The 56845-nt window shown below is 65.3% G+C and carries 51 protein-coding genes and 1 tRNA gene (2 of these 52 running past the window's edge); 27 read left to right on the top strand and 25 right to left on the bottom strand.

Annotated features, from left to right (window positions below; genetic code table 11):
• Together leuA and ybiB are read right to left on the bottom strand one after the other, a co-directional pair.
• On the bottom strand, positions 1-261 hold the start of the coding sequence (leuA, locus tag M3I56_RS03305; protein WP_254352540.1) for a 2-isopropylmalate synthase. The gene continues 1386 nt to the left of window position 1, outside the view; 261 of the gene's 1647 nt are visible here — the first part of the coding sequence; its start codon is at positions 259-261; its stop codon lies beyond the left edge, outside the window.
• Positions 262-846: 585 nt separating this feature from the next.
• On the bottom strand, positions 847-1809 hold the full coding sequence (gene ybiB / locus M3I56_RS03300) for a DNA-binding protein YbiB (protein ID WP_254352539.1): 963 nt from the start codon (positions 1807-1809) through the stop codon (positions 847-849).
• 324 nt (positions 1810-2133) lie between these two features.
• On the opposite strand from ybiB, the gene M3I56_RS03295 reads away from it, so the two are divergent.
• Both M3I56_RS03295 and maiA read left to right on the top strand, forming a co-directional pair.
• Positions 2134-2832: a fumarylacetoacetate hydrolase family protein gene (locus M3I56_RS03295; RefSeq protein WP_028201842.1), complete on the top strand. Its 699-nt coding sequence runs from the start codon at positions 2134-2136 to the stop codon at positions 2830-2832.
• A gap of 44 nt (positions 2833-2876) precedes the next feature.
• Positions 2877-3524 carry a maleylacetoacetate isomerase gene (maiA, locus tag M3I56_RS03290; RefSeq protein ID WP_254352538.1) on the top strand — a complete coding sequence of 216 codons (648 nt, stop codon included), beginning with the start codon at positions 2877-2879 and terminating at the stop codon, positions 3522-3524.
• An 82-nt stretch (positions 3525-3606) separates the two neighbouring features.
• Here maiA and ftsY read toward each other — a convergent pair whose 3' ends face one another.
• Positions 3607-4767, bottom strand: coding sequence for a signal recognition particle-docking protein FtsY (gene ftsY, locus M3I56_RS03285; protein WP_254352537.1), 1161 nt, complete (start codon positions 4765-4767; stop codon positions 3607-3609).
• 302 nt (positions 4768-5069) lie between these two features.
• On the opposite strand from ftsY, the gene rsmD reads away from it, so the two are divergent.
• From rsmD to M3I56_RS03270, 3 genes are all read left to right on the top strand, one after another.
• Positions 5070-5711, top strand: a complete 642-nt coding sequence (gene rsmD / locus M3I56_RS03280) for a 16S rRNA (guanine(966)-N(2))-methyltransferase RsmD (protein ID WP_254352536.1) — start codon at positions 5070-5072, stop codon at positions 5709-5711.
• A gap of 108 nt (positions 5712-5819) precedes the next feature.
• On the top strand, positions 5820-6320 hold the full coding sequence (gene coaD, locus M3I56_RS03275; RefSeq protein WP_254352535.1) for a pantetheine-phosphate adenylyltransferase: 501 nt from the start codon (positions 5820-5822) through the stop codon (positions 6318-6320).
• 80 nt (positions 6321-6400) lie between these two features.
• Complete coding sequence (locus tag M3I56_RS03270; protein ID WP_069264882.1) at positions 6401-6661, top strand: YfhL family 4Fe-4S dicluster ferredoxin; 261 nt, start codon at positions 6401-6403, stop codon at positions 6659-6661.
• Between the two features lie 68 nt (positions 6662-6729).
• Here M3I56_RS03270 and hisC read toward each other — a convergent pair whose 3' ends face one another.
• The 8 genes from hisC to M3I56_RS03230 form a co-directional block, all read right to left on the bottom strand.
• The gene (hisC, locus tag M3I56_RS03265; RefSeq protein WP_254352534.1) at positions 6730-7797 is read right to left on the bottom strand and encodes a histidinol-phosphate transaminase; all 1068 of its coding nucleotides are present in this window, start codon (positions 7795-7797) and stop codon (positions 6730-6732) included.
• A gap of 15 nt (positions 7798-7812) precedes the next feature.
• Positions 7813-8415: an aminoacyl-tRNA hydrolase gene (gene pth, locus M3I56_RS03260; RefSeq protein WP_254352533.1), complete on the bottom strand. Its 603-nt coding sequence runs from the start codon at positions 8413-8415 to the stop codon at positions 7813-7815.
• A 149-nt stretch (positions 8416-8564) separates the two neighbouring features.
• Complete coding sequence (locus M3I56_RS03255; protein WP_254352532.1) at positions 8565-9173, bottom strand: 50S ribosomal protein L25/general stress protein Ctc; 609 nt, start codon at positions 9171-9173, stop codon at positions 8565-8567.
• A 169-nt stretch (positions 9174-9342) separates the two neighbouring features.
• Positions 9343-10299 carry a ribose-phosphate pyrophosphokinase gene (locus M3I56_RS03250; protein WP_028201851.1) on the bottom strand — a complete coding sequence of 319 codons (957 nt, stop codon included), beginning with the start codon at positions 10297-10299 and terminating at the stop codon, positions 9343-9345.
• A gap of 90 nt (positions 10300-10389) precedes the next feature.
• Positions 10390-10466 (bottom strand) — tRNA-Gln (locus tag M3I56_RS03245).
• Between the two features lie 50 nt (positions 10467-10516).
• Complete coding sequence (gene ispE / locus M3I56_RS03240) at positions 10517-11419, bottom strand: 4-(cytidine 5'-diphospho)-2-C-methyl-D-erythritol kinase (RefSeq protein ID WP_254352531.1); 903 nt, start codon at positions 11417-11419, stop codon at positions 10517-10519.
• A gap of 80 nt (positions 11420-11499) precedes the next feature.
• The gene (gene lolB, locus M3I56_RS03235) at positions 11500-12162 is read right to left on the bottom strand and encodes a lipoprotein insertase outer membrane protein LolB (RefSeq protein WP_254352530.1); all 663 of its coding nucleotides are present in this window, start codon (positions 12160-12162) and stop codon (positions 11500-11502) included.
• A complete protein-coding gene (locus M3I56_RS03230) occupies positions 12162-13997 on the bottom strand; it encodes a tetratricopeptide repeat protein (protein ID WP_254352529.1) in 1836 nt (611 codons plus the stop codon). The genes lolB and M3I56_RS03230 overlap by 1 nt, the downstream gene beginning before the upstream one ends.
• 122 nt (positions 13998-14119) lie before the next feature.
• Here M3I56_RS03230 and mutM point away from each other — a divergent pair, with 122 nt between their 5' ends.
• Entirely contained in the window at positions 14120-14950 is an 831-nt protein-coding gene (gene mutM / locus M3I56_RS03225) for a bifunctional DNA-formamidopyrimidine glycosylase/DNA-(apurinic or apyrimidinic site) lyase (RefSeq protein ID WP_028201855.1), read from the top strand.
• 15 nt (positions 14951-14965) lie between these two features.
• Positions 14966-16099 (top strand): A/G-specific adenine glycosylase, encoded by a 1134-nt coding sequence (gene mutY, locus M3I56_RS03220; RefSeq protein ID WP_254352528.1) that lies wholly within the window; start codon positions 14966-14968, stop codon positions 16097-16099.
• A gap of 40 nt (positions 16100-16139) precedes the next feature.
• Here the strand turns inward: mutY and M3I56_RS03215 are convergent, their stop codons facing one another.
• The 11 genes from M3I56_RS03215 to kdsD form a co-directional block, all read right to left on the bottom strand.
• Positions 16140-16778, bottom strand: coding sequence for an LON peptidase substrate-binding domain-containing protein (locus tag M3I56_RS03215; protein WP_254352527.1), 639 nt, complete (start codon positions 16776-16778; stop codon positions 16140-16142).
• Positions 16779-16820: 42 nt separating this feature from the next.
• The gene (rapZ, locus tag M3I56_RS03210; protein WP_254352526.1) at positions 16821-17714 is read right to left on the bottom strand and encodes an RNase adapter RapZ; all 894 of its coding nucleotides are present in this window, start codon (positions 17712-17714) and stop codon (positions 16821-16823) included.
• A 138-nt stretch (positions 17715-17852) separates the two neighbouring features.
• Positions 17853-18821, bottom strand: coding sequence for an HPr(Ser) kinase/phosphatase (gene hprK / locus M3I56_RS03205; protein ID WP_028201859.1), 969 nt, complete (start codon positions 18819-18821; stop codon positions 17853-17855).
• Between the two features lie 197 nt (positions 18822-19018).
• The gene (ptsN, locus tag M3I56_RS03200) at positions 19019-19474 is read right to left on the bottom strand and encodes a PTS IIA-like nitrogen regulatory protein PtsN (RefSeq protein ID WP_028201860.1); all 456 of its coding nucleotides are present in this window, start codon (positions 19472-19474) and stop codon (positions 19019-19021) included.
• Positions 19475-19828: 354 nt separating this feature from the next.
• Positions 19829-20185 carry a ribosome hibernation-promoting factor, HPF/YfiA family gene (gene hpf, locus M3I56_RS03195; RefSeq protein ID WP_028201861.1) on the bottom strand — a complete coding sequence of 119 codons (357 nt, stop codon included), beginning with the start codon at positions 20183-20185 and terminating at the stop codon, positions 19829-19831.
• 173 nt (positions 20186-20358) lie between these two features.
• On the bottom strand, positions 20359-21876 hold the full coding sequence (locus M3I56_RS03190; RefSeq protein ID WP_254352525.1) for an RNA polymerase factor sigma-54: 1518 nt from the start codon (positions 21874-21876) through the stop codon (positions 20359-20361).
• A 277-nt stretch (positions 21877-22153) separates the two neighbouring features.
• Positions 22154-22945, bottom strand: coding sequence for an LPS export ABC transporter ATP-binding protein (gene lptB / locus M3I56_RS03185; RefSeq protein WP_254352524.1), 792 nt, complete (start codon positions 22943-22945; stop codon positions 22154-22156).
• Positions 22942-23634, bottom strand: a complete 693-nt coding sequence (gene lptA / locus M3I56_RS03180; protein ID WP_254352523.1) for a lipopolysaccharide transport periplasmic protein LptA — start codon at positions 23632-23634, stop codon at positions 22942-22944. The genes lptB and lptA overlap by 4 nt, the downstream gene beginning before the upstream one ends.
• Before the next feature lie 31 nt (positions 23635-23665).
• Positions 23666-24265 (bottom strand): LPS export ABC transporter periplasmic protein LptC, encoded by a 600-nt coding sequence (gene lptC, locus M3I56_RS03175; RefSeq protein ID WP_028201865.1) that lies wholly within the window; start codon positions 24263-24265, stop codon positions 23666-23668.
• Positions 24262-24816 (bottom strand): HAD family hydrolase, encoded by a 555-nt coding sequence (locus M3I56_RS03170; RefSeq protein WP_035512122.1) that lies wholly within the window; start codon positions 24814-24816, stop codon positions 24262-24264. The genes lptC and M3I56_RS03170 overlap by 4 nt, the downstream gene beginning before the upstream one ends.
• Positions 24816-25802, bottom strand: a complete 987-nt coding sequence (kdsD, locus tag M3I56_RS03165; protein WP_254352522.1) for an arabinose 5-phosphate isomerase KdsD — start codon at positions 25800-25802, stop codon at positions 24816-24818. Before kdsD ends, M3I56_RS03170 begins: the two co-directional genes overlap by 1 nt.
• Before the next feature lie 223 nt (positions 25803-26025).
• Here kdsD and M3I56_RS03160 point away from each other — a divergent pair, with 223 nt between their 5' ends.
• From M3I56_RS03160 to M3I56_RS03100, 13 genes are all read left to right on the top strand, one after another.
• Positions 26026-28041: a cation:proton antiporter gene (locus tag M3I56_RS03160; protein ID WP_254352521.1), complete on the top strand. Its 2016-nt coding sequence runs from the start codon at positions 26026-26028 to the stop codon at positions 28039-28041.
• Positions 28042-28150: 109 nt separating this feature from the next.
• Positions 28151-28717 carry an adenine phosphoribosyltransferase gene (locus M3I56_RS03155; protein ID WP_254352520.1) on the top strand — a complete coding sequence of 189 codons (567 nt, stop codon included), beginning with the start codon at positions 28151-28153 and terminating at the stop codon, positions 28715-28717.
• 32 nt (positions 28718-28749) lie between these two features.
• On the top strand, positions 28750-29364 hold the full coding sequence (locus M3I56_RS03150) for a LysE family translocator (RefSeq protein WP_254352519.1): 615 nt from the start codon (positions 28750-28752) through the stop codon (positions 29362-29364).
• Positions 29365-29382: 18 nt separating this feature from the next.
• Positions 29383-30252: a DUF4743 domain-containing protein gene (locus tag M3I56_RS03145; RefSeq protein WP_254352518.1), complete on the top strand. Its 870-nt coding sequence runs from the start codon at positions 29383-29385 to the stop codon at positions 30250-30252.
• A 75-nt stretch (positions 30253-30327) separates the two neighbouring features.
• Entirely contained in the window at positions 30328-31197 is an 870-nt protein-coding gene (purU, locus tag M3I56_RS03140; RefSeq protein WP_254352517.1) for a formyltetrahydrofolate deformylase, read from the top strand.
• A 247-nt stretch (positions 31198-31444) separates the two neighbouring features.
• Positions 31445-32770 carry a nitrate/nitrite transporter gene (locus M3I56_RS03135; protein WP_254352516.1) on the top strand — a complete coding sequence of 442 codons (1326 nt, stop codon included), beginning with the start codon at positions 31445-31447 and terminating at the stop codon, positions 32768-32770.
• 45 nt (positions 32771-32815) lie between these two features.
• Positions 32816-34210 (top strand): NarK family nitrate/nitrite MFS transporter, encoded by a 1395-nt coding sequence (locus tag M3I56_RS03130; RefSeq protein ID WP_254352515.1) that lies wholly within the window; start codon positions 32816-32818, stop codon positions 34208-34210.
• A 169-nt stretch (positions 34211-34379) separates the two neighbouring features.
• Positions 34380-38105, top strand: coding sequence for a nitrate reductase subunit alpha (locus tag M3I56_RS03125; RefSeq protein WP_254352514.1), 3726 nt, complete (start codon positions 34380-34382; stop codon positions 38103-38105).
• Entirely contained in the window at positions 38102-39655 is a 1554-nt protein-coding gene (narH, locus tag M3I56_RS03120) for a nitrate reductase subunit beta (RefSeq protein ID WP_254352513.1), read from the top strand. Before M3I56_RS03125 ends, narH begins: the two co-directional genes overlap by 4 nt.
• A 15-nt stretch (positions 39656-39670) precedes the next feature.
• The gene (narJ, locus tag M3I56_RS03115; RefSeq protein WP_254352512.1) at positions 39671-40363 is read left to right on the top strand and encodes a nitrate reductase molybdenum cofactor assembly chaperone; all 693 of its coding nucleotides are present in this window, start codon (positions 39671-39673) and stop codon (positions 40361-40363) included.
• Positions 40360-41043, top strand: a complete 684-nt coding sequence (gene narI / locus M3I56_RS03110) for a respiratory nitrate reductase subunit gamma (RefSeq protein ID WP_254352511.1) — start codon at positions 40360-40362, stop codon at positions 41041-41043. Before narJ ends, narI begins: the two co-directional genes overlap by 4 nt.
• Before the next feature lie 268 nt (positions 41044-41311).
• Positions 41312-43312 (top strand): type IV pili methyl-accepting chemotaxis transducer N-terminal domain-containing protein, encoded by a 2001-nt coding sequence (locus M3I56_RS03105; RefSeq protein ID WP_254352510.1) that lies wholly within the window; start codon positions 41312-41314, stop codon positions 43310-43312.
• A 72-nt stretch (positions 43313-43384) separates the two neighbouring features.
• On the top strand, positions 43385-44089 hold the full coding sequence (locus tag M3I56_RS03100) for a response regulator transcription factor (protein ID WP_254352509.1): 705 nt from the start codon (positions 43385-43387) through the stop codon (positions 44087-44089).
• A gap of 30 nt (positions 44090-44119) precedes the next feature.
• Here M3I56_RS03100 and M3I56_RS03095 read toward each other — a convergent pair whose 3' ends face one another.
• Positions 44120-45205, bottom strand: a complete 1086-nt coding sequence (locus M3I56_RS03095; protein WP_254352508.1) for an AI-2E family transporter — start codon at positions 45203-45205, stop codon at positions 44120-44122.
• Positions 45206-45316: 111 nt separating this feature from the next.
• Complete coding sequence (uvrA, locus tag M3I56_RS03090) at positions 45317-48208, bottom strand: excinuclease ABC subunit UvrA (protein WP_254352507.1); 2892 nt, start codon at positions 48206-48208, stop codon at positions 45317-45319.
• Positions 48209-48428: 220 nt separating this feature from the next.
• Between uvrA and M3I56_RS03085 the strand changes: the two genes are divergently transcribed.
• The 6 genes from M3I56_RS03085 (at position 48429) to M3I56_RS03060 (ending at position 55095) form a co-directional block, all read left to right on the top strand.
• Positions 48429-49604: an MFS transporter gene (locus tag M3I56_RS03085; protein WP_254352506.1), complete on the top strand. Its 1176-nt coding sequence runs from the start codon at positions 48429-48431 to the stop codon at positions 49602-49604.
• A gap of 151 nt (positions 49605-49755) precedes the next feature.
• A complete protein-coding gene (locus M3I56_RS03080) occupies positions 49756-50298 on the top strand; it encodes a single-stranded DNA-binding protein (RefSeq protein WP_254352505.1) in 543 nt (180 codons plus the stop codon).
• A 297-nt stretch (positions 50299-50595) separates the two neighbouring features.
• Complete coding sequence (gene hcp / locus M3I56_RS03075) at positions 50596-52263, top strand: hydroxylamine reductase (protein ID WP_254352504.1); 1668 nt, start codon at positions 50596-50598, stop codon at positions 52261-52263.
• A gap of 17 nt (positions 52264-52280) precedes the next feature.
• Positions 52281-53303, top strand: a complete 1023-nt coding sequence (locus tag M3I56_RS03070) for a 2Fe-2S iron-sulfur cluster binding domain-containing protein (RefSeq protein ID WP_254352503.1) — start codon at positions 52281-52283, stop codon at positions 53301-53303.
• A 155-nt stretch (positions 53304-53458) separates the two neighbouring features.
• Positions 53459-54127, top strand: a complete 669-nt coding sequence (locus M3I56_RS03065) for a transcriptional regulator (RefSeq protein ID WP_254352502.1) — start codon at positions 53459-53461, stop codon at positions 54125-54127.
• Positions 54124-55095, top strand: a complete 972-nt coding sequence (locus M3I56_RS03060) for a threo-3-hydroxy-L-aspartate ammonia-lyase (RefSeq protein ID WP_254352501.1) — start codon at positions 54124-54126, stop codon at positions 55093-55095. Before M3I56_RS03065 ends, M3I56_RS03060 begins: the two co-directional genes overlap by 4 nt.
• A 6-nt stretch (positions 55096-55101) precedes the next feature.
• On the opposite strand, the gene M3I56_RS03055 is transcribed toward M3I56_RS03060, so the two are convergent.
• Positions 55102-55977: a LysR family transcriptional regulator gene (locus M3I56_RS03055; protein WP_254352500.1), complete on the bottom strand. Its 876-nt coding sequence runs from the start codon at positions 55975-55977 to the stop codon at positions 55102-55104.
• A gap of 137 nt (positions 55978-56114) precedes the next feature.
• Between M3I56_RS03055 and M3I56_RS03050 the strand changes: the two genes are divergently transcribed.
• Positions 56115-56845 carry the 5' portion of an MFS transporter gene (locus tag M3I56_RS03050; protein WP_254352499.1) on the top strand. Its footprint extends 592 nt past the window's final position, so only the first 731 of its 1323 coding nucleotides appear in the window; the start codon lies at positions 56115-56117; the stop codon falls past the right edge of the window.

Genomic DNA, 56845 nt, shown 5'->3' with positions numbered 1-56845 from the left:
CAGCTTGCGCACGAAATCGAAGTCGGTCTGCGAAGCGGACGGGAAGCCGACTTCGATTTCCTTGAAACCGATCGCGACGAGCATTTCGAAGAATTCGGTCTTCTGCTCGATGCTCATCGGCTCGATCAGCGACTGGTTACCGTCGCGCAGGTCGGTGCTCATCCAGATCGGCGCGCGTTCGACGGTGCGCGTCGGCCATTTGCGGCCGTTCAGGCGGATGGCGGGGAAGGGGCGGTATTTCTTGGCGGGATTACGCAACATGACGAGCCTCGTTCTTCATGGTGTCGTTTGCGATGGCGGTCGGCAGCGGGCGGCTGGCGGGCTGACGACGGAGCACGATGCGCGAAACTTCACGCGTACGGGCGGCAACCTCGGACGCGAAGAAGACGACCACGGTGACGGCGGTAGCCGGCGCGGCGAAAGCGGACGTGAACGATGCCCATGCAACGTGCATTTTGACCTCGCGACTCGTCCGAACGGTAAGCGGACGAATGCAGACGACAGGTTGTAGAGATACTGCGGATTTGGGGTACTGCGAAAACTGCTTTGGGAGGACCGCGGTGACCGGAGGAGGTGGTCGTTGCGGCGCTACACCAGCTTTAGGCTAGGCGTAGCAATAGGGCCGATAGTCGGCCGAGGGTAATTCGGAGGGTGTTCGGGTAGGAACGCATCCGTCCAATGTAAATCAGGGCGGATGCGCGTGTCAACAGAGAATTGGCAGATTGGCCGCGTGAAGATGCGTGAAGATGGCCGACGAAGTGCTCCGATGCGCTTGTGGTGGAACGCGCGGGTCGCCCGCCCCGCACGGGTTTCTGCGCATTGGGCGATGCGTTTCCTGTTCGATCGCTAGCGCTTCGCGATGCGCTTGATCGTCTCGATCTGGCGCGTGATCGCTTCCGGCACCGGCGCTTCGCCGCGCAACACGGCTTCGATCCAGGCGGCCGTAGTGGGCGCGTCGCGGCCTTCGGGCAGATCGACTTCGGGCGCACCGGGCGACGAGCGCTCCGGTTCGACCAGCGTTTCGCAGATGCCGTCGTGCAGCCAGTCGACCTGCACCTGACGGCGGGTATCGGCAACGGCTTCGCCCTCGGTGCCGCGCGCGAGCAACGCGCCGCCCACCGCCGCTTCCGGATGCGCCGCGAAGAGGGCGCTCAGGCTTTCGCGGTACGGCGGGTGCGTGTAGTTCACGAGACGCAGGCCCGGCTCGGCGAACGGCTGCAGCAGCTTGACGAGCGTGTGCGTGGAGTTGCGCACGCCCATGCGCCGGCGCATCGAGAGCAGGCGCGCGAGTTTGGGCGCGAGCGTTTCGATCGACGAAAACGCCACGCGGCTCGACGCCAGTTGCGCCTCGATTTCGGCGTGATCGCGTGCTTCGGGCCGATTCAGCGCCGCGAAGATTTCCGCGCTCGTGATGCGGCCCGGATCGGTGACGACGCCGTGCACGAGCGCCGGCACGCCTTCGCGCGCGAGCAGCAAGGCGAGCAGCGGCACTAGATTCGGCTGCTTGCGCGCGCCGTTGTAGCTTGGGATCGACACGGGCCGATAGTCGCCTTGCGGCACTGCGAGCGGCGCGAACGAGGCGTGCGCAGCGCAGAGCATGGCGGCCAGCTCATCCGCGGTTTCGCCCTTGAGGCGGTAGGCGAGCAGCACCGCGCCTAGCTCCAGCTCGGGCACGCGGCCGTCGAGCATGGCGGCGTAAAGAGCGTGCGTGTCTTCGGACGAGAGCGAGCGTGCGCCGTGCGGTCCGCGGCCGATCTCCTTGATGAAGCGGGCGCACGGGAAGATGTCGGTGGAGTCGGCGGTGGTCATGGGCGAGCGCGGTTCGTTCGACGGCGTGCGGCGGGCCGCCGTCGTATTGAAATGGGGAATGCGAGAAGTATCGCACGAGCACGGCGTGGCTCGCCGGCCACGCCCGCGGCCCGCCTGGGCGGCCCCACCTGGGCGGCCCCACCTGGGCGGCCCCACCTGGGCGGCCCCACCTGGGCGGCCCCACCTCGCCGGCTACTTGATGAAGGCGCCGCCGCGCACGCCCACCGCCGCGCGTTACACTCGCGATTGTTCTGGCGGCGCAAGCCGTGCGATCTACAGGCCCGCGTGCCTCGCGCACGCCCCATCACCAAGACGGAGAACTCCATGACGTACGTATTCGAACCGGCGGCGCTCGCCTCGGTGCCGGTGGCCGGCAGCGACACGCGTTTCCCGGTGCGGCGGATCTACTGCGTTGGCCGCAACTACGAAGCACACGCGCGCGAGATGGGCCACGATCCGAACCGTGAACCGCCGTTCTTCTTCTCCAAGCCCGCCGACGCCGTGCTCTACGTTGCGCCCGGCTCGACCGCCGAATTTCCGTATCCCGCGCAATCGCAGAACGTGCACTTCGAGATGGAGCTCGTCGCGGCCATCGGCAAGGGCGGCAAGGACATTCCGGTCGCGAGCGCGCTCGACCACGTGTATGGCTACGCGCTCGGCCTCGATATGACGCGCCGCGACTTGCAGGGTGAGGCGAAGAAGCTCGGTCGTCCGTGGGATACGGCCAAGGGCTTCGACCATTCGGCGCCGATCGGCCCGATCCATCCGGTTTCGAAGATCGGCCAGCTCGCGAAGGGCGAAATCTGGCTCGCGGTCAACGGCGAGGACAAGCAGCGCTCCGACATCTCGCAGATGATCTGGCCGGTTGCCGACACGATCGCGTTCCTTTCGACGCTGTTCGAGCTCAAGGCCGGCGACCTGATCTACACGGGCACGCCCGAAGGCGTGGGCGCCGTGGTCAAGGGCGATCTGATGACGGGTGGTGTGGCAGGGATCGGCGAATTCGCGGTGCGGGTCGTCTGAGCGCCGCGCGCCGGATCACGATTCAAGAGGAGCAAGAGAGGAGCATGAAGCTTTACAGCTATTTCCGCAGTTCGGCGTCGTATCGAGTGCGCATTGCGTTGAATCTGAAGAATCTGTCGTACGAGTACGTGCCGGTTCACCTCGTGCGCGACGGGGGCGAGCAGCTCAAGCCCGCCTACCGCCAGGTGAATCCCGACGCGATCGTGCCGGCGTTCGTCGACGACGAAGGGCACACGCTCCAGCAGTCGCTCGCGATCATCGAGTATCTCGAAGAGACGCATCCCGAGCCGCCGCTGCTGCCGAAGTCGCCCGTCGATCGCGCTCACGTGCGCTCTCTCGCGCTGCAGGTGGCGTGCGAGATTCATCCGGTGGACAACCTGCGCGTGCTCAAGTACCTCAAGCACACCGTGGGCGCGGATGATGCGACGAAAGACGCGTGGTATCGCCACTGGATCGAGGCGGGCTTCGCGACGCTCGAACAGCGGCTCGCCAGCGATCCGCGCACCGGCAAGCTCGCGTTCAGCGACACGCCGACTGTCGCCGATCTTTGCATCGTGCCGCAGGTCTACAACGCGAACCGGTTCAAGATCGACACGACGCGTTACCCGACCATTCAGCGCATCAACGACTACGCGCTCACGCTCGATGCGTTCGCGCGCGCCGCGCCGGGTGTGCAGCCGGATACGGAATGAGCGTCTGACCGTACCGATGAAGAAGGGCGTCGTTCGTGAGAACGACGCCCTTCGTGCATCTCAGTCCGGATAAAGCGCGCTGTCAGCTGCCAAGCAGCGCGTCGGCGAATTCCTCGGCCACGAACGGCTGCAGGTCTTCGACCTTTTCGCCCACGCCGATGAAATACACGGGAATCGGGCGCTGCCGTGCGATCGCGGCGAGAATGCCGCCCTTGGCGGTGCCGTCGAGCTTCGTGACGATGAGGCCCGTGAGGCCAAGCGCGTCGTCGAAGGCCTTGACCTGTGCGAGCGCGTTCTGGCCCGTGTTCGCGTCGATCACGAGCACCACCTCGTGCGGCGCGCCGTCGAACGCCTTGCCGATCACGCGCTTGACCTTCTTCAGCTCGTCCATCAGGTGCAATTGCGTGGGCAGGCGGCCCGCGGTGTCGGCCATCACCACGTCGATGCGGCGTGCGCGTGCGGCGCTCACGGCGTCGTAGATCACCGCCGCCGGGTCGCCGCCTTCCTGCTGCACGACCGTCACGTTGTTGCGCTGCCCCCAAATGGCGAGCTGTTCGCGCGCGGCGGCGCGGAACGTGTCGCCGGCGGCGAGCAGCACGCTCTGGTCGAAGCTTTGCAGATGCTTGGCGAGCTTGCCGATGCTGGTGGTCTTGCCCGCGCCGTTCACGCCCGCGATCATCATCACAAGCGGCTGCGCGCGGCCGAGCATGAGCGACTTTTCGAGCGGCTTGAGCAGGCCGATGAGCAGCTCGCGCAGGGCGTTCTTCACCTGCAGTGCGTCGGTCAGGCGCTCGGCGCGCACCTTCTGGCGCAGCGTTTCGAGCAGATATTCGGTCGCGTCGACGCCCGCATCCGACATCAGCAGCGCGGTTTCCAGCTCCTCGTAGAGATCGTCGTCGATCTTCGCATTGACGAAGATGCTCTGGATGTTCGAGCCGGTTTTCGAGAGCCCCGACCTCAGGCGCGTGAGCCACGATTGCTTTGCGGCGGCCTCGAGCGCGGGCGGCGGGACGATTTCGACGGCTTCCGGTTCGTCATCGTTTTCGTCGGCGGCTTGCTGCGGCTGGACCGGAGCGGGCACGACCGGTGGAGCGGACGGCGCGGGCGACGGTTCGCGGGGCGTGCTGGCGGGCGCGTCGACGGCCTCGTCCGGCGCCTCGAGCGTGGCTTCGTCCTGCGCGTTCTCGGCCGGCGCGTTCTCGGCGTCCTTCGAGCCGCGGAATCGTTTGAAGAAACTGAACATGGTCTGGGGTGGGTCAGGCGCGCTGCGGATCGGACCGAGGGGCGGTCAGCGACGGCATGGGAAGAGGTAACGCGCGGAAAACATGGCATTTTATCAGGCGCGTTCGCTGGAGTCGCTGCGGCGTCGCCGTGGGGGCCCACCTAGGGCCGTTGCGGCGCGCACGCGGCACCTGCGCGCCCCTGTGGTAACGTGCGCGCATTGGAGGGTGCGATGCGAAAGCGTCGTGCCCGAACCTCGCAGTCGAGTTCCGCCGGCAGGTTGACTGCCGGCGGTCATATGCACGCAGCCGTACGACCCAACGCATGACCCGTTCCTCACCTTCACGTGGCCAAGGCGGCCGCACCCATCAATCCGATCCGCGCGCACGTGGCGGCGGTGGCGCGCACACGATCCGCATCATCGGCGGCGACTGGAAGCGCACGCCGCTGCCGGTGCTCGACCTCGATGGTCTGCGCCCGACTCCCGACCGCGTGCGCGAAACGCTCTTCAACTGGCTCGGCCAGCGTCTCGACGGCCTGCGTTGTCTCGATCTTTTCGCGGGCAGCGGCGGCCTCGGCTTCGAGGCGGCCTCGCGCGGCGCCGCGCGCGTCGTGATGGTGGAGCGCAGCGCGCGCGCCGTCGCGCAACTGCGCGCGAACCAGGCGCACCTTGGCGCGCGCATGATCGAAATCGCGGAAGCCGATGCACTGCGCCTCGCGGCCAATCTCGCGCCAGGCTCGTTCGATGTGGTGTTCCTCGATCCCCCGTTCGGCGACACCGCGCTGCTCGAGCGTGCGCTCGAGCTGGCCGCGCCGCTCGTCGCGCCGGACGGCTGGCTTTATGTGGAGTCGGGCGAGCGCATCGATCCGGCAGCGCGGCCCACGCTGGCGGGCTGGAGCGTGGTGCGCGAGGGCCGGGCGGGTGCGGTTCACTATCATTTGCTGCAGCGCGAAAATGAGGAATAATGCGCGTTCGATAAGAAGCGGCGGGCGGCCTGGCCGTCACGCACGCACGTGTGCATGCGTCGCCACGGCACCGCATTGCGCCCCATTTCTGTTGAGAGGAGAAGCCTCATGGTAGTCGCCGTGTACCCCGGTACCTTCGACCCGCTCACGCGCGGCCACGAAGATCTCGTGCGGCGCGCGTCGAGCATTTTCGACACGCTGGTAGTCGGCGTTGCGGACAGCCGCAACAAGAAGCCTTTCTTCTCGCTCGACGAGCGGCTCGAGATTGCCCACGAGGTGCTCGGCCACTATCCGAACGTGCAGGTCATGAGCTTCAAGGGGCTCCTGAAGGACTTCGTGCGCACCAACAACGCACGCGTCATCGTGCGCGGCCTGCGCGCCGTATCGGACTTCGAGTACGAATTCCAGATGGCGGGCATGAACCGCTACCTGCTGCCCGACGTCGAGACGATGTTCATGACGCCGTCGGACCAGTATCAGTTCATTTCGGGCACGATCGTGCGTGAAATTGCCCAGTTGGGCGGCGATGTGAGCAAGTTCGTGTTTCCGTCCGTGGAAAAGCGCTTGCAGGACAAGGTCGCCTCGATGGGCCCGGTTACGAAGGCGTGAACGCGTGGCGAAAGCAGCGTAAACTATAGGGCTGAGCAACGTGTGAGCCGGCCTTCGCGCCGGCAGGAAGTGAGAACAGCATGGCCCTGATGATTACCGACGAGTGCATCAATTGCGACGTGTGCGAGCCCGAGTGCCCAAACGACGCGATCTCGATGGGCCCGGAAATCTACGTGATCGACCCGAAAAAGTGCACCGAATGTGTCGGCCATTTCGATGAGCCGCAGTGCATCCAGGTGTGCCCGGTGGAGTGCATTCCCAAGAATCCAGAGCATGTCGAGTCGCCCGAGCAATTGATGCAGAAGTACCACGCGCTGACGGCGGCGAAGAACAACGCCTGAATCGCGCAATCCTCCGGAAATAAAAAACGCGCCAACTGGCGCGTTTCTTATTTCATCTTGCCGTCTTCTTACGCGACGATGGCCTTCAATGCACCGACGAGCGTGTCGCACTCGGCATCGGTGCCGATCGAGATGCGCAGATGCTGGTTCACGCGCGGCGCGTTGAAATGGCGCACGAAGATCTCTTTTTCGCGCAGTTTGGCCGCAATTGCCGCCGCGTCGTGTGCGGGGTGCTTCGCGAAGACGAAATTCGCCGCCGAAGGCACCACTTCGAAGCCGAGCGCCGTGAGCGCGGCCGTCAGGCGCTCGCGGCTTGCGATCACGCGTGCGCTGGTGGTCCTGAGCCATTCGTCGTCTTCGTAAGCGGCGGTCGCGGCGGCTTGCGCCAGGCGGTCGAGCGGGTATGAGTTGAAGCTGTCCTTCACACGGTTGAGCGCATCGATGAGATCGGGGTGACCGAACGCGAAGCCCACGCGCATGCCCGCGAGTGAGCGCGATTTCGAAGTCGTGTGCACGACCAGCAGGTTCGGATAGCGGTCGATCAGCGCGATCGCCGATTCGGCGCCGAAATCCACATACGCTTCGTCGATCACCACCACGGATTCCCTGTTCGCCGCGACGAGCCGCTCGATTTCCGCGAGCAGCAGCGCGTGACCCGTGGGCGCATTCGGATTCGGGAAGATCACGCCGCCATTGGGCTGGCGGTAATCGTCGACGCGAATCGTGAACTGCTCCGTGAGCGGCACCGTGCGGTACTCGACCTCGTAGAGCCGCGCGTAGGTCGGGTAGAAGCTGTAGGTAATGTCGGGAAAGAGGATCGGCTTGTCGTGCTTGAGCAGCGCCTGGAATGCGTGAGCGAGCACCTCGTCCGAGCCGTTGCCGACGAACACCTGCTCCGCGCGGATGCCGTGATGCGCGGCCACGCCGGCGCGCAGACGCTTCGCGACGGGGTCGGGATAGCGGCGCAGCGACTCGCCCGTCTCGCCCAGCTCGTGGCGGATCGCCTCGAGCACGCGCGGGGAGGGCGCATACGGATTCTCGTTGGTGTTGAGCTTGACCGGCTTCGCGAGCGCGGGCTGTTCGCCCGGCACGTAGGGCACGAGCCGGTTGACGATGTCACTCCAGTAACGACTCAAGACGCTCTCCTTGTTTCAACCATTGCGATGCAACTGCATCACCGCGCGTTCGGCCTCGCCCTTCAGGAACGTCGGCATCACGGCGAGCGCGCGTTCGATCGAGGCGTCGATCACCTCTTGCTCTTCGCGGCGCGGCGGCTTGAGCACGAAGTTCGCGACATCGGGCTTGGCGCCGGCGCGCGCGCCTTCGGGAATCAGGTCGCGCGGATGGCCGATGCCGATGCGCAAACGCCAGTACTGCTGCGTCGACAGATGCGCGGAAATGTCCTTCAGGCCGTTGTGGCCGCCGCTACCGCCGCCGAGCTTGAGCTTGACGGTGCCGGGCGGCAGATCGAGCTCGTCGTGCGCGACGAGGATCTCATCGGGCAGGATCTTGAAGAAGGCCGCGAGCGCGACAACCGATTGCCCGGAGCGGTTCATATAGGTCTGCGGTTCGAGCAGATGCACTTCCTCGCCGTAGAGGCGCGCCTTCGCATAGTGGCCGTGGAAGCGCCGCTCGTCGCGCAGCGTCGTGCCGGCTTCGCGCGCGAGCTGGTCCACGAGCCAGAAGCCCGCGTTGTGGCGCGTCGCCGTGTATTCGGCGCCCGGATTGCCGAGCCCGACGATCAACCTGATCATTGTGGTGTTCCGCCAGCGGAAATCGTTGAATTGACCCGCAAGTGTACGAAAAAGTGCGAAAAAAAACCCGCCGGGGCGAACCGCGGCGGGTCACGTCGTCCGTTTCAGGGAAACGGATCGAGAGGATCGGCTCATTGAGGCCGCTGCGCTTACTCCGCAGCCGGCGCTTCTTCGCCTTCAGCAGCCGCTTGGGCGCCAGCCGGCACGGGTGCCGACACGATGACCGGGTTTTCCGCTTCAACGTGCTGAACCAGCGTCACGCCTGCGGGCAGGGTGATGTCCTTGGCATGCAGCGATTGGCCGGCTTCGATCTTCGCGAGGTCGACTTCGAGGAATTCCGGCAGTTGGCCCGGCAGGCACTGGACTTCGATTTCAGCCAGAACGTGCGAGATGATCGCGCCACCCGTCTTCACAGCCGGGTTGGTTTCCTGGTTCATGAAGTGCAGGGGCACCTTCGTGTGGATCTTCTTGTTCGGATCCACGCGCTGGAAGTCCACGTGCAGCACGAGCTGACGGAACGGGTGGTATTGCACGTCGCGCAGCAGCACTTGCTGCGACTTGCCTGCCACTTCGAGCTCGAGGATCGACGAGTGGAAGGCTTCCTTCTTCAGGGCGTGCCACAGCGCATTGTGGTCGACTTCGACCAGTTGCGGCTCCGAACCGACACCGTACACGATGCCAGGGGTCTTGCCAGCATTGCGCAGGCGGCGGCTCGCACCCGTACCTTGCAGGTTGCGCTCGAAAGCGATGACTTTCATTTGATTCTCCATTGCACTGCCCGCGACCAGGCAGTAAAACGGGGCCTTTTCAGCAGAACGCCTGCCTTTGGGCCCCCAGTGATGCAGCGCGAACCTTCGTCCGTTCGCGCCGATTACGTGCAAAGGCGCGGCGCTCTTGCGAACACCGCGCCTTGCGCGTCAATACTTATCAGCTTTCCGCGAAGAGCGACATCACCGAGTCGCCGCGGCGGATACGCGAGAACGTTTCGGCGAGAAGTCCTGCGCTCGTGAGCGAACGGATCTTCGCGCACGAACGCGCTTCGGTGCCCAGCGGAATTGTGTCGGTCACGACGAGTTCGTCCAGAGCCGAAGCGGCGATACGCTCGCCTGCGCCACCCGAGAGAACCGGGTGCGTGGCGTAAGCAAACACCTTCTTCGCGCCGCGTTCCTTCAGCACTTGCGCTGCCTTGCAGAGCGTGCCGGCGGTGTCGACCATGTCGTCCATGATCACGCAGGTGCGGCCTTCGACTTCACCGATGATGTTCATCACTTCGGCGACGTTCGCCTTCGGACGACGCTTGTCGATGATGGCGAGATCGCAATTCAGTTGCTTGGCGAGCGCACGGGCGCGCACGACGCCGCCGACGTCCGGCGAAACGACCAGCAGGTTCTCGTGATTCTGCTTGCGCAGATCGCCGAGCAGCACGGGCGTTGCATAGATGTTGTCGACGGGAATATCGAAGAAGCCCTGAATCTGGTCGGCGTGCAGATCCATCGTGATGATCCGCTCGACGCCGGCGATCTCCAGCATGTTCGCCACGACCTTCGCCGAGATGGCGACGCGCGCCGAACGGGGGCGGCGGTCTTGACGGGCATAGCCGAAGTAGGGGATAGCTGCGGTGATCCGGCCTGCGGATGCGCGCTTGAGCGCATCGACCATGATCATCAGTTCCATCAGGTTGTCGTTGGTCGGCGCGCAAGTCGACTGAAGGACGAAGACGTCCTTGCCGCGCACGTTTTCCTGGATTTCGACCTGGATCTCACCGTCGGAAAAGCGGCTAACCATAGCCTTGCCGAGGGGAATACCGAGGATCTTGACGACTTCCTGGGCAAGCGCGGGATTTGCGTTGCCAGTAAAAACCATCAGGCCGTCATGGCTGCTCATCATGCACCTGCTGCGGACTTTGAGGGGGCGAGAGGAACTACTTAGGCGAACTGCCCTGGGTAACCCACAGAGCGAACTGCCTGGAAATTTTGGCAGGGGAGGAAGGACTCGAACCCTCGCATGCCGGAATCAAAATCCGGTGCCTTAACCAACTTGGCGACTCCCCTACACTCAACTTTGAGCCTGACTGACCGGTAGGACGATCAACCACGCAAAACTATGCCGCGAAAGCGAAGAGTGGATGCGTATTCAGACTCGAGGCTACCGCGCTTCTCCAGTCCGGTTGTTCCGCAAGCAGCCTGGCTCGTGCCGATTCTGCTTCGGACCGACTGGCGAATGCTGCAAAAACGCTGGCACCCGATCCGGTCATCCGCGCTGGTGCGATGCTGTTCGACACACTCTCAAACCATCGAAGCACCTGCGCTACTTCCGCGTATTTTCCTGCGACAACCGCTTGCATATCGTTATGACCGAAGCTGTCTGGCCATCCGTTTTGCGTTGCTTGCTGTGCAAGAAAGACTGCTATTGTGCGGGTCTTTGTGTCCCTTGTCAACGATTTTTCTGAAAAAATCTCGGCAGTAGGAACATGAACCCGCGGCGTCACGACCAAAAAATGACGCGGGGGCAATTGTACAGCCTCGAGAGCTTCGCCAACACCCTCCGCGAACGCATTTTTTCCGAACACGAAGAAGGGCACGTCTGCGCCCAGCTTGAGTGCGAGCGCCTGCAATTCCTCGCGCTGCAGGTTGAGCTTCCAGAGGCGGTTGAGCGCGAGCAGCGTCGTGGCTGCGTCGGAGCTGCCGCCGCCGAGTCCCGCGCCCATCGGCAGACGCTTTTCGATATCGATCTCGACACCCTCGCTCGCACCCGTGTGCTCCTTGAGCAGCGTCGCGGCGCGCACGGTGAGGTCGTGCTCGGCAGGTACGCCTTCCACTTCCACGGTGCGCGTGATGCGGCCGTCGTGGCGGCGCGTGAAATGCAGCGTGTCGCCCCAGTCGAGCAACTGGAACACGGTCTGCAGATCGTGATAGCCATTGGGACGGCGGCCCGTGATGTGCAGGAAGAGATTGAGTTTCGCGGGCGCGAGGCAGTCGCGCAGCGAGTCCTGGGTTTCGATCATGATGCTCTTGGGGTGATGCCTGGATCCTGGCCGGCGCATGCCGGCCAGATATTGCTGATGAGAGACGGTAACCGGCGCGCTTACTGGTCGAGCACGAGCTTGATCTGGAGCGGCGGGACTTCGCGCGTGAGATTCACGCGCTTCACGCCAGTGGCCGGCGCGTCCGCGTAGGCGACGTAATCGACGGTCCAGCCGTCCTGCTCGATCTGCGAAAGCCGCTGCGGATTCTGCGGATCGGGCGTGGTGCGCGCGTGCGATGTGGGCGCGACCGAAGGCTGCAGCCAATAACGCAGCCCTTCCACGGGCAGTGCGAAGCCGAGCGCCTGCTGCATGAGCGTACTCACGTTGTCGGCCGTGAGCGGCTGGCGGTTAGGCAGTTCCAGCGTGGCTTGCGACGGCGCGGACGTGACGAGCGCCAGCGTTTGGCCGAGCGGATTGAGCAGTTGCAGCGTCACCGTCGAATCGGTCTCGTGCCATTCGAAGTTGCCGTACGCGTTGCGCTGCTGGCCGTTCTGGTCGACGTACTGCACGGCGAAGCGGCCATGATAGGCGCGGTTAGTCTGCGTAGAGAGCGAGGTCGTGGCGTTCGAGGTGGACGGCTGGCGCGGCGGCTGTTGCGTCGCGCAGCCCGTGAGCACGAGGAGCGCAGCCGCCGCTGCGCCGAGCGACGCGCGCCGTACAAGGCGGGCGGCGCGCGCAACGGGGAGGGCCTTGGGGGAGATCGAAGTGAAAAAATCTGCCATCAGAGATCGTTGACCTGGAGGCGCTTGAGCGTCTTCAGGAGCGTGTCGTTGTCGGGTTCGAGCTTGCGGGCCTCGCGCCAGGCAGCGCGGGCGCCGTCCTGGTCGCCGTTTTTCCAGAGCACTTCGCCGAGGTGCGCGCCAATTTCCGCGTTCGGCTGAAGACTGTAGGCTTTGCGCAAGAGCTTGATCGCGTCGGCGTTGTCGCCCAGGCGGAATTTCACCCAGCCCACGCTGTCCATGATGAACGCGTCGTCCGGTGCGAGCGCCGAGGCTTTTTCCACCAGTTTGTCGGCTTCCTGCAGGCGCTGGTTGCGGTCCGCGAGCGAGTATCCGAGCGCGTTGTAGGCCTGCGGATTGTCGGGCTGCGTCTTGATCAGCTTGCGCAGCTGCGCTTCCATGACGTCGTAGTGGCCGGTTTTTTCCGCGGCCATCGCGTAGTCATAGGTGAGGTCCGGGTCGTCCGGGAAGTCGGCGGTCGCCTTCGCGAGCCGTGCCTCCGCCTCCGGGTAGCGCTTCGCGTCGAACAGGATCGCGGCATCGGTGCGCGCGATCAGCGCCTGGTCACGCGGATCGTCGGCCTGAATGCTCGCGAGCTGACGGCGCGCGTCGTCGGTCTTGCCTTCCTTGTCCAGGATCTGCGCTCGCGTGATCTGGGCCGGCACGTACTGCTGGCTGCTGGGCTGGATCTTGTCGAGCCACTTCTGCGCGCCGGCGTCGTCCTTCTGCTCGACCGACAGTTGCGCGAGGTAGATATAGGCCTGACCGGGGTCGGCGGCCGGATTCTTCTCGGCAAGTTGCGCGTATTGCGTCAAATACTTCTGCGCAGCGTCGAACTTCTTCTGCTGCACGCTGATGAGCGCGAGCGCCATGAGCGGCATCAGGTCGGTCGCGTTGTCCTTGTGCAGGATCTCGAACTGCTTCTGCGCGTCATCGAGGCGGTCGGCCGCGAGATAGGTCTGTGCAAGTGCAAGACGGCCTTCACGCGACTTCGGGTTCTGCTGGACGTACTTTTCGATCGACGCAATGCCTTCGGCGCGCTCCTCCGGGCCCATCTGCGCGAGCATCAGCGCGGCGGGAAGGTAGTCGGGCTTGAGCGCGAGCGCCTGCTCGAACGACTTGCGCGCGCCGGGCGCGTCGTCGGCGAGCAGTTGCTGGCGGCCGATCGCGAGCTGCGCCTCGGGACGGTTCATGTCGTCCTTGAGCAGCGCTTCGAGCACATTCAGGCCGCCCACGCGATTGGGGCCGCGCGAAAGCAGAAGCTGCAGCGAGAGGATGGCCTGGCCGCGGCTGTCGGCCGGTACTTTCGCCAGTTCGCGCGCGAGCAGCGGCTGGGCGTCGTCGGGCTTGCCGGCAAGCACGAGCAGCGAAGCGTCGAGTTGCGCCGCGCGCTCGGAATCGGGCGCGTACTGCTGCCAGAGCTGGACCGCGGTCAGGGCATCGGACGGGCTTTGCGCCGCGAGCGCGATTTCGGTCCCACGTTGCGCCATGCGCGGGTCGTGCGTGTCGCGCGCGAGCGCGAGATACGTTTGAAAGGCCGGTGCAGGCTGGTCGCGCTGAAGAGCGATTTCGGCAGCGAGCACCTGGAAGACGATCTGGCTCGACAGCGGAACGCCCGGCAGATCCTTCTTCTCGTCGGGCGAGGCGGGGCCGAAAGCGTCCGGCATGGTGACGGAAGTGTCGTCCGTGTCGGGGGACGGATCCTGCGCATACGCGCTCGACGTGGTCAGCGCCCAGGCGGCGAGAACCGCGGCGCCAACGAGGCGACGCGCGAAGGCGGCAGGCACGCGGGGCGTCGCGGGACGCTTCGCGAACAGCTTAACGAAAGACAGTTCCATGGAATTCCGTCGAATGTTTCGGTCGATTGTAACGCGCTGGCTACAATACGCGCACAACGCGCACACACGTTTACGCAAGTTGCAGACCAACCCGGACCAGCATTCGAATCAGGCCGCCAGACATGCCAGAGTTGCCAGAAGTTGAGGTTACCCGAAGGGGGATCGAACCGTGGGTCGCGGGCCGCCGCGTCGAGCGTGTGGAGGTGCGCAACCCCGCATTGCGCTGGCCCGTGCCGGCCACGCTCGCCCGTACGCTGCGCGGCCGCACGATACGTTCGGTCGGTCGGCGCGGCAAATATCTGCTGTTCGAGGTCGACGAGGGCTGGTTCATCGTGCATCTCGGCATGACCGGCACGCTGCGCGTGCTGCGCAATCTGCCGAAGCCGCCCGCCGCGGAGAAGCACGATCACGTCGACTGGTTCTTCGACGACTTCACGCTGCGCTTTCGCGACCCGCGCCGTTTCGGCGCCGTGCTCTGGCACCCGCGCGAGGCCGGCGACGTGCTCGGCCATCCGCTGCTGGCGGGGCTCGGCATCGAGCCGTTCGCGCCGGCCTTCGACGGTGCGCTGCTCTTTCGCGAGACCCGCGGCCGCAAGGTCGCCGTCAAGCAGGCGCTGCTCGCGGGCGATATCGTGGTGGGCGTTGGCAATATCTACGCGTCGGAAAGCTTGTTCCGCGCCGGCATCCGGCCGACGACCCCGGCGGGCCGCGTTTCGCTCGCGCGTTACGAGTTGCTCGCGGACGCCGTGCGCGCCGTGCTCGCCTCGGCCATCGAGAAGGGCGGCAGCACGCTGCGCGACTTCGTCGGCAGCAACGGCGAAAGCGGCTATTTCCAGCTCGAATACTTCGTTTATGACCGCGCGGGCCAACCCTGCCGCGTGTGCGGCACGCCGATCAAACAGATCGTGCAGGGCCAGCGTTCCACCTATTTCTGTCCGCGCTGCCAGCGCTGAGCGACCAGCTTTTTCATGTACCGAACGTCCTCCATTTCCGCGCCGCTACCGGCTGGCGCCTATCCCGCTGAACTCCTTACCGGTTTCGCGCCGCGCCTGATCGCCTGGCAGCGCGAGCATGGCCGTCATGACCTGCCGTGGCAGAACACACGCGACCCGTACCGCATCTGGCTCTCGGAAATCATGCTGCAGCAGACCCAGGTCTCGACCGTGATTCCGTACTACACGCGTTTTCTCGAGCGCTTTCCCACGGTCGAAGCGCTCGCGGCCGCGCCCGACGACGACGTGATGGCGCTCTGGGCCGGCCTCGGCTATTACTCGCGCGCACGCAATCTGCACCGCTGCGCGCAGGTCGTGGCCGATACCCACGGCGGCAAGTTTCCGTCGACGGTCGAGGCGCTCGCGGAGCTGCCCGGCATCGGCCGTTCGACGGCGGCGGCGATCGCGTCGTTCGCGTTCGGCGCGCGCGAGACGATCCTGGACGGCAACGTGAAGCGCGTGCTCGCGCGCGTGTTCGGCGTGGAAGGCTTTCCTGGCGAAAAGCGCGTGGAGAACGCGATGTGGACGCTCGCCGAAACGCTCGTGCCGGGTCCCGAAGCGAGCGACGCCGACGTGAGCGCGTACACGCAGGGCTTGATGGATTTTGGCGCGACGCTGTGCGGGCGCGGCAAGCCCGACTGCGCGCGCTGCCCTTTCGCTGACGACTGCGTGGCGAAGACGACGGGACGTCAGCGCGAACTGCCCGCCGCGCGCCCGAAGAAGGCCGTGCCCACGCGGCGCACATGGATGCTCGTGCTGCTCGACGGCGACGCAGTCATGCTGGAGAAGCGCCCGCCATCGGGTATCTGGGGCGGCTTGTGGAGCTTGCCCGAAGCGGCGGACGAACTCGCGCTCGCCGAGCGCGCGCGAGACTTCGGCGTGACGCCGGAGGGCGCGGCGTCGAGCTCCGCGCTCATGCCGCTCACGCATACGTTCACGCATTTCAAGCTCGACATCGAGCCGCGCGTGATCGAACTCAAGCACGATGCCGCGCCGCTCGAAGCCAACGATGGACAGACCGCATGGGTGTCGCTCGGCAATATCGACGCCTATGGCGTGCCCGCGCCGGTGCGCAAGCTGCTCGACGGTTTGCGTGGACCGCTGATCTGAGTCAGCGAGCAAGCGACATCAACGCAGCATCAACGCCGCCTCAAAGCAACTGATGCTGCTGCATGTAGTGATGCACGATTTCGATACGCGCGCCCGCGTCGTTCAACTCCATGAGCTTCTGACGCGCGCGCAGCGCGATCGGCAGCACCTCGGCCAGACGGTTCGACACCCACGAGGGATCGTCGAAGCGGAACGGCTCTGCAAACGGCAGGCTCGCGGGGTCGCGCTCGCGGATCGTCGCAATGATGCGCTCGAGGACTTCCGCGCACGCGCCGAATTGCGCGAGCTGATCGCCGCCTTCTAGCGGAATATCTTCGGGGATCAGTTCGGCCATGCCCACTAGCAGGCCGTCGGCTTCCACGCGATGCGAGAGCAGATGAAAGCGCTGGGTGCCATGAGCCTGGATGTGCAGCATGCCGACGGTCTCGACATCGCATTGCTCGATGAGCGCGAGGCAGCCAACGGGCTCGGGCACGGCAGTGGTCTCGTCGGGCTGCGCGACTTCCGCGCCGCTTTTGAGCAGACACACGCCGAACGGCGTGTGCTCGCGCAGGCACTCGCTCGCCATGTCCAGGTATCGCGCTTCGAAGATCTTGAGCGGCAGCAGGCCGCCGGGGAACAGTACCGTATGCAGCGGGAGCAACGGCAAATCGGCAAGCACGGCAGGAGACGAGGGCATGGCGCAACGCTTTCGGTTAAGGGCCGCGCGATGCGCAGCCGGTTAGGCGATCAGCCGTGACGACTCTCCGACATCGAGAGGCGCGTCGCGGTGACGCACGATAACGTTCGACTCGCCGGCAAAGCGCGTGGCGAGCGTCTGGGCGATGTACACCGATCGATGTTGTCCGCCCGTGCAGCCAATCGCAACGGTGAGATAGCTGCGGTTGTCGGCGCGAAAATGCGGCAGCCACTTCGCGACGAACGCATAGACATCGTCGATCATTTCGTGAACGGCCGACTGCGCATTCAGAAAGTCGATCACGGGCTGATCGAGCCCGGTGAGCGGCCGCAGGCGGGCGTCGTAATGCGGGTTCGGCAGCGTGCGCACATCGAACACGAGGTCCGCGTCGAGCGGCACACCGCGCTTGAAGCCGAACGATTCGAACGTGAGCATGAGCGAGCCGCGCTCGCCGCCGACGAACACTTTCACCCACTGGCGCAGTGCGTTCGAACTCAGGTTGCTCGTGTCGACCTGATGGCCGAATTCGGCGAGGTTCGAGACGAGTTCGCGCTCGTGCTCGATCGCTTCTTCGAGTGACTTGAGCATGCCCACGTTCGCGTCGTGCGCGGCGGAGCCCGAAAGTGGATGGCGGCGCCGCGTTTCCGAGAAGCGCTGGATGAGCGACTGCGTGCTCGCGTTGAGGAAGAGCACACGCACATCGTGGCGAAGAGCCAGGTCGCGGATCATCTCCGGCATGTCGTCGAACGACGAACTCGAGCGCGCATCGATCGCGACGGCGAGGCGTTCGTAGCCATCGTCGCTGAGATATTGGGCAAGTTGCGGTAGAAAGCGCGGCGGCAGATTGTCGACGCAATAGTAGCCGACGTCTTCGAGCGCGTTGAGCGCCACTGACTTGCCGGAACCCGAAATGCCGGTGATCAGAATGATACGCATGGGAGAGTCGATGAACCCGATTGGGTCATCATAGCATCCGATCCGCGCGCCTGTATTGGCTCTCCGGGCCGCAGGCGCTCGTTTCGGGGGCGCGCGCGGCGTGCTTCGCGCGCCTCGCCGGCCGCGCGGCTTCGGGCGTCAGATCAGCTTGCCGGGAAACTGGCTGTCGGGGTCCTGCATCGCGAGGCGCTGGCGGTCCATGAAGTCGCGCAGGGTGTCGATACCGCGCAATTGCAGGATCGTGTTGCGCACGGCGGCCTCGACCAGCACGGCGAGGTTGCGGCCCGCGGCCACCTGGATCGTGACCTTGCTGATGGGCAGGCCGAGCACGTCGACGGTCTGGCTCTCCAGCGGCAGACGCTGGAACTCGCCGTCCGGGCGGCGCACGAGTTGCACGATGAGCTTGAGCTTCATCTTCCGGCGCACGGCCGTTTCACCGAAGATCGTCTTGATGTCGAGCAGACCGAGGCCACGCACTTCGAGCAGGTTCTGCAACAGCGGGGGGCAGCGGCCCTCGACGAAATCGGGGCCGAGGCGCACGAAGTCCACGGCGTCGTCGGCCACGAGGCCATGGCCGCGGCTGATCAGCTCCAGACCCAGTTCGCTCTTGCCAAGACCCGAGTCGCCCGTGAGCAGCACGCCCATGCCGAGAATGTCGAGAAACACGCCGTGCAGCGTCGCGCGCGGCGCGAGTATGCGCGACATGTAGAGGCGCAGGCTGTCGATGACCGTAGCCGCCGACATTGGCGTGGTGAAGAGCGGCGTGGAAGAACGCGTACAACGCAGCACCAGTTCGGGGGGCGCGGTCATGCCGTCGGCGACCACGAGGAACGGCGGTTCGAGCGCGATCAGCTCGGCCATGTGGCGTGAGCGGTCTTCGTCGGTCTGGCGCTGGTAGTAGTGGATTTCGGCGTCGCCGAGCACCTGGATGCGGTTCGGGTGGATGAGGTTCAGGTGGCCGACGAGGTCCGCGCTCGCCGTGGCCGTGGCCACCGTCTCGGTCGAAAAGCCGCGTTCCCAGCCTTCGTGCCCCGTCAGCCAGCTGAGTTTCAGCGTGGTGGCGTTGTCGTCGAAGATGCTTTGGGCGTTGATGCTGGAAGTGTCCATGAGTCGGTGACTCCGCGAGATGACTCGCTTAACGGCTGACTGAATTGCTGGCTAAATAAACCGCGCTACCTGGATGCGCTACCTGGGTGGTTAACGGCTGCCGGCGCCCGGCGCTTCACCCCTGCAACGAGCGTCGAGCGCGCGCTGTTCGGTCGCGGCGGGCCGCGACCGCGCACCACAAGACGCCGCACATTACATCAAGGTTGCCACTGGGTGAGCAGGCGATGCAACGTTTCGCGGTCTTCTTCCGTATGGAGCCGCTCACGCGTTTCGCGATCCGACAACAGTTGCGCGATCTCGGACAGGATTTCAAGGTGCTGCTGCGTGGCCTGTTCGGGCACGAGCAGGAAGATCAGGAGCGAGACGGGCTGACCGTCTGGCGCTTCGAAGGCGATCGGCTCGGCGAGGCGCACGAAGGCAGCCTGCGGCTGCTTCAGGCCCTTGATGCGGCCGTGCGGGATCGCGACGCCTTCGCCGAGGCCCGTAGAGCCGAGGCGCTCGCGTGCGAAAAGATTGTCGGTAACCGTGCTGCGGGCGATGCCGTTCTGGTTTTCGAAGATCAGGCCAGCCTGCTCGAAGACGCGTTTCTTGCTGGTGACGGACAGGCCGACGACGACGTTCTCGATAGGAAGTATTTTGGCTAAACGATTCATGTTGGCAGGCGAAAACGTGGCCTGAATGCTTCACACCCCGTCAGCTGACCGCTTTGGCGGAAGCTTTGGATCTGGCGACGAAGCCCGGTACCGGGACCAGTGGGGACTTGTTGGCGCGTTAGACCCCGTAATACGACTGGACCATTATAGAACAAGCGTCCACGCCGATGGTGCGATGCGCCACGCATGAGCGCAACCCTCGTTGCCCGGTTGCACCCGGCGGTAAAATCCTGCATGGCGTGCACTCACGAAAAAGCCGCCCGGTCCGGGCGGCTTTGCTTCGAGGGGCGGAGGATGAACTATCGACTCCAGCCCCGGTTCATGGCGTGAATCGCCACGCAGGACACTGCGGGATCACTGCGGCGGGATTTCGATGATGGGCGCAGGCTGGTGCTTGATCGCCTCATGTTGATGTCCCTGCACGCGGTCCTTGTGACGTACGACCTGGCGGTCCAGCTTGTCGACCACGAGATCGATGGCGGCGTACATGTCGCCGTTCGCGCTCTCCACAAATATGTCCTTGCCTTTCAGATGAAGGTTCACTTCGACCTTCTGTCTCTTATCCTTTTCCTTATGGTTGTCGACCGAGAGGACCACATTGCCATCGATTACCTGATCGAAATGTCTTAGCACCCTGTCCAGTTTGGTGATCACGTATTCTCGCAACGCTGGCGTTACTTCGAGATGGTGTCCACTGATCTTCAGATTCATAGTGCTTCTCCAGGCTAATGGCCGCGTGACGCGTGAAGTGCGGCAATGCCGGTCGACTGTCTGCCTGTGCGCGGCTCCCCGAAAGGCCTGCGACGGCGGGCTAACTCGGCCGGCCATGTCCGCCAACGGGCGTAGCGGCCGGAAAACGCCTGCTCCGTGAAAACCGGAACAAGCTAAAGAGACTTGCGCAGATTAACCGCCGGAATCTTCAGTGCTTCGCGATACTTCGCAACGGTGCGTCGCGCGACCACGAAGCCCTGTTCCGCCAGCAGTTCGGCTATGCGGCTGTCTGAAAGAGGAGATTTGGTGTTCTCGGCTCCTATGAGTTGCTTGATGAGGGCGCGGATGGCGGTAGACGATGCAGCGCCGCCGGTGTCCGTCGATACATGCGATCCAAAGAAGTACTTAAATTCAAGTGTCCCGAATGGAGTCAGCATGTATTTACCGGTTGTCACACGCGAGACAGTTGATTCGTGTAGGCCCAGCGTATCAGCAATCTCCCTCAAAACCAAGGGGCGCATGGCGATTTCGCCGTGCACGAAAAAGTTCTTCTGACGCTCGACGATAGCCTGCGCAACGCGCAGGATCGTCTCGAAGCGCTGCTGGATATTCTTGATGAGCCAGCGCGCTTCCTGCAGCTGCTGGCGCAGCGAACCGCTGCCCGGATCGCCGCGGTTGTTGCGCAGGATATTCGCGTACAGATGGTTGATGCGCAGCTTCGGTACCACCTCGGGGTTCAGTTCCGCATGCCAGTTCTGGCCGGCCTTCTTCACGATGATGTCGGGCACCACGTAATCGGCTTCGGCCTTGCCATACGACGCACCCGGGAACGGTTCGAGCGAACGGATCAGCGCATGCGCCTCGCGCAGCTCGTCGTCGCCTGTCTTCAGTTGCTTGCGCAACCGCGTGAAGTCGCGCGCGGCGAGCAATTCGAGATAGTTCGACACGATCTCGAGCGCGAGCGTGCGCGTGGGCGACGAATTGACGCGCAGCAACTGCAGCTTGAGGCACTCGGAGGCCGAGCGCGCGCCCACGCCCGCGGGGTCGAAGCTATGTAGCAGCGCTAGCGCCGCATTGAATTCGTCGACGTCGATTTCGAATTCTTCGGGAATGTCGGCAAGTATTTCCTCACAGGTCGCGCTGAGGTAGCCGTCTTCGTCGAGCGATTCGATGAGGAAGGTGATGAGCGCGCGGTCGCGCTGGCTCGCGTTCGTTTCGCGCAACTGCGCCATAAGATGGTCGCGCAGCGTGGTGGTCGATTCGTGGATCTGCAGCGGCGGCAGGTCGTCGTCGTCGGAGGCGTTGCCCGAGCGGCCGTAGTCGTCCAGGTTCCACTGGCTCGCGTCGCCGTTCGCGTCGCCGCCAAGGCCGTCGTATTCGTCCACGCCCCGCGGCTCGCTCTCGCTGTTCTCGCCGCTGCCGTTCGAGGCCGAAGTGGCGCTGTTCGCGCCCTGCATCGGCTCGGCGCCCGAGGACGTGGGCGGCTGCGCGATGAGCGACCCGTCCGAGGCCACGCGCAGCGGGCTCGCGATCCAGTCGTCCTCGTTTTCGAGCAGCGGGTTCTGCGAGATCGCTGTCGCGACCTCCTGCTGCAGTTCGAGCGTCGACAGCTGCAGCAGCCGGATGGACTGTTGCAGTTGTGGCGTGAGCGCAAGATGCTGCGAGAGGCGGAGTTGGAGGCTGGCTTTCATGGCGGTGTGCGAACCATTGTAAAGAGTTTGCCACGCGGACGAAACCACGGGGGCATTCGCAAAAACGAGCGTGCGCCGTGCCGGTGCGTGCCCGGAATTTGGTGCGCAAACAGAGGCGCTGCCCGGCCTGCCATGCACCGTTTTGGGGGCAAGGTCGATACAGCGGAGTTACACGGGGAATGCGAAAGATGAGGCCGGAAAAGCGCGAAAGCGGATCGCGCGCCCGGGTGGGTGCTGCGGGGCGGCGGTGAGGGGGCGCGCGAGGCGCGCCCGGGGCTTACATGCGGAAGTGCTCGCCGAGATAAACGCGGCGCACGTTCTCGTTCTCGATAATCTCGCCGGGTGCGCCGGCCGCGAGGACGCTGCCGTCGCTGATGATGTACGCGTGATCGCAGATGCCGAGCGTCTCGCGCACGTTGTGGTCGGTGATCAGCACGCCGATGTTGCGCTGCTTGAGGAACTTCACGATCTTCTGGATTTCCAGCACGGCGATCGGGTCGACGCCCGCGAACGGCTCGTCGAGCAGGATGAAGCTCGGATCGGTTGCGAGCGCGCGCGCGATTTCGACGCGTCGGCGTTCGCCGCCCGAGAGTGACAGCGCCGGATTATCGCGCAGATGCGCGATTTGCAGTTCCTCGAGCAGCGCTTCGGCGCGCTCGGTGATGACGTCTTTCGACAGACGTTTGCCTTTGCCATCCACCTGCAGTTCGAGCACTGCGCGGATGTTCTCCTCGACGCTGAGCTTGCGGAACACCGAAGCTTCCTGCGGCAGATACGAAAGACCGAGCGCCGCGCGCTTGTGGATGGGCAGAAGGCTGATGGACCGGCCGTCGAGGTCGATCTCGCCGGCATCGAGCGGCACGAGACCCACGATCATGTAGAACGACGTAGTCTTGCCGGCGCCGTTCGGGCCGAGCAGCCCGACCACTTCGCCGCTCTTCACGTCGAGCGAAACGTCCTTGACGACGGTGCGCGAGCCATAGCGCTTCTTCAGGTTGCGCACGACGAGCGTGCTCGTCTTGCCGGCCAGCTGGCGGCCGTAGCTTTGGGGGGCGGTAACGGTATTCACTGTGGCGGCGCTTCCTGCAGCTTGGTGGACGGCGTGAGCGCGGCCGGGGCGCCGGCGGGTGGCTGTGCGCCGGTGGTGGTGTTGCGCGGCGAGAGCATGGCGCGAACGCGGCCGCCGGGGTTGCCGGGACCTGCGACGTCCTTTCCGGAGCGCGCCGTATAGAAGTCGTTCTGGCCGTCGTACGTCACGACGCTGCCGTGGACCTGATCCATCACCGTCGAGAGGCCCTGCAGACGGCGCACCGTGGCGCGCGTCGTGAGCGTGGTGAGGTCCTGCTTGCCGTCGTAGTCGATGCGCTCGGCCGTGCCGTCGACGTATTCGTCGAGGCCTTCGCGCTTCTGGCGGAAGTAGGCGAGCTTCTCGGCGGGCGTGCCCGGCGCAACGGTGCCGGTCGCGAACTGGTAGCCCTGCGGGTCCTGCGTGACGACGAGCTTGTCGGCCTTGATGAGGATCGTGCCCTTGGTGGCGACCACGTGGCCCGTGAAGACGGTCTGCTGCTTCAGATCGTCATACGTCATGTTGTCCGCTTCGATATTGAGCGGCTTGTCCTTGTCGGCGCGTTCGGCGTGGGCGGCGGGCGCGAGGCCGGCGAACAGCAGCGCGCTGGCGAACGCCATCAGCGCCGCGAAGCGTGCGCGGCGCGCGTCGGGCGAACGGCCGTTCATTGGACGGGGAAGCGAATCGTTCATGCAATCGTGCCTTGCGTGGACGGCCCGGCGTTCAGGACGAGCCGCCGGAGTCAGCCGGGGCGATGGCTCCACGGACGTTGCCGAAGAGCTGGATGACCCGGGAGACATTGTTGTAGTTCATGCCGCTGGTGGCCGTCATGACCGACTGGCCGCGTCGAAGTTTAACCGGCTTTTCGGTCAGGATCACATCGTCGTTCACGAGCACTTTGAAATGCTCGGAATCAGCCTGCATTTCGGGATCGCCAGCGCCAGCCGCGCGCAGAATGCGCGCGTTGTCGTACAGATTGACGATCGAGGCGTCGGCGTTGACCGTGCCGCGCAGCCCGGTGGCCGTGACAATCGGCTTGCCGGGCTGGAATGCGCGTACGGCCGGGTTCGTGAGGTCGCTGTTCTCGTCGTCCTCGTAGTGAACCATGTGCGTGGCCGTGAGCCGGTACTGCGTGGCGCCCGACTGGTCGAGCTCGGACACCGAGAAGTTGTCGGCGAAATAGTCGGGCGTATGCGTGGGCGCACGCGGCGCCGCCTCCTTCTCGCGCGGCTGGACGGCCTGCAGCAGCCACCACGTGAAACCGGCGAGCGCGGCGACGCACACGAGCGGCACGAGCGAAGTGAGGCGGAACTTCGGGTTCATCGCGGCATCCCGGCGAGCGGCGCGCAGGCCTCGGCGAGCAGGGCGTCGTAACGGTTCTGCGCGCGCAGGATCAGGTCGGTGACTTCGCGCACGGCGCCGTGGCCGCCCACCTTGTCGGACACCCAGTGGGCGCGCGAGAGCACGTCCGGATGGGCGTTCGCGGGCGCGGCCGCGAAGCCGCACTGAAGCATCACGCCGAGGTCGGGCCAGTCATCGCCCATGTAGCCGCACGCTTCGGGCGCAATGCCCGTTTGCGAGAGCAGCTCGGCGAACGCTACGCGCTTGTCCTCGGCGCCCTGCCACAGGTGCGTGATCTTCAGTTCCTTCGCGCGCACGGCGACGATCTCCGAGCGGCGCCCCGTGATGATGGCCGTGTCGACGCCGGCTTCGCGCAGGAGCTTCGCGCCGTGGCCGTCGAGCGAGTTGAACGCCTTCATCGTGTCGCCCGCGCCGGTGAAGAGCAGGCCGCCGTCGGTGAGCACACCGTCGACGTCGAAAATCATGAGGCGCACACGCGCGGCGCGCGCGGTTGCGTCGAGTGGGGTAGCCATCAGATCACCTTCTTGGAGAACAGGTCATGCATGTTGAGGGCGCCGATCAGCGTGCCCTCGGCATCGACGACCAGCATCTGATTGATGCGATGGCGCTCCATCAGTTCCACGGCTTCGACGGCAAGTTGGTCCGGGCCGATGGTGCGCGGGCCTTTCGTCATGACCTGCGCGATCGGCAGGTCGCGGAAATCGCCCACGCGCTCGAGCACGCGGCGCAGGTCGCCGTCGGTGAAAATGCCTTGCACGTGGCCGTCGGCGTTGATGACCGCCGTCATGCCCATGCGCTTGGCCGTGAGCTGGAAGAGGGCGTCGCGCACGGTCACGTCGTCGCGCACCTTCGGGATTTCGTCGCCCGTGCGCATCACGTCGCGCACGTAGGTGAGCAGGCGCCGGCCGAGCGCGCCGCCCGGATGCGAGCGCGCGAAGTCGTCGGCGCCGAAGCCGCGTGCGTCGAGCACCGCGACCGCGAGCGCGTCGGAGAGCGCGAGCGCCGCCGTCGTGCTGGCGGTGGGCGCGAGGTTCAGCGGGCAGGCTTCTTTCTCCACGCCGGCGTCCAGATGCACATCGGAGAGCTGGCCGAGCGTCGACTGCGGGCGATTACCCGTCATGCCGATGAGCTTCGCGCCAATGCGCTTGACGAGCGGCAGGATCGCCACGAGTTCTTCGGATTCGCCGGAGTTCGACAGGCCGATGAAGACGTCGTCGGCGGTGACCATGCCGAGGTCGCCGTGGCTCGCTTCCGCCGGATGCACGAAGAACGCCGGGGTGCCCGTGGAGGCCAGCGTGGCCGCGAGCTTGCGGGCAATGTGGCCCGATTTGCCGATGCCAGACACGACCACGCGTCCGCGGCAGCTGAGGATAAGGTCGACCGCGCCTACGAAGTTGTCGTCGAGCCGGTCGCGAAGCCCGCGCACGGCGTCCGCTTCGATGTCGAGCACGTTGCGAGCGAGCTTCAGCGCCCGGTCGCCATTGATTTTCGCTATCATCCGCGGAGTATAGCAAAGGCGTCTGCGCGCCGCGCCAGCGCCCCCCAGCGCCAAAACCCCGTGCGCGAGCCGCCGGGCTTGCCCAGTCGTTTCTCCGTAGCCCTTCCCATTTAGCCCGTTATTAATGTAAACAGGCCCTAGCCGCCTTCGCGTCGATCAGTGACCCGGCGCGGGGCAGAATTCGCATCGCCGGTACCGCAGACGAACGAGGACGCTTCACACGATGATCTCCCCGCTGGAAATGACGCTGTTCCTGCTGCTCGCCTCGGTGGTTGGCGTCGTGCTGTTTCGTTATCTGAATCTGCCGCCGATGCTCGGCTACCTCACGGTGGGCATTCTCGTGGGCCCGCGCTCGCTCGGCATCGTGCCGGACACGCATGGCGCGCAGAACCTGGCCGAGTTCGGCGTCGTGTTCCTGATGTTCTCCATCGGCCTCGAGTTCTCGCTCTCGAAGCTGCGCGCCATGCGCCACGCCGTGTTCGGCCTCGGGCTTTCGCAGGTGCTCGGCACGATCGTGGTGGCGCTCCTGCTCGGGCTCGTGCTGGAGCCGTGGGTGCATATCACGTGGCAGGCCTGCGTCGCGCTGGGCGGCGCGCTCGCCATGTCGTCCACGGCCATTGTCAGCAAGATGCTTTCCGAGCGGCTCGAGATCGAATCGGAGCATGGCCGCAACATTATGGGCGTGCTGCTGTTCCAGGATCTGGCCGTGGTGCCGCTGCTCATCGTGATCGCGGCGTTTGGCGGTTCGTCGGCGTCGCTCGTCGAGTCGCTCGGCACGGCGGCCGTGAAGATCGTGCTCGCGCTCGGCATTCTGCTCATCGTCGGGCAGAAGTTCATGACGCGCTGGTTCACCGTGGTCGCGCGGCGCCGCTCGCAGGAGCTGTTCGTCCTCAACGTGCTGCTCGTCACGCTGGGCGCCGCGTTCATCACCGACAAGTTCGGCCTCTCGCTCGCGCTCGGCGCCTTCATCGCGGGCATGCTGATCGCCGAAACACCGTACAAGCACCAGGTGGAAGAAGACATCAAGCCGTTTCGCGACGTGCTGCTCGGCCTCTTCTTCGTGACCACGGGCATGCTGCTCAATCCGCACGTGATCTGGCAGCACCCCATCATGGTGGCGGCGTTCTTCCTCGGGCCGGTCGTGCTCAAGGCCGTGCTCATCACCGCGCTCACGCGTATTTTCGGCGCCTCGCCGGGCGTGTCCATGCGCACGGGTCTCGGCCTCGCGCAGGCCGGCGAATTCGGTTTCGTGTTGCTGAACCTCATTCTCGACAAGCACCTCGTCGATGCCACGCTGCTCCAGGCGATCCTCGCGGCCATGCTGCTGTCGATGCTCGCCGCGCCGTTCCTGATCCAGAACGCCGACCGCATCGTGCTGCGCCTCTCCTCGACGGAATGGATGCAGCAGTCGCTGATGATGACGCGCATCGCCACGCAAAGCATCAAGCAAAGCGGCCATGTGATCGTGTGCGGCTACGGCCGCGCGGGGCAGAACCTCGCGCGCATGCTCGAATACGAGGGCCTTTCGTACGTCGCGCTCGACCTCGACCCCGATCGTGTGGCGGCCGCGGCGGCGGCGGGCGAGTCGGTGGTGTTCGGCGACGCGGCGCGGCGCGAGTCGCTCGTCGCGGCGGGCATCCACCGTGCGGCCGCCGTGGCGATCACGTACGCCAATACGCAATCGGCGTTTCGCGTGCTCCATCACATTCACGAGCTGGAGCCCACCTTGCCCGTGATCGTGCGCACGGTGGACGACGCCGATCTAGAACGCCTGCTCGCCGCGGGCGCCACCGAGGTGATTCCGGAGATCGTAGAAGGCAGCCTGATGCTCGCCTCACACATGCTGGTGCTGATGGGCGTGCCGATGCGGCGCGTGGTGCGCCGCGTAGAGGAACTGCGCGACGAACGTTACAGCCTGTTGCGCGGCTACTTCCACGGCACCGACGATGTGGGCGAGGACGGTCACGAGCAGGTGCGGCTACAATCCGTACCGGTCGACGAGCGCGCCGACGCCGTGGGCCGCACGCTCGCGGAACTGGGCCTGTACGAGCTCGGCGTCGAGGTGACGGCGATCCGCCGCCACGGCATTCGCGGCGTGGAACCGGACCCATCGACCAAGCTGCGCGAGGCCGACATCGTCGTGCTGCGCGGTCTGCCCGAGCAGCTCGCGCAGGCCGAGGAGCGGCTTTCGCGGCATCGCAAGCCGGGTGCGGCCGGCGCGGGCGCCGCGGCGGTCTGATACGCCGTCGTTGCCACCTTCGCTGCCGCAACCGCGAGACTGCGCCAAGGGGTCCTGCCCCGTTTAAATAGCTCTACCGTTCTTTATCCAGCCACTACCCGGAGAAACCATGTCCAACGCACCTGCGAACCCGAGCGCTGAAGCCGCCCAGTTCGTGAAGAGCCTGATCCGCACGGTGCCCGACTGGCCTCAGCCGGGAGTGCAGTTCCGCGATATCACGCCGCTCATCGGCCATCCGAAGGGCCTGCGCGTGCTGATCGATCTGTTCGTCGAGCGCTATGTCGATGCGAAGCTCGACTACGTGGCAGGGCTCGACGCGCGCGGCTTCATCATCGGGCCGATCGTCGCGTATGAGCTGAACGTGGGCTTCATTCCGATCCGCAAGATCGGCAAGCTGCCGTACAAGACCGTTTCCGAGACCTACCAGCTCGAATACGGCGAAGCGACCGTTGAGATTCACGAGGACGCCTGCAGCGAGGGCGATCGCGTCGTGATCGTCGACGACCTGATCGCCACCGGCGGCACCATGATGGCCGGCAAGCTGCTGCTCGAACGCCTCGGCGCGAGCGTGGTGGAGGGCGCCGCGATCATCGACCTCCCGGATCTGGGCGGCTCGAAGCTGCTCTCCGATGCAGGCCTGCCGCTCTTCACCGTGACCGCCTTCGGCGGGCACTGAAACCCGAATGCACACTGCCACGAGTCGATCTCATGCCGAATTTCGCGCTCTTTCTCGCCACCTCCATCGCCATCACGTTCGCGCCCGGTCCCGACAATCTCCAGGTGCTCGCGCGCGGCATTTCGCAGGGCCGCGCCGCCGGTCTCGTTGCCGCGCTCGGCTTCGCCGCGGGCGTGACGTTCCACACCACGCTCGCCGCGCTCGGCGTGGCCGCCGTGCTGCGCTCTTCGCCGCTCGCGTTCCAGATCCTCAAGCTCGCCGGCGCCGCGTATCTCGTGTGGATCGGCGTGAAGGCGCTGCGCAGCCAGGGTCTCGCCGCCGCCGGCGACAGGCCGCGCCAGCCGCTCTCCGCGATCTTTCGCCAGAGCGTGCTCGGCAACATCATGAATCCGAAGGTGACGCTGTTCTTCGTCGTGTTCCTGCCGCAGTTCGTCGACCCGCATGGCGCGCAGCACGTCACGCTGCAGATGCTCGAGCTCGGCCTCGTGTTCATGGCGCAGACGGTCGTGGTGTTCTCCGCCTTCGGGCTGTGCGCGGGCACGATCGGCGGCTGGCTGAAGCGCCGGCCCCGCGCGGGTGTGTGGCTGGACCGTCTCGCCGGCGTCACCTTCATCGCCATCGGCATTCGCGTCGCCTTGCGCGACTGATCCACGGAGTCCTGATCGATGACCTTGCCTTGCATTACCGACGCGCGGCGTTTCGATGCCGGCGCGCATCTGCCGTTTCATATCGGCGACGAGCGCGTGGGCTGGATACGCGAGAACGACGTGGCGCGGCTCGCGCGCTGGCCCGACGTGTTCGAGATCGACGGCGATGCGGATAGCGCCCGCGTGACGCTCGCCCCGCACTTCGATAGTGTCGATGCACGCAGCGCGGCGCTCGGCTCGGTGATTGGCGCACTCGCGGCGGAAGGGCATATTCCGGGCTGGCGCAACGAAACCTACGCGATCCGCAACGCCTTCGACGCGCCGCCGCTCGCCTTTATCGAACGCGCGGCCTCGCGCTTTTTCGGCACGATGACGTACGCGGTGCATCTGAACGGCGTCGTAGAATACGCGGATCCGTTGTCGCCCGGCGCGCCGCAATTGTGGATCGCGCGGCGCAGCCACACCAAGGCCACCGACCCCGGCATGCTGGATAACGTCGTGGCGGGCGGCATCGGCTGGGGCTTGGGCATCGAGGCCACGCTTGTGAAGGAGTGCTGGGAAGAGGCTGGCATTGCCGAGGACCTGGCGCGCGAGGCGCGCGCGGGCCGCACGGTGCACGTGCTGCAGTCGCTGCCGGAAGGCACGCAGGCCGAGCAGATCTTCATCTACGACCTCGTGCTCCCGGCCGATTTCGTGCCGCACAACCAGGACGGCGAAGTCGGCGAGCATCGCCTCGCGCGCATCGACGAAGCCGCGCGCTGGATCGAGGAGGGCGCGATGACGGTGGACGCGAGCCTCGCGACACTCGACTGCCTGCTGCGCCGCCAATGGATAGACGAAGACGCGTGCGAGGGCATTGCCGCGATCTTCGAACCGCCGACGCTGTGAAAGGGCGCCGGTTCTCTTAGCAAGGCCTCAAGCCCTTTTAGCAACACCAAAGTATTGACGGGAGTTACCAAGGTCATGTCGACCGATCACAGCTTCATCCTCAAACTGTCGTGCGCCGACCGGCCTGGCATCGTGCATGCCGTGTCGGGCTTTCTGTTCGAGCGCGGCAGCAATATTCTCGACTCGGCCCAGTTCGGCGACAGCCACACGGGCGAGTTCTTCATGCGCGTGCACTTCCAGCAAGTGGGCGGCGACCCGGGCCTCGACGGCCTGCGCAGCGCGTTCGAGCCGTTCGCGCAGGAGTTCGGCATGCGCTGGGAACTGCATGACGCGAACGTGAAGCCGCGCGTCGTCATCATGGTCTCGAAGATCGGCCATTGCCTGAACGACCTGTTGTTCCGCTATCGCACCGGCCAGCTGCCTATCGAGATTCCGGCGATCATCTCGAATCACAAGGACTTCTATCAGCTCGCCGCGAGCTACAACATTCCGTTCCATCACTTCCCGCTGCTCGGCGGCACTGAGGCCGACAAGGCCGCGCAGGAAGCGCGCGTGCTCGAAGTGGTGAACCGCGAAGGCGCCGATCTCGTGGTGCTCGCGCGCTACATGCAGATCCTCTCGCCGCAGCTTTGCAAGGCGCTCGAAGGCCACGCGATCAATATCCATCATTCGTTCCTGCCGAGCTTCAAGGGCGCGAAGCCGTACTACCAGGCGTTCGATCGTGGCGTGAAGCTGATCGGCGCAACGGCGCATTATGTGACGTCCGATCTCGACGAAGGCCCGATCATCGAGCAGGAAGTCGAGCGCGTGGATCACAACATGACGCCGGACCAGCTCACCGCCATTGGCCGCGACGTGGAATGCGTGACGCTCGCGCGCGCGGTGAAGTGGCACGTGGAGCATCGCATCGTGCTCAACGGGCACAAGACGGTCGTGTTCCGCTGATCTTTCGTTGATCGCGTGCGACACCATGCCGTAGCGTGTTTCATGACACGCTACGGCTTTTCGAACTAATCTTGTTGCTCTCCGGCGTGTTCGCATGCATGCGATTTTTCTTCCACGCCAACTCGTTCCCTCGGTACTACTCCTTAAGTTCTAGTGGCGCATCGTCGCGCACTCCCTGCGGAGAATAGTCCGCACCTTTCGTCTTTCCTACTCTTGTCACGTCAACTAAACGACAAGAGGGAAATTCATGAAAGCCGCCCCATCCCCGCAGGCGGAACCTGTAGCCGATAGCCGAGCCTGGCGCGTGCTGGGTTCGAGCACCTTCGCGTTCACGATCTGCTTTGCCGTCTGGATGATGTTCGCGATCCTCGGCATTCCGCTCAAAAAACAGCTTCACCTCACCGATACCGAATTCGGCCTGATTGCCGCGATGCCCGTGCTCACCGGCTCGCTCGCCCGCGTACCGCTCGGCATCTGGACCGATCGCGTTGGCGGGCGCATCGTCTTCTTCATCACCATGCTCGTGACCGTCGTGCCGATCTGGCTCGTCACGTACGCGACGCAACTGTGGCAATTCCTCACGCTCGGCCTGTTCGTGGGACTCGCCGGCGCATCGTTCTCAGTCGGCACACCCTATGTCGCGCGCTGGTTCCCGAAGTCGCGCCAGGGTTTCGCCATGGGTATCTTCGGCGCAGGCAATTCGGGCGCCGCGCTCAACAAGTTCGTGGCGCCGGTGCTGATCGTCGCGGCCGGCACGTGGACCATCGTGCCGAAGGTCTATGCCGTTGCGATGCTCGCGACGGCGCTGCTGTTCTGGATGTTCTCCGCGAGCAACCCTGCGCACCGCGTACCCGGCACGGCGAGCGTTGCGAGCCAGATGCGCGTGCTTGCCGACCCGCGCGTGCTGCGCTATGCGCAGTATTACTCGGTGGTGTTCGGCGGCTATGTCGGCCTGTCGCTGTGGATGCCGCAGTACTACGTGAACCAGTACGGCTTCGGCATCGAGCAGGCCGCGTTTCTCGCTGCGTGCTTCTCGCTGCCCGGCGGCGTGCTGCGTGCGCTAGGCGGCTGGCTCTCCGACCGCTATGGCGCCTATCGCACGACGTGGGCCGTGATGTGGGTCGCGCTCGCGTGCTTCTTCCTGCTGAGCTACCCGCCGACCGACTTCACGATCCACGGCGCGCATGGCCCGCTCGGTCTGCATATCAGCACGGGACCGGTGTTCTACACGGTGCTGATGTTCGTCGTCGGCATTGCGATGGCGGTGGGCAAGGCCTCGGTCTTCAAGTTCATCGGCGACGAGTACACCGACAACATCGGCGCCGTCTCCGGCGTCGTGGGGCTGGCGGGCGGTCTCGCGGGCTTCGTGCTGCCGATCCTGTTTGGCCTGCTCGTCGACCTCACGGGCGTGCGCACCACCTGCTTCATGCTGATGTTCGGCGCCACCGTGGTGAGCCTGCTGTTCATGCACTTCTCGTTCCGCCCCGAAGCGCTCGCCCACGGCAGCGCGAAGCTCGCGCGCAAGGTTAGCGCCGCGACGCTGGCGCCGAAGGAAACCACGTACTCCGAATGATCCAACCTGCGCCGCGCGTGCGGCGCCTACCGAACGAGCACAATCATGTCCAAGTATCTCCTGACCCAATGGGAGCCCGAGAACCCCCGGTTCTGGCAGGCTTCTGGCGAGCAGATCGCCACCCGTAACCTGTGGATTTCGATTCCCGCGCTGATGCTGGCGTTCGTGGTGTGGTCGCTGTGGAGCGTCACGGTCGTCAATCTCGACAAGGGCGGCTTTCACTTCACGAAGAACGAACTCTTCTGGCTCACGGCGCTCCCCGCGCTTTCGGGCGCCACGCTGCGCATTTTCTATTCGTTTCTTGTGCCGATTTTCGGCGGCCGCCGCTTCACGGCGATCTCCACGGCGAGTCTCCTGATCCCGGCCTTCGGCATGGGCTTCGCGCTGCGCGATCCGTCCACCTCGTATTCGACGCTGCTCGTGCTTGCCCTGCTGTGCGGTCTTGGCGGCGCGAACTTCAGCTCGTCGATGGCGAACATCAGCTTCTTCTTCCCGAAGGCGCGCAAGGGTTTTGCCACCGGCCTCAACGCGGGCATCGGCAACCTCGGTGTCTCGCTCGTGCAGTTCGTCACGCCGATCGTCATCTCGACGGCCGTGTTCGCTGGCCTGCTCGGCGACGGGCAGACTTACGTGAAGGACGGCGTCGAGCACAGCATCTGGCTGCAGAACGCAGGCTTCGTGTGGATTCCACTCATCGTCGTGTCTTCGTTCGCCGCGTGGTTCGGCATGAACGACATCGCCGATGCGAAGGCCTCGTTCCGTGAGCAGGCCGTGATCTTCCGCCGCGCGCACAACTGGATCATGTGCTTTCTGTATGTCGGCACGTTCGGCTCGTTCATCGGTTTCTCGGCTGGCCTCGCGCTTCTCACGAAGGCGGAGTTTCCCGCCATCAACCCGACTGCATGGGCCTTCCTCGGGCCGCTCGCTGGCGCGCTCACGCGCCCAGTTGGCGGCTGGATCTCGGACAAGCTCGGCGGCGCGCGCGTCACGCTTTGGACCTTCCTCGCGATGATCATCGCGGTGATGGGCGTAATCGTGTTCCTGCCGGGCGGCGCGCTGGGCGGCGCACAGGGCAGCTTCGCCGGCTTCCTCGCGATGTTCGTCGTGCTGTTCGCGCTCACCGGCATCGGCAACGGTTCGACCTTCCGCATGATTCCCGTGATCTTTCTCACGCACCATCAACGCACCGAGAAGGGCAAGGGCGATGAGGCGCAGCGCAGCGCGCTCGCCGAAGCGGGCAAGGAATCGGCGGCGGTGCTCGGCTTCGCGGGCGCGATGGGCGCGTACGGCGGCTTCTTCATTCCGAAGAGCTTTGGCTCGTCGCTCGACATGACCGGGTCACCGGTCGGCGCGCTCGTCTGCTTTATCGGCTTCTACGTGGTGTGTGCGGCGGTGACGTGGTTCTTCTATGCGCGCCGCAACGCGTCCACGCCTTGCTGAATCGGATTAGTCCTTTGGGAGTAGTGCGAACTCTCCCGTTGATGAATGGGCAGGCACGCACCTGCTCGCCATACTTGGAACGATACAGCTGCCCGTCGCCAGGCTTGCAACGCAAGCGGACGGCGACAGGCGCGATCGATCGATTCCAGCAGCAGTCCCGGAGAACCTGATGAGTTATTTTCTGGACCGGTTGAAGTTCATGTCGCGCGTGAAGTCGACGTTTTCGAAGGGCCACGGCGCGGTGGTGAACGAGGACCGCAAGTGGGAAGACGGCTATCGCAGCCGCTGGCAGCACGACAAGATCGTACGCTCGACCCACGGCGTGAACTGCACGGGCTCGTGCTCGTGGAAGGTTTACGTGAAGAACGGCCTGATCACGTGGGAAACGCAGCAGACCGACTATCCGCGCACGCGCGCTGACCTGCCCAATCACGAACCGCGCGGCTGCCCGCGTGGCGCATCGTATAGCTGGTACGTGTATTCGGCGCAGCGCGTGAAGTACCCGATGATCCGCGGGCGCCTGATCGAAATGTGGCGCGAGGCGCGCAAGACGCTCGACCCGGTCAAGGCATGGGCTTCGATCGTCGAGGACCCGAAGAAGGCGGCTCACTACAAGAGCGCGCGCGGCCAGGGCGGCTTCGTGCGCGCCGGGTGGGACACGGCCACCGAGATGATCGCGGCGGCCAACGCCTACACCATCGGCAAGTACGGTCCCGATCGCGTGGTGGGTTTCTCACCCATTCCAGCAATGTCGATGGTCTCGTACGCCGCGGGCGCGCGTTATCTGAGCCTGATCGGCGGGGCGTGTCTGTCGTTCTACGACTGGTATTGCGACTTGCCGCCTTCCTCGCCGCAGGTATGGGGCGAGCAGACCGACGTGCCCGAATCGGCCGACTGGTACAACTCCACGTATCTCATGGTGTGGGGCTCGAACGTGCCGCAAACGCGCACGCCCGACGCCCACTTCTACACCGAGGTCCGCTACAAGGGCACGAAGACGGTCGCAGTGTCGTCCGACTTCGGCGAGATGGTGAAGTTCGGCGATATCTGGCTCGCGCCGAAGCAGGGCACCGACGCGGCGCTCGCGCTCGCGATGGGCCACGTGGTGCTCAAGGAGTTTCACGCAACGGCGAAGTCCGCGTATTTCCGCGATTACGTGAAGCAGTACACCGACATGCCGATGCTCGTCACGCTCGCGAAGCGCGATGGCGCGCTCGTGCCGGACCAGTTCCTGCGCGCGTCGCAACTCGCCGCGAATCTCGACGAAGCGAACAACCCGCAGTGGAAGACGCTCGCCATCGATGCGACCACGGGCGACATCGTCGCGCCGAACGGCTCGATCGGTTTCCGCTGGGGCGAAGGCGAGCACGACGGCGGCAAGAAGGTGGGCCGCTGGAACCTCGAAATGAGGGACGGCGGCAGCGGCCGCGAAATCGATCCGCGCCTTTCGCTCGTCGATCAGCATGACGAAGTGGTCGAGGTGGGCTTCCCGTACTTCGGCGGCGAACATGGCGCGCTGCTCGCGCGCCGCGTGCCCGCGAAGCGCGTCGCGCTGGCGGACGGCACGAGCGTGCTGGTCGCCACCGTCTACGACCTGCAGATGGCCAACTACGGCGTCGACCAGGGGCTCGGCGGCCCGAACGTCGCGTCCTCGTATGACGACGACGTGCCCTGCACACCCGCATGGCAGGAGAAGCACACCACGGTGCCGCGCAAGCTCGTGATCCAGGTGGCGCGCGAGTTTGCCGACAACGCCGACCGCACGCGCGGCAAGAGCATGGTGATCGTCGGCGCGGCGCTCAATCACTGGTACCACAACGACATGATCTACCGCGGCATCATCAATCTGCTGATGATGTGCGGCTGTATCGGCCAGAGCGGCGGCGGCTGGGCGCACTACGTGGGCCAGGAAAAGCTGCGTCCGCAGTTCGGCTGGGCGCCCCTCGCGTTCGCGCTCGACTGGTCGCGCCCGCCGCGCCAGATGAACGGCACATCGTTCTTCTACAACCACACGAGCCAGTGGCGTCACGAGAAGGTGAGTCTGGACGAGATTCTTGGCCCGGGCGCGGACCGCGAACGCTACAAGAACCTGTCGATGCTCGACCTCAACGCGAAGTCCGAGCGCATGGGCTGGCTGCCTTCGGCGCCGCAACTGGGCGCCAATCCGCTCGACGTGGTGGACGCCGCGCAGCGCGCAGGCGTGCCGCCGGTGCAGTACACCGTCGATCAATTGAAGTCGGGCGCCCTGAACTTCGCCTGCGACGACCCCGACAATCCCGCGAACTTTCCGCGCAACATGTTCGTGTGGCGCTCGAACATCATGGGCAGCTCGGGCAAGGGGCACGAGTATTTCCTCAAGTACCTGCTCGGCACGCAGAACGCACTGTTCGGCGACGAAGCCGATGCGATCAAGCCCGCCGAAGTGAAGGTGCGCGAAGCGGCCGAAGGCAAGCTCGACCTGCTCACGGTGCTCGACTTCCGCATGAGCACGACGTGCCTGTACGGCGATATCGTGCTGCCTTCGGCCACGTGGTACGAGAAGGACGATCTCAACACGTCGGACATGCACCCGTTCATCCATCCGCTTTCGGAGGCGGTGCAGCCGCTGTGGGAGAGCAAGACCGACTGGGAGATCTACAAGGCCATCGCGAAGAGGTTTTCGGAGATCGGCGGCGCGCTTCTGGGCAAGCGCACCGACCTCGTGTGCACGCCGCTCATGCACGATACACCGGGCGAACTCGGCCAGGCGTTCGAGCCGAAGGACTGGCGTCTTGGCGAATGCGATCTGATCCCCGGCAAGACCGCGCCTTCGATGACGCTCGTGGAGCGCGACTATCGCGAGATCTACAACAAGTTCACCTCCGTCGGGCCGCTGCTCGAAAAGCTCGGCAACGGCGGCAAGGGCATCAACTGGAACACCGTGCACGAGGTGGGCGAGTTCGCACAGCTCACGGGCATCCAGCAGAACCGCGGCGCGGCCGAGGGACGCCCGCGTCTGGAAACGGCCATCGACGCCGCCGAAATGATCTTGACCTTCGCGCCGGAAACCAACGGCCACGTAGCGGTGAAGGCGTGGGACGCGCTCTCGAAGATCACGGGCCGCGATCACACGCATCTGGCCGAAGGCCGCGAGCACGACAAGATCCGCTTTCGCGACGTGCAGGCGCAACCGCGCAAGATCATCTCCGCGCCTACGTGGTCGGGCCTCGAATCGGAAGAGGTGAGCTACAACGCGGGTTATACGAACGTGCACGAGCTGATTCCCTGGCGCACGCTCACGGGCCGCCAGCAGTTCTATCAGGATCACCGCTGGATGCTCGACTTCGGCGAGGGCCTGTGCAACTACAAGCCCGCCATCGACACGAAGACGACCTCGCCGATGCTCGGCGCGAAACCCAACGGCGAGCACGAACTCGTGCTGAACTGGATCACGCCGCACCAGAAGTGGGGCATCCATTCCACGTACACGGACAACCTGCGCATGCTCACGCTGTCGCGTGGCGGCCCGCACGTCTGGGTCTCGGAAGCCGAGGCGAAGGAAGCGGGGATCGTCGATAACGACTGGGTCGAAGTGTTCAACGTGAACGGCACGCTCACTGCGCGCGTCGTGGTGAGCCAGCGCGTGCCGCGCGGCATGTGCCTCATGTATCACGCGCAGGAAAAGATCATCAACGTTCCGGGCGCGGAAACGAGCGGCATGCGCGGCGGCATTCACAACTCGGTCACGCGCACGGTGCTCAAGCCCACGCACATGATCGGCGGCTACGCGCAACTGGCGTATGGCTTCAACTACTACGGCACCGTCGGCAGCAATCGCGACGAGTATGTGATCGTGCGCAAGATGAAGAAGGTCGAGTGGCTGGAAGGCCCGATGAAGGAAGGAGCCGCATCATGAAAATCCGCGCCCAGGTGGCGATGGTCCTGAACCTCGACAAGTGCATCGGCTGTCATACGTGCTCCGTCACGTGCAAAAACGTGTGGACGTCGCGGGATGGCGTCGAGTACGCGTGGTTCAACAACGTCGAGACGAAGCCCGGCATCGGCTATCCGAAGGAATGGGAGAACCAGGAGAAGTGGAACGGCGGCTGGGTCCGCAACCCGAACGGCAAGATCGAGCCGCGCCAGGGCCCGAAGCTCAAGGTGCTGGCCAACCTGTTCGCCAACCCGAACCTGCCCGGCATCGACGACTACTACGAGCCGTTCACGTACGACTACGAGCATTTGCAGAAGGCGCGCCTCTCGCAGACGCCGCCCACCGCGCGCCCCGTGTCGGTCATCACTGGCAAGAAGATGGACAAGATCCATTGGGGTCCCAACTGGGAAGACGACCTGGGCGGCGAGTTCGCCTCGCGCAGCCGCGACAAGCTGTTCGAGAACGTGCAGAAGGAGATGTATTCGACCTTCGAGAATACCTTCATGATGTACCTGCCGCGCCTGTGCGAACACTGCCTGAATCCCGCGTGCGTGGCGTCGTGCCCCTCGGGCTCGGTGTACAAGCGCGAAGACGACGGCATCGTGCTCGTCGACCAGGACAAGTGCCGCGGCTGGCGCATGTGCATCTCGGGTTGCCCGTACAAGAAGATGTACTTCAACTGGAAGAGCGGCAAGGCCGAGAAGTGCATCTTCTGCTATCCGCGCATCGAGGCGGGGCAGCCTACCGTCTGCTCGGAAACGTGCGTGGGCCGCATCCGTTATCTGGGCGTGATGCTTTACGACGCGGACCGCATCAGCGAGGCGGCATCGGTCGAATCGACGCAGGATCTGTATCAGTCGCAGCTCGACGTATTCCTCGATCCGCACGATCCCGCCATTCAGGCCGAGGCGCGCCGCCAGGGCGTGCCGCAGGGCTGGCTCGACGCCGCCGTGCGCTCGCCCGTGTACCGCATGGCGGTCGAGTGGAAGATCGCGTTCCCGCTGCACCCCGAGTACCGCACGCTGCCGATGGTCTGGTACGTACCGCCGCTTTCGCCGATCCAGTCGGCCGCGGACGCGGGCCATATCGGCATGGACGGCGTGATTCCCGACGTGGCGAGCCTGCGCATTCCCATGCGCTATCTCGCCAACCTGCTCACCGCCGGCGACGAAAAGCCCGTGATTTCGGCGCTCAACCGCATGCTGGCGATGCGCGCCTACAAGCGCACCCAGGCCGTGGACGGCGTGAACGACAACGCGGTTCTCGCGCGCGCGGGCCTCACGCCCGAGCAGGTCGAGGACATGTACCGCACCATGGCGATCGCGAACTACGAGGACCGCTTCGTCGTGCCGTCGTCGCACAAGGAAATGGTCGAGGATTCGTTCAACGAGAAGGGCAGTTGCGGCTTTTCGTTCGGCAATGGGTGTTCGGGCGGCGTTTCCGAGGGCTCGCTGTTCGGCTCGAAGCTCGGAGGCAGCGTGGTGTATGTCGATATGCCGAAGTCGCGTCGCAAGACGCCGTCTGAAGCTTGAGCGGGGGACACCATCATGTCGATTTATCCGGTTCTCTCCGCGCTGCTCGACTATCCCGAGCAGCCCTTGCTCGACGCGCTCGACGAGATCGAAGCCGCGCTCGAAGCCCTGCCGAACGGCGCATTCGCCGCGCGCGAACTGACGCCGCTCATCGCGGCGCTGCGCGAGCGCTCGCTCGTCGAGTCGCAGGAAGCGTACGTGGCCACCTTCGACCGCAATCCGCGCCACTCGCTGCATCTGTTCGAGCACGTGCACGGCGAGAGCCGCGCGCGCGGCCAGGCGATGGTCGATCTGCTCGACGAATACCGCAACCACGGCCTCGACGTCGCGACGAGCGAACTGCCCGACTACGTGCCGCTCTTTCTCGAAGTGCTCGGCCTGATCGGCGAGGACGAGGCGCGCGCGCTGCTCGGCGAGGCGATTCACGTGCTCGCCGCGCTCGGCAATCAGCTCGAGAAGAGTGAAAGCCCCTACGCGGGCATCTTCACGGTGCTGTGCGAGCTGACCGATGTCGAGCCGCTGCCGCTCGTGGGCGCGCCCGTGCGCGACATGGACGAGGCGCTCGAACGTTTCGGCACCGGCGCGGACGGGGTGGAGCCGCTCACGCACGCGTTCGGCGCGAGCAACTCGCCGCAGGTCGTTCAGTTCCACCCGCGAGCGCAGTTTGCCGCGACCACTACGGCTGCCTGCGCAAAGGAATCGCCATGAACACGTTCAATCAGTTTTTGTTCGGCATCTATCCGTATATAGCCGCCGCCATCTTCCTGTTCGGCAGCCTCGCGCGCTTCGAGCGCGAGCAGTACACGTGGAAGGCGGACAGCTCGCAGCTGCTCTATCGCGGGCATTTGCGCCTTGGCAATATCCTCTTCCACGTCGGCGTGCTCGGGCTTTTCTTCGGACATCTGTTCGGTCTGCTCACACCCGTCGCTGTGTGGGACTGGCTCGGCGTGCCGCACGCGGTCAAGCAGCTCGTGGCGATGGTCGCCGGCGGCGTGATGGGCTCGATGTGTCTGGTGGGCCTCGCGATCCTGCTGCACCGGCGGCTTTCGAACGCGCGCGTTTCGGCCGTGACGCGCGTGGGCGACAAGGTGCTGCTGTTGTGGCTGCTCGTCACGCTGCTGCTCGGGCTGAGCACCATCGGCGAATCGGCTAGCCACATGGACGGCGCGATGATGGTGCGGCTCATGACCTGGGCGCAGCACATCGTCACGTTCCGCGGCGACGCCGCGAGCTTCGTGGCAGACGCGCCGCTCATCTTCCGCATGCACCTCTTCATGGGCATGACGCTGTTCGTGATCTTCCCGTTCACGCGGCTCGTACACGTGTGGAGCGGGTTCGCCTCGATCACCTATCTTTCGCGCGCCTGGCAGCTCGTGCGCAGCCGCTAGCGGCCAACGTTTGCCTCTGGACGGCCGTGGGGATGGCCGTTCTTCGCGGGGAGCGAGCCCACTCGCATTCCCCGCTTTTTTCACGATGTGCACACGCCGGGCGCGCGCAACGTGGTTCGCCGGGACTCGCCCGGGAGGCAGGCGATCTGACGCATAGTGTCGCAGTTGGCGGTGCACACCGCGACATAGCGCGCGATCGGCTGCACTCCGTCAGATAATGTCGGGATAGGCGCCGCCGTTTCGGCGCAGCCGATTCCCGGTCCCGGCCATGACTCCGTCTTCCGATTCCGCAACCGCATCTGCCGCTTCTGCCGCCGCGCAGGAAGCGCCGTTCCCGAAGCGGCTTTCCACGCGCATCGTTGTGCTTTCCACGGTCGCGCTCGCGCTCGTGCTCGCGATGATCAGCGGCACGCTCTGGCTTTCCTGGCAGCTCGAGGGCGGCGGCGCCGCGATCAACGACGCGGGCAGCCTGCGCATGCGCGCGAACGCGGTGGCGATCGCACTGTGGGAAGCCCGCACCGGCAAGCCTTCGCAAGTCGACGCCCAGATGCGCCAGCTCGACGGTACGCTGCGCGAATTGCGCGACGGCGATCCGGCGCGGCCGCTCTTTCTTCCCGCCGATGCGGGCATCCACGCGCAGTTCGAACGGGTCGCGGCTGCCTGGAACCACACGCTCAAACCCGCTGCGCTGAGCGACCTCGCCGCCAGCGGGGGCGAGCCCTCGACGTACATCGGCCTGCTGCCCGGCTTCGTCGACGACGCGAACCGGCTCGTCAGCCTGATCGAGCGCGAGAACGCGCGCAAGACCGCGTGGCTGCGCATTTCACAGGTCGCGCTCGCGGCGCTGTCGTGTGTAGGCACGATGGCAATCGTCTATCTGCTTTACCAGTGGTTCGTGGCGCCCGTGCAGCGCTTGCAGGACGGGCTCGCGCGCATCGAGGCGCGCGAGTTCGACACACGGTTGCCGGTCGAAACGTACGACGAGTTCGGTCATCTCACGCAAGCCTTCAACCGCATGGTCGCGGAGCTGCAGGCGCTGTACCAGGACCTTGCCGAGCGTGTGGACGCCAAGACCGCGCAACTGGCGGCGCAAAACCGCGAACTCGCCACGCTCTACGAGATGGCGGCGTTTCTCAACACGCCGGGCCCGGCGGAAAGCCTGTGCCACGATTTCCTCACGCGCGTGATGCGCGAATTCGACGCCGATGGCGGCACGGTGCGCGTCGTTTCGCCTGACGACGGCAATCTGCATCTGCTCGTCTCGGAAGGCATGCCCGAATCGATCACGCGCGCGGAGCAGTGCATGCCGGCGGCGGGCTGTGCGTGCGGGGGCGCCACGGCCGAGGCGCCAGTCGTATTCGGCCTGATGGCGCAGCCAGGCGCGCGCGCAGCCGGCGGAGAAAGTGGAGAAAGCGGCCTGAGCGGGGCTTTCACGCAGCGCTGCCTGAAGGCAGGCTTCGTGAGCGTCGCGGTGTCGGCCATCGTCGCGCAGAACGAGACGCTCGGCACGTTCTCGCTGCACTTTCGGTGCAAGCGGGAGATTGCGCCGTCGGGCGTCCAGCTGCTCCAGACGCTCGGCCGCCACTTGGGCGTCGCGCTCATGAACCGTCGGCTCGTGGCGCTCGGGCGCCAGCTCGCCGTGTCCGAGGAGCGCAATCTCGTCGCTCAGGGGCTGCACGACAGCATCGCGCAAGGCCTGAGCTTCCTGAAGATGCAAGTGCACCTGCTCGATGGGGCGGCGGAGCAGGGCGACCTCGACGAGATTCGCGAGATCGTGCCGCTTCTCGCGGGCGGCGTGGAGGAAAGCTACGACGACGTGCGCGAACTGCTGCTGAACTTCCGTACGAAGCTCGGCCCGGGCAAGTTGCGCCTTGCCGTGGAGGACACCGTGGCGCGCTTTCGCCGCCAGTCGGACGCCGAGTTGACGCTCGACTATCGCGACGAAGACGGGCCGCCGCTGCCGCCCGACCAGCAGCTGCAGGTACTCTTCGTGCTGCAGGAGGCGCTCTCGAATGCGCGCAAGCATGCCCAGGCGCTGCACGTACAGGTGAGTGTCGTGAATGCGCGCGACTTCCGCCTGACGATCGAAGACGACGGCGTGGGCTACGATCCTGCCGATATCGCCTCGCGCGGCGAATCGCACGTGGGTTTTCACATCATGCATGAGCGCGCGAGACGTCTAGCCGCCGTGCTCACGCTGCAGAGCGCGCCGGGGCGCGGCGCGCGCGTCGAACTGGTGCTGCCCGCCGCGAGCCGCATGGCCGCGTGAATGTGGCCAATGAACCTGGCCGACGGCGTTACGATCAGAATTGGAAGACATCGCGACAAGATAACGATCCCCATGACCATACGCATCCTGCTCATCGACGACCACACGCTCTTTCGCTCGGGCGTGAGCGCGCTCCTGCAGCGCCAGCCCGACCTGGAAGTGGTGGGCGAAGCGTCGGACGGCGTGGAAGGCGTCAAGCGCGCGAAGCAGCACCTGCCCGACGTCATCCTGCTCGACCTGAACATGCCGGGCCTCTCGGGGCTCGAAACGCTGCAACTGCTGGTGGAAGACCTGCCGGACACGGCGGTCGTGATGCTCACCGTCTCCGAGGAAGCCGACGAACTCACCGCCGCGATGCGCGAGGGGGCGCGTGGCTTCCTGCTCAAGAGCATCGACGCCGACGCGCTGGTCGCGGCGATCCGCAAGGCCGCGAGCGGCCAGCCGGTCATTACCGAGCACATGACGGCGAAACTCGTGGAGCAGATGCGCAAGCCTGCGCATTCGACCGGCGTGACCGGCGTGACCGGCGCGACTGGCGCCGCGCGTGCGAGCGCGGAGACGCTCACGGCGCGCGAGCGCGACATCGTGCGCGAGCTAGCACGCGGCGCGAGCAACAAGGAGATTGCGCGTACGCTCGATCTGGCGGAGAGCACGGTGAAGATTCACGTGCGCAACATTCTGCGCAAGCTCAATCTCACGAGCCGCGTGCAGGTGGCGATCTACGCCGTGGGGCACGACGGCATGACCGACGTGCCCGGCGAGCCGCGCGGGCGCTGAAGGCCGCGCGCGGGCCTGGGAGAGAGCGGCTCAGACGAGCCGCAGATAGATCAGTTCGCGCTTGATATACGCGTAGAAAATCGGCGCGGCGATCACGCCTTGAATGCCGAACGCGGCTTCCATCACGAGCATCGCGACGAGCAGCTCCCACGTGCGCGCCTCGATCTGGCCGCCCACGATGCGCGCGTTCAGGAAGTATTCGAGCTTGTGGATCAGGATGAGGAACACGAGCGCCGTGACCGCCGCGGGCAGGCTCACGGTGAGCGCGATGGCGACGATCAGCGTGTTCGAGATCAGGTTGCCGATCACGGGCAGGAGGCCCACCACGAAGGTCACCACGACCAGCATCTTCGCGAGCGGCAGCGGCGCGTGAAACAACGGCAGCGCGAGCAGGAGAAAGAGGCCGGTGAACACCGTGTTGATGGACGAAATCTTCACCTGCGCGAACACGATGCGGCGGAACGCGTCGGCGAAACGGGACACGCGTGCGACGAACGCCGTGGAAAGCGGCAGCCGCGTGGCGTTCTTCTGCGCGCCAATGGCGATGATCGCGCCGATGATCATGCCGATCACGATATGCCCGAAGATACGCGCGGCGTTCTTGCCGCCCTGGCCGAGCTGGGTGGCGTGCTCGTGCATGAGCGCGAGCGCCTTGAGCTTCATCTGGGCGACGTCCACGGGCAGATAGGCGGCGATGGACTCGGGAATGCGCCCGCGCGCCTGGTCGACGAACGTCATCATTTGCGCCATGACCTTCTGCACGCTCGGCACGTCGCTTTCGAACTGCTCGATGACGCCCACGGTGAGCCCCGTGAGCACGCCCACGATCACGATGGAAACCAGCACCACGGAGAGCCAGCGTGCGCGGCTGCTCGACATGCGCCGCTCGATGAGCGGCGAAATGGTATGAACGAGCTGGAACACGAGCATGCCCGCGAGCAGCGCGCCGAGCAGGTTCAGGTGCAGGATTGCCAGCATGCCGGCGAGCGCGGCCACATAGCTGCCGATTTCCACTGCCGAAAGCTTCGGCAGGCTCATGTCGCTCGTGAGCCTGACCGGCCGTGGCCGCAGGTCGCGCACCTGTTTATCTTCGGTCGCTTCGTTGCGCTTGACCATGTTGGGTGTATTCCGTCTCCAAACTACGGGGGCGCAAGCGCCCCCGACCCGTTGTCGCTGCAGCTATTTCTACTGCTAAATTTCCGGCCCGGTTGTCAGCCCGCCTGGCGGTCATTTTCCCGAGGCCGTGTCCAGTGCGGCGATCTGGCGCTTGAGCAGCGGCGCGAGATAGCGGCCCGTGAAGCTTGCCTTCGACTTCGCCACCTGTTCGGGCGTCCCCTGGGCCACGATCTGCCCACCGCCCGCGCCGCCTTCCGGTCCCATGTCCACGACCCAGTCGGCGGTTTTGATTACATCGAGATTATGCTCGATGATGACCACCGTGTTGCCCTGATCTCGAAGCCGGTGAATCACTTCCAGCAAAAGCGCGATGTCGTGGAAGTGCAGGCCCGTGGTCGGCTCGTCGAGTATATACAGCGTGCGGCCGGTGTCCCGCTTGGAAAGCTCGAGTGAAAGCTTCACGCGCTGCGCCTCGCCGCCCGAGAGCGTGGTGGCCGACTGGCCGAGGCGGATGTAGCCGAGGCCCACATCGAGCAGCGTCTTGAGCTTGCGCGCCACCACCGGCACCGCCTTGAAGAACTCGTAGGCGGCTTCCACCGTCATGTCGAGCACTTCGCTGATGTTCCGGCCCTTGTATTGAATCTCCAGCGTCTCGCGGTTGTAGCGCTTGCCGTGGCAGACGTCGCAGGGCACGTACACGTCGGGCAGGAAATGCATTTCCACCTTGAGCACGCCGTCGCCCTGGCAGCTTTCGCAGCGCCCGCCCTTCACGTTGAACGAGAAGCGGCCCGACTCGTAGCCGCGTTCCTTGGCGGCCGGCACGCCCGCGAACAGTTCGCGGATGGGCGTGAAGAGGCCCGTGTAGGTGGCCGGGTTCGAGCGCGGCGTGCGCCCGATCGGCGACTGGTCGACGTTGATGACCTTGTCGAAGTGCTCCAGGCCCTCGATCGCCTCGAACGGCGCCGGTTCCGCAGACGATCCATACAGATGCTGCGACACGGCGTGATAAAGCGTGTCGTTGATGAGCGTGGACTTGCCCGAGCCCGAGACGCCCGTCACGCAGGTCAAAAGACCGACGGGCAGGTCGAGCGTCACGTGCTTGAGGTTGTTGCCGTGGGCCTCGACGATGCGCAGGCGGCGTTCGCCGGGCTCGAGGCGCTCGTCGGGATAGTCGATGCGGCGCGCGCCCGAGAGGTACTGGCCCGTCATCGAGGCCGGATCGTGCTCGACTTCGCCTGGTGTGCCTTGCGAAATCACCATGCCGCCGTGCTCGCCCGCGCCCGGACCCATGTCGACCACGTAGTCGGCCATGCGGATCATGTCCTCGTCGTGCTCGACGACGATCACCGAATTGCCGAGGTCGCGCAGATGCTTGAGCGTGGAGATGAGGCGGTCGTTGTCGCGCTGGTGCAGGCCGATGGACGGCTCGTCGAGCACGTACATCACGCCCGTCAGGCCCGAGCCGATCTGCGAGGCGAGGCGGATGCGCTGCGCCTCGCCGCCGGAAAGCGTCTCGGCGCTGCGTTCGAGCGAGAGATAGTCGAGCCCGACGTTATTGAGGAACATGAGGCGCGCGACGATTTCCTTGACCACCTTGTCGGCGATCTCGCGCTTTGCACCTTCGAGGTGCAGCGTCTGGAAGTAGCCGAGGGTGTCGCGCAGCGGCCAGCCGCTCACTTCATAAATGGCACGCGCCTCTTCGCCTGCGCCGATGCGCACGAAGCGCGCCTCGCGGCGCAGACGGGTGCCTTCGCAGTGCGGGCAGGCCTGGTTGTTCTGGTACTTCGAAAGCTCCTCGCGCACGGCGGCCGAGTCGGTCTCGCGGTAGCGGCGCTCCAGGTTCGGGATGATCCCTTCGAAGACATGCTCGCGCACTGAAGTGCGGCCGCGCTCGTTGATGTACGAGAACGGAATCTCCTGCTTGCCGGAGCCGTAGAGCAGGATCTTGCGCACTTTCTCCGGCAGGTCCTCGAACGCGGTGTCGATGTCGAAGTCGTAGAACGCGGCCAGGCTCTGCAGCATCTGGAAGTAGAACTGGTTGCGCCGGTCCCAGCCCTTCACGGCGCCCGCCGCGAGCGACAGCGACGGGTGCGCGACCACGCGCTTCGGATCGAAAAACGTGATCTGGCCCAGACCGTCGCACTCGGGGCACGCGCCCATCGGGTTGTTGAACGAGAAGAGGCGCGGCTCCAGCTCCGGCAGCGAATACGAGCAGATCGGGCACGCGAACTTCGAGCTGAACAGGTGCTCGCGGTTGGTGTCCATTTCGAGCGCGATGGCGCGGCCGTCGGCCAGACGCAGCGCGGTTTCGAACGACTCCGCGAGGCGCTGCTTCATGTCGGGGCGCACCTTCAGGCGGTCCACCACCACGTCGATGGTGTGGCGCTCGCTCTTCTTGAGCTTGGGCAGCGACTCCACCTCGTAGATCTTCGCTTCCCCTTCGTTGGCCGTGCCGCCGCCCGAGCGCACCCGAAAGCGCACGAAACCCTGCGCCTGCATGTCGTCGAACAGCTCGGCGTGCTCGCCCTTGCGGTCCACGATCACGGGAGCCAGGATCATCAGCTTCGTTTCTTCGGGCAGGGCGAGCGCGGCGTCCACCATCTGCGAGACGCTTTGCGACTCCAGCGGAATCTCGTGGTCCGGACAGTATGGCGTGCCGATGCGTGCGTAAAGCAGCCGCAGGTAGTCGTGGATCTCGGTGACGGTGCCGACGGTGGAGCGCGGGTTGTGCGACGTGGCCTTCTGCTCGATGGAAATCGCCGGCGACAGACCCTCGATCAGGTCGACGTCGGGCTTCTCCATGAGCTGCAGGAACTGACGCGCGTAGGCCGAGAGGCTTTCCACGTAGCGGCGCTGGCCTTCTGCGTAGAGCGTGTCGAACGCCAGCGAGGACTTGCCCGAGCCCGAAAGCCCGGTGATGACCACGAGCTTGTGGCGCGGCAGGTCCAGATTGACGTTCTTCAGGTTGTGGGTTCGGGCCCCACGGATACGGATCTGTTCCATGAACCTGCGGGAGAAAGGGAAACCAAACCTGCTACTATAACGACTTTTCCAGACCGCCGTTACGGCTTGCTGACGGTCTTTGAAAGGGCCCGGAGCGGCGAGTGCAAGGGCCTCGAAAGAGGCGCGTCAGGGAGCGTCCCGGTCAACAAACGTGCGGGCACTTGCGGTCCAAACACATAACGCTCCGATGTCCTCCAATTCACCCGCTACATCCTCACGCATGAGCGCGCCCGAGTTGCGCGCGACCGTCTCGCTCGCGGCGATCTTCGCGCTGCGCATGCTCGGTCTCTTCATGATCATGCCGGTGTTTTCCGTCTACGCGAAAACCATTCCCGGCGGCGACAACCTTCTGCTGGTCGGCATCGCGCTCGGCGCGTACGGCGTCACGCAGTCGCTTCTCTATATTTTCTACGGCTGGGTTTCGGACATGGTGGGCAGAAAGCCCGTCATCGCGACTGGCCTTGTCATCTTCGCGATCGGCAGCTTTGTCGCGGCGGGCGCGCACGACATGACGTGGATCATCGTCGGGCGGGTGATCCAGGGCATGGGCGCGGTATCGTCGGCCGTGCTGGCGTTCATCGCCGACCTGACCGCCGAGGAACACCGCACCAAGGCCATGGCGATGGTGGGGGGCTCGATCGGCATGTCGTTCGCCGTGGCCATCGTCGGCGCGCCGATCGTGTTCCATTGGGTCGGCATGAGCGGCCTGTTCGCGCTGGTCGGGGTGTTCTCGATCCTCGCGGTGGGCGTGGTGATCTGGGTCGTGCCCGACGCGCCCAGCAAGCCCGTGCACGTGCGCGCCCCGTTCGCCGAGGTGCTGCACAACGTCGAACTGCTGCGCCTGAACTTCGGCGTGCTCGTGTTGCACGCCACGCAGACGGCGCTCTTTCTCGTCGTGCCGCGCCTGCTCGTGGACGCGGGCCTGCCGGTCGCGTCGCACTGGATGATCTATCTGCCGGTCATGGGCCTCGCGTTCGTCATGATGGTGCCGGCCATTATCGTCGCGGAAAAGCGGGGCAAGATGAAGGCCGTGCTCGTTTCTGCGATCGGTCTTATCCTGATCGGCCAGCTTTTGCTCGGCTCGCTCGCGCATACACTTGTCATCGTGTCGGCCGTGCTGTTCGTGTACTTCCTCGGCTTCAACATCCTGGAGGCTTCGCAGCCTTCGCTCGTATCGAAGCTCGCGCCGGGCAACCGCAAGGGCGCGGCCACGGGCGTGTACAACACCACGCAGTCGATCGGGCTCGCGCTCGGCGGCGTGGTGGGCGGATGGATCCTCAAGCACGGAGGCGCGAGCGCCGTGTTTTACACGTGCTCGGGGCTCGTCTTGTGCTGGCTTATAATCGCGGCCAATATGAAGGCGCCGCCCAAGCGGGCAGAAGCCAGGCGGGCTTGACCCAGGCGGGCCTGAGTTAGAACCAAAGGTTCACAGCAACGCAATTCGCGGAGGCGGTCCGTGACCGGTGCAGGCGCATGAGACACCTCAGGCGCTCCCTGGCACGCACCGCGCGGCCGCTCCTCGCAACGGAATTAAACAGGAGAAATTCATGGCATCCGTGAACAAGGTGATCCTCGTCGGCAACCTCGGCGCCGATCCGGAAGTGCGATATCTGCCGAGTGGCGACGCCGTGGCGAACATTCGCCTCGCCACGACCGACCGCTACAAGGACAAGGCGTCCGGCGAGTTCAAGGAAATGACCGAATGGCACCGCGTGTCGTTCTTCGGGCGCCTGGCCGAGATCGTCTCGGAGTACCTGAAGAAGGGCTCGTCGGTGTATATCGAAGGCCGCATCCGCACGCGCAAGTGGCAAGCGCAGGACGGCACCGACCGTTACTCGACGGAAATCGTCGCCGACCAGATGCAGATGCTCGGTGGCCGCAGCGGCGGCGCCTCGATGGGCAGCGACATGGGCGACGACGGCGGCTACAGCCGTGAGCAGTCCGCACCGCGCGGCGGCGGCCGCGCTTCGGGCGGTGGCGGCGCGCCGCGTTCGAGCGGTGGTGGCGCTGGCGGCGGCGCAGGTGGCGGCCGTTCGAGCGCGCCGGCCGGCGGCGGCTTCGACGAGATGGACGACGATATTCCGTTCTAGAACGTCCGAACGCATCTGCAGGACCTGAAGCCCCGGCTCGACCTCGCGGTCGAGCCGGGGCTTTTCATTTCGGCGTGCGGACCGAGCGAACTGAGCGAACGTAGCAAATGAGCGAGTCGAGCGCCGACCCGCTGCGACGTTTTCGCACACACAGTCGCTTATCCGCCTCAAGCGACACGTTTTCTGATTTTTGTCACGGCAAAACTCCCGCCGGCGCGTCACCATTTAAAAGATGCATTAGTTCTGCATCTTACAAGACTGCTCGCGCCGTCGCCCCACAAGGAAAAGGAGAAAGCCGTGTTTTGCTATCAATGTGAACAGACCGACCGCACCCAGGCCACACCGGGGTGCGCCTCGGCCAAGGGCAACTGCGGCAAGGACGCCACCACTGCGGATCTGCAGGACCTGCTGATCTACGCGGCCAAGGGTATCGCACAATATGGCGCGCTCGCGCGCGGCCTCGGCAGCCCCGATCGCGAAGCCGACCGCTTCATGCTCTACGCGCTGTTCACAACGCTCACCAATGTCAATTTCAACGCCAGCCGTTTCGTGGCAATGCTGCGCGAGGCCGCGCAACACCGCGATCGCGTGAAGTCGACCTGCGAGGCGCTCGCGCTCGCGCAAGGCGTTGCCGCTGCGCAGCCGGGCGGCGCCGCGCTCTGGCAACCGGGCAACGATCTCGCCGAACTGCAGGCGCAGGCCGCGCTCGTCGGCATCAGGGCCGGACTCCCGAAGGTGGGCGAGGATGTCGTGGGCTTGCGCGCCCTCGTGCTCTACGGTCTCAAAGGCGTGTGTGCTTACGCCCATCACGCGCGCGTCCTCGGTTACGAGAGCGAAGAGGTCTACGCGGGCGTGGAGGCGGCGCTTGTGTTTCTCGCGAGCGAACCCACGCAGGCCGGCGATATCCTTGAACATGCGCTCGCGCTCGGCAACCTGAACCTCAAGGTGATGGAACTGCTCGATGCGGCGAACACGGGTCGCTTCGGCATGCCCGAACCCACTGCCGTGCGCGTGACGCCGGCGGCGGGCAAAGCCATCCTGGTTTCGGGCCACGACCTCGGCGATCTCGAGGCGCTGCTCGAAGCCACCCAGGGCACCGGCGTGCAGATCTACACGCACGGCGAGATGCTGCCCGCGCATGCTTACCCGAAGCTCAAGGCTTATCCGCATCTGGCCGGCAACTGCGGCGGCGCATGGCAGGACCAGCAATCGGACTTCGCGAACTTCCCCGGCCCGATCCTGATGACGTCCAACTGCCTGATCGAGCCGCTGCCGCAGTACCGTCAGCGCATCTTCACGACGGGGCCGGTAGGTTGGGCCGGCGTGCGCCATCTCGAGCATCACGCGTTCGCACCCGTCGTGCAGGCCGCGCTCGCGCTGCCGGGCTTTCGCGAAACGGCGCCAGAGGAAACCATCACCATCGGCTTTGCGCGCAATACGGTGCTCGGCGTGGCCGACAAGGTGATCGACGCGGTGAAGGCCGGCCAGATCCGCCACTTCTTCCTGATCGGCGGCTGCGACGGCGCTGCGCCCGGCCGGAACTACTACACCGAGTTCGCCCAGGGCGCGCCCGACGACACCGTCGTCATGACGCTCGGCTGCAACAAGTACCGCTTCAATCGCCACGCGTTCGGCGACATCGGCGGCATTCCGCGCCTGCTCGATCTGGGCCAGTGCAACGACAGCTACTCGGCGATCCAGATCGCCATCGCGCTCTCGAAGGCCTTCGACTGCGGTGTGAACGATCTGCCGCTCACGCTCGTGGTGTCGTGGTTCGAGCAGAAGGCCGCCGCGGTGCTGCTCACGCTGCTCGCGCTCGGCCTGCGCAACATCCATCTCGGACCGACGTTGCCCGCCTTCCTCACGCCGAACGTCCTCGACATTCTCGTCACGCAGTTCGGCATCTCGCCGATCGGCGAGGCGCAAGCGGACCTCGCTGCGGCCCTCTCACGCAAGGCCGCGTGAGCGCGGGTGAAAACGTCATGAGTTATCAAATCGAGCTCACCACGCGCGACGGCCAGGCGTTCGGCTTCGCGTGCGAGCCGGGGCAGGACGTGCTGAGCGCGGCGGCGGCGGCGGATATCACGCTGCCCTCGCAGTGCCGGCGCGGCAGCTGCGGCGCGTGTCACGCCACCGTGACCGAAGGGGCGTACACGCTCGGCGACCACAGTGCGGACGCGTTGCCGTCCGGCGACCCGCAGGCGGTTCTGCTGTGCCGCACGAGACCTTCGGCCGACTTGCGCGTCGCCGCGCCGTACGACCGCGCGAAGGTGCTGCTGCAGCCGGTTGCCGTGCGCACGGCGCGCATCGCCGCGCTGGAAACGATCGCCGACGACACGCGCCGTCTCGAACTGCTTCTCGATGCCGACGACACCAGCGGCAGCGCCGCCGAGTTCGAAGCGGGCCAGTTCGCGGAGCTGGAGTTGCCGGAGGGCGGCGTGAAGCGCCCCTTCTCGCTTTCCAACACGAGCAACTGGGAGGGGCGCCTCGAGTTCCTGATCCGGCTGCGGCCGCAAGGCGCGTTTTCGGCGTATCTGCGCGAGCGGGCGCAGCCGGGCGACGTGCTCACCGTTCACGGCCCGCAAGGCGGCTTCGGTTTGATCACCGACAGTCTGCGTCCGCGCTGGTTCGTGGCGGGCGGCACGGGTCTCGCTCCGGTGCTCTCAATGCTGCGCCGCATGGCCGAATTCGGGGAAATGAACGACGCACGGCTCTTCTACGGCGTGAATCGCGAGAGCGAGCTTTTCCTGCTCGACGAACTGGACGCGCTTCGGGCGGCGCTGCCGCAACTGCACGTCGAGCTTTGCGTGCTCGAAGCGGGTGATGGCTGGCAAGGCTCGCACCGCACCCCCGTCGATGCGCTCGCCGCGGCGCTCGCGGAGGGTGGCGCGGCGCCCGACCTCTATGTTTGCGGTCCGCCCGCGATGGTGAGCGCTGCGCAGGCGGTGGCGGCGCGCGCGCGCGTGCCGTCCACGCAGTTCGTCAGCGAGCGCTTCACGGTCTGAGTCGCAATGCAGTGTGTAGTGTTTCTTCGTGTCTGATTGACCTCGCCTTCGGGCGGGGTTTTTTTTGCGCATCGGGCGGCCAGGCACGGCAACTCTCCCAGCGATCAGTTCAAGCGATTGACATTCAGTCATTAACTGTCAATATGTCCAATATCATGATGCCCACTCGCAAAACCCGTTCCGGCCAATCCACTGACGAAAACGCGCTGCTCCTGCGCGAAGGCGGGAAGATCGTCGCGGCGCTCGGCCAGACGCTCGCGCCGCTCGTCGAGGTGGTGCTGCACGACCTCACGCGGCCCGAGCACTCCGTCGTGGCGATCGCGAACAATTTGTCAGGACGGCAAGTTGGCGACGCCGCCACCGAAATGGGTCTCGCGCGCATCACCGACTCCGGCTTTCCCGAAGTCGTGGCCAACTATCCGAACCGTTTTCCCGACGGGCGTCCGGCTAAAAGCACATCCATCGGCCTGAAGAACAGCGCGGGCGAGTACGTCGCGGCCCTCTGCCTGAACATGGATGTGTCGCTGATCGGCGCGGTGACGGCTGGCCTCGGCCAGCTGATCCAGACCAGCGCGGCTGCGCCTGTCGCCGAAACGCTCGCGCCGCGCGGCGTGGGCTGCGTGCGCGAGGCGCTCGAACGCTTCGCCGCCACGCGCAACACCACGCCCATCGGCATGACGCTCGCGCAGCGCCGTGAGGCCGTGCGCGAACTCGCGACAAACGGAATGCTGAACCTGCGTCATGCGCTCGCCGACGTGGCCACCACGCTCGGCGTTGCGCGCTCGACCGTCTACACCTACCTGCCAGCCGAAGAACGACCATGAGCCCTCTGCCTATTACCTTCGAAGACGTCGCAGCCGCCCACGAACGCCTGCGTGGCGTCGCGCACCGCACGCCGGTTCTGACTTCGCGTACCGCGAACGAACGCACGGGCGCGCAGCTTTTCTTCAAATGCGAGAACCTGCAGCGCATGGGCGCGTTCAAGTTCCGCGGCGCCTATAACGCGATCGCGCAATTCACGCCTGAGCAGAAGGCGGGCGGCGTGATCACGTTTTCGTCGGGCAACCACGCGCAGGCGATCGCGCTGTCGGCGCGTCTGCTCGGCGTGAAGGCCGTGATCGTCATGCCGCACGACGCGCCCGCCGTGAAGGTGGAGGCCACGCGCGGCTATGGCGGCGAGGTCGTCTTTTACGATCGCTATACCGAGGACCGCGAGGCGCTCGGCAAACGGCTCGCGGCCGAGCGCGGCCTCACGCTCATTCCGCCGTACGACCACGCGCACGTGATGGCCGGCCAGGGCACCGCCGCCAAGGAGTTGTTCGAGGAAACGGGCGAGCTCGACCTGTTGCTCACGCCGCTGGGCGGCGGCGGGCTGCTCTCGGGTTGTGCGACTGCCGCGCATGCACTCTCGCCCGCATGCACGGTGATCGGCGTCGAGCCCGAGGCCGGCAACGACGGTCAGCGCAGCCTGCGCACGGGCGAGATCGTCCACATCGACACGCCGAAGACCCTTGCCGACGGCGCGCAAACCCAGCATCTCGGCAACCTGACCTTCGCGGTGATTCGCGAACGCGTGAGCGAGATCGTCACGGTGAGCGACGCGGAACTCGTCGATACGATGAAGTTCTTCGCGAGCCGCATGAAGCTCGTGGTCGAACCCACCGGCTGCCTCGCGGCGGCGGCCGTGCTGCACGGCAAGGTGGACGTGCGCGGCAAGCGCGTGGGCGTGCTCATCTCCGGGGGCAACGTCGATCTGCTGCGCTTTGCCGAGCTGGTTCAGGCCGCCGGCTAAAGCGCCTCAAACGAGCAGTTCCGCGAGCGCCGCGCGCGCGTTCGTCACGTGCGCGGACTCGCCAGGCTGGCCCGGCAGCAAATGGAATTCGGCCGCAGGCAGCGCGGGTAAGCCGAATGAAGCCGGGCAGGGCATCAGTCCTTCGCCGATCGCCGACTCGTTCAGACACGAGATCCCCAGCCCCGCCTTGAGCGCGAGCTGCAGCCCGGCCACACCCGAAGCCGAATGCGAAATCAGGTAGGGCATGCGCGCTTCGTCGAGCAACCTCACGACGCGACGCTGCAACTGGCAGGTCGCCGGCAGCAGCACGAGCGGCCAGGGCGGGGTGAGCGCGGGCCGCTCGCGCAGCGTTTGCGTCGCGCCGACCCACACCAGTTTTTCGCGCCGTATCGACGTGCTCTTGTGCGTGCCGCGGCCTTCCTCCATCAGCCGCAGCGATAAGCCGATGTCGTAGGCGTTCTCGTCGGCGCTGCTGTCGATCACGGCGCTCGGCAGCACGGTCACGTGCAGACGCAGGCGCGGATGCTGGTTCGCGAAGCGCCGGATAATCTCGGCGACGTCGTGCGGCCGGTAATAGTCCGTGATCGCAATGCGCACTTCGCCGTCGAGCGTGCGGCCGAGCATGTCGTCGAAGGCGGCGTCGCAAAGCGCGACGATGCGGCGCGCGTGGTCGAGGAGTTTCGCGCCCGCGGGCGTGGCGGTCATGCCCTGCTTGCTGCGCACGAAAAGCGGCTGGCCGACGCGCTCCTCGAGCTTCTTGAGCTGCTCGCTCACCGACGACTGCGAGAGGAACACCCGCTGCGCACCCGCGGAGACACTGCCCGCTTCTGTCACGGCGATAAACGTGCGCAGTTGCGCGAGATCGAAACCGCGTGCGTTCATTGGTTCAGCTTGATCCGGTGCGTTTCATGCAATTTCATGATTCGGAAATTCCGAATATACAAATTGGAATTTCCCGCTTTTCCGATAGATGTTGCGCCTCTACGATGCCCTCAGTCAACCGTTTTCTGGAGGTCATCATGGGACGCAGTACGACGCGGGGCGCGGCACACCGTTGGAAAGTGCTTGCGGTGGGCGTGGCGGCCAACGCCAGTTTTGCGGCAGCGCTCGGCGGCATTCCCGCAACGGGCGTGTTGATCCGCTCGGATTACCGCATCGGCACGGGCGAACTGGGCGTCGTGCTCGGCATGCTGGGACTTGGCATCGTGCTGGGCGAACTTCCATGGGGACTCCTGACGGACCGCTGGGGCGACCGGCGCGTGCTGCTCACGGGGCTTTCCACGACAGCGCTCGCACTCGTTGCGATGGCGCTCTGGGGCGCACCGGCGGGCGCGCACACGCCCAGCGCGACGACGCTCGCGGTTGGCCTGCTCGCGCTCGGCCTGCTTGGGGGAAGCGTGAACAGCTCGAGCGGGCGAGCGGTGATGGCGTGGTTCGCCAGCCACGAGCGCGGCCTTGCGATGAGCATCCGGCAAACCGCCGTGCCGGCCGGCGGCGGCCTTGGCGCGCTCGTGCTGCCCGCGCTCGCCGAGCATGCGGGATTCGCGGCCGTATACGGCGCACTCGCAGCGATGTGTGTGGTCTCCACTGTGCTTACGATCGTCTGGTTGCACGAACCCGCGCACGAACTGGGCGCCGCGCATGCGCCACTTCTCGCTCACGAAGCGCTCGCGCAGGCACAACGCGCAGTCTCGCCGCTGCGCAGCGTCACCGTGTGGCGCATGGTGACCGGCATTGGCGTGCTGTGCAT

Source organism: Paraburkholderia sp. CNPSo 3281 (assembly GCF_024206515.1).
GTDB classification, from domain to species: Bacteria; Pseudomonadota; Gammaproteobacteria; order Burkholderiales; family Burkholderiaceae; genus Paraburkholderia; species Paraburkholderia nodosa.
This window is presented reverse-complemented; position numbering and strand designations above follow the sequence as displayed.

Excerpts from the sequence above, each read along its gene's own strand:
- ispE (WP_254352531.1), bottom strand. The coding sequence starts at position 11,419 with ATGATCGAAACCCAGGACTCGCTGCGCGACTGCCTCGCGCCCGCGAAA.
- M3I56_RS03100 (WP_254352509.1), top strand. The coding sequence starts at position 43,385 with ATGACCATACGCATCCTGCTCATCGACGACCACACGCTCTTTCGCTCG.
- M3I56_RS03255 (WP_254352532.1), bottom strand. The coding sequence starts at position 9,173 with ATGAAAGTCATCGCTTTCGAGCGCAACCTGCAAGGTACGGGTGCGAGC.
- M3I56_RS03295 (WP_028201842.1), top strand. The coding sequence starts at position 2,134 with ATGACGTACGTATTCGAACCGGCGGCGCTCGCCTCGGTGCCGGTGGCC.
- rsmD (WP_254352536.1), top strand. The coding sequence starts at position 5,070 with ATGACCCGTTCCTCACCTTCACGTGGCCAAGGCGGCCGCACCCATCAA.
- M3I56_RS03130 (WP_254352515.1), top strand. The coding sequence starts at position 32,816 with ATGTCCAAGTATCTCCTGACCCAATGGGAGCCCGAGAACCCCCGGTTC.
- M3I56_RS03065 (WP_254352502.1), top strand. The coding sequence starts at position 53,459 with ATGATGCCCACTCGCAAAACCCGTTCCGGCCAATCCACTGACGAAAAC.
- uvrA (WP_254352507.1), bottom strand. The coding sequence starts at position 48,208 with ATGGAACAGATCCGTATCCGTGGGGCCCGAACCCACAACCTGAAGAAC.
- narI (WP_254352511.1), top strand. The coding sequence starts at position 40,360 with ATGAACACGTTCAATCAGTTTTTGTTCGGCATCTATCCGTATATAGCC.
- M3I56_RS03055 (WP_254352500.1), bottom strand. The coding sequence starts at position 55,977 with ATGAACGCACGCGGTTTCGATCTCGCGCAACTGCGCACGTTTATCGCC.
- M3I56_RS03250 (WP_028201851.1), bottom strand. The coding sequence starts at position 10,299 with ATGAGCAGCCATGACGGCCTGATGGTTTTTACTGGCAACGCAAATCCC.
- ftsY (WP_254352537.1), bottom strand. The coding sequence starts at position 4,767 with ATGTTCAGTTTCTTCAAACGATTCCGCGGCTCGAAGGACGCCGAGAAC.
- hprK (WP_028201859.1), bottom strand. The coding sequence starts at position 18,821 with ATGGACACTTCCAGCATCAACGCCCAAAGCATCTTCGACGACAACGCC.
- M3I56_RS03170 (WP_035512122.1), bottom strand. The coding sequence starts at position 24,816 with ATGGCTACCCCACTCGACGCAACCGCGCGCGCCGCGCGTGTGCGCCTC.
- M3I56_RS03105 (WP_254352510.1), top strand. The coding sequence starts at position 41,312 with ATGACTCCGTCTTCCGATTCCGCAACCGCATCTGCCGCTTCTGCCGCC.
- M3I56_RS03145 (WP_254352518.1), top strand. The coding sequence starts at position 29,383 with ATGACCTTGCCTTGCATTACCGACGCGCGGCGTTTCGATGCCGGCGCG.
- purU (WP_254352517.1), top strand. The coding sequence starts at position 30,328 with ATGTCGACCGATCACAGCTTCATCCTCAAACTGTCGTGCGCCGACCGG.
- rapZ (WP_254352526.1), bottom strand. The coding sequence starts at position 17,714 with ATGCGTATCATTCTGATCACCGGCATTTCGGGTTCCGGCAAGTCAGTG.
- lptA (WP_254352523.1), bottom strand. The coding sequence starts at position 23,634 with ATGAACGATTCGCTTCCCCGTCCAATGAACGGCCGTTCGCCCGACGCG.
- mutM (WP_028201855.1), top strand. The coding sequence starts at position 14,120 with ATGCCAGAGTTGCCAGAAGTTGAGGTTACCCGAAGGGGGATCGAACCG.
- M3I56_RS03150 (WP_254352519.1), top strand. The coding sequence starts at position 28,750 with ATGCCGAATTTCGCGCTCTTTCTCGCCACCTCCATCGCCATCACGTTC.
- M3I56_RS03160 (WP_254352521.1), top strand. The coding sequence starts at position 26,026 with ATGATCTCCCCGCTGGAAATGACGCTGTTCCTGCTGCTCGCCTCGGTG.
- M3I56_RS03060 (WP_254352501.1), top strand. The coding sequence starts at position 54,124 with ATGAGCCCTCTGCCTATTACCTTCGAAGACGTCGCAGCCGCCCACGAA.
- M3I56_RS03125 (WP_254352514.1), top strand. The coding sequence starts at position 34,380 with ATGAGTTATTTTCTGGACCGGTTGAAGTTCATGTCGCGCGTGAAGTCG.
- mutY (WP_254352528.1), top strand. The coding sequence starts at position 14,966 with ATGTACCGAACGTCCTCCATTTCCGCGCCGCTACCGGCTGGCGCCTAT.
- narH (WP_254352513.1), top strand. The coding sequence starts at position 38,102 with ATGAAAATCCGCGCCCAGGTGGCGATGGTCCTGAACCTCGACAAGTGC.
- hpf (WP_028201861.1), bottom strand. The coding sequence starts at position 20,185 with ATGAATCTGAAGATCAGTGGACACCATCTCGAAGTAACGCCAGCGTTG.
- M3I56_RS03135 (WP_254352516.1), top strand. The coding sequence starts at position 31,445 with ATGAAAGCCGCCCCATCCCCGCAGGCGGAACCTGTAGCCGATAGCCGA.
- ybiB (WP_254352539.1), bottom strand. The coding sequence starts at position 1,809 with ATGACCACCGCCGACTCCACCGACATCTTCCCGTGCGCCCGCTTCATC.
- M3I56_RS03215 (WP_254352527.1), bottom strand. The coding sequence starts at position 16,778 with ATGCCCTCGTCTCCTGCCGTGCTTGCCGATTTGCCGTTGCTCCCGCTG.
- M3I56_RS03270 (WP_069264882.1), top strand. The coding sequence starts at position 6,401 with ATGGCCCTGATGATTACCGACGAGTGCATCAATTGCGACGTGTGCGAG.
- M3I56_RS03070 (WP_254352503.1), top strand. The coding sequence starts at position 52,281 with ATGAGTTATCAAATCGAGCTCACCACGCGCGACGGCCAGGCGTTCGGC.
- pth (WP_254352533.1), bottom strand. The coding sequence starts at position 8,415 with ATGATCAGGTTGATCGTCGGGCTCGGCAATCCGGGCGCCGAATACACG.
- lolB (WP_254352530.1), bottom strand. The coding sequence starts at position 12,162 with ATGGCAGATTTTTTCACTTCGATCTCCCCCAAGGCCCTCCCCGTTGCG.
- M3I56_RS03080 (WP_254352505.1), top strand. The coding sequence starts at position 49,756 with ATGGCATCCGTGAACAAGGTGATCCTCGTCGGCAACCTCGGCGCCGAT.
- ptsN (WP_028201860.1), bottom strand. The coding sequence starts at position 19,474 with ATGAATCGTTTAGCCAAAATACTTCCTATCGAGAACGTCGTCGTCGGC.
- maiA (WP_254352538.1), top strand. The coding sequence starts at position 2,877 with ATGAAGCTTTACAGCTATTTCCGCAGTTCGGCGTCGTATCGAGTGCGC.
- M3I56_RS03155 (WP_254352520.1), top strand. The coding sequence starts at position 28,151 with ATGTCCAACGCACCTGCGAACCCGAGCGCTGAAGCCGCCCAGTTCGTG.
- narJ (WP_254352512.1), top strand. The coding sequence starts at position 39,671 with ATGTCGATTTATCCGGTTCTCTCCGCGCTGCTCGACTATCCCGAGCAG.
- M3I56_RS03085 (WP_254352506.1), top strand. The coding sequence starts at position 48,429 with ATGAGCGCGCCCGAGTTGCGCGCGACCGTCTCGCTCGCGGCGATCTTC.
- kdsD (WP_254352522.1), bottom strand. The coding sequence starts at position 25,802 with ATGATAGCGAAAATCAATGGCGACCGGGCGCTGAAGCTCGCTCGCAAC.
- M3I56_RS03190 (WP_254352525.1), bottom strand. The coding sequence starts at position 21,876 with ATGAAAGCCAGCCTCCAACTCCGCCTCTCGCAGCATCTTGCGCTCACG.
- coaD (WP_254352535.1), top strand. The coding sequence starts at position 5,820 with ATGGTAGTCGCCGTGTACCCCGGTACCTTCGACCCGCTCACGCGCGGC.
- lptC (WP_028201865.1), bottom strand. The coding sequence starts at position 24,265 with ATGAACCCGAAGTTCCGCCTCACTTCGCTCGTGCCGCTCGTGTGCGTC.
- M3I56_RS03230 (WP_254352529.1), bottom strand. The coding sequence starts at position 13,997 with ATGGAACTGTCTTTCGTTAAGCTGTTCGCGAAGCGTCCCGCGACGCCC.
- M3I56_RS03095 (WP_254352508.1), bottom strand. The coding sequence starts at position 45,205 with ATGGTCAAGCGCAACGAAGCGACCGAAGATAAACAGGTGCGCGACCTG.